This window comes from Nostoc sp. NMS8 (genome assembly GCF_017115045.1).
Taxonomy (GTDB): Bacteria; Cyanobacteriota; Cyanobacteriia; order Cyanobacteriales; family Nostocaceae; genus Nostoc.
Map to the genome: position 1 here is coordinate 140,977 of NZ_JABXKK010000040.1, position 57,671 is coordinate 198,647.

The 57,671-nt window shown below is 40.6% G+C and carries 60 protein-coding genes and 1 pseudogene (1 of these 61 running past the window's edge); 40 read left to right on the top strand and 21 right to left on the bottom strand.

Annotation, left to right across the window (positions count from 1 at the left end; translation table 11 throughout):
• The 5 genes from HWQ39_RS06585 to HWQ39_RS06605 all read left to right on the top strand — a co-directional run.
• The coding region (locus HWQ39_RS06585) for a methyltransferase (protein WP_292842813.1) at positions 1–1,054 on the top strand (1,054 nt) is incomplete at its 5' end.
• Positions 1,055–1,139: 85 nt separating this feature from the next.
• The gene (locus HWQ39_RS06590) at positions 1,140–2,186 is read left to right on the top strand and encodes a methyltransferase (RefSeq protein WP_292842815.1); all 1,047 of its coding nucleotides are present in this window, start codon (positions 1,140–1,142) and stop codon (positions 2,184–2,186) included.
• 112 nt (positions 2,187–2,298) lie between these two features.
• The gene (locus HWQ39_RS06595; RefSeq protein WP_292842817.1) at positions 2,299–3,336 is read left to right on the top strand and encodes a sucrase ferredoxin; all 1,038 of its coding nucleotides are present in this window, start codon (positions 2,299–2,301) and stop codon (positions 3,334–3,336) included.
• 13 nt (positions 3,337–3,349) lie between these two features.
• A complete protein-coding gene (locus HWQ39_RS06600; RefSeq protein ID WP_292842819.1) occupies positions 3,350–3,670 on the top strand; it encodes a hypothetical protein in 321 nt (106 codons plus the stop codon).
• A 311-nt stretch (positions 3,671–3,981) separates the two neighbouring features.
• Positions 3,982–4,206, top strand: a complete 225-nt coding sequence (locus HWQ39_RS06605) for an MbtH family protein (protein ID WP_292842821.1) — start codon at positions 3,982–3,984, stop codon at positions 4,204–4,206.
• A 262-nt stretch (positions 4,207–4,468) separates the two neighbouring features.
• Here the strand turns inward: HWQ39_RS06605 and HWQ39_RS06610 are convergent, their stop codons facing one another.
• The 5 genes from HWQ39_RS06610 to HWQ39_RS06630 are packed head-to-tail and all read right to left on the bottom strand — an operon-like array spanning position 4,469 to position 9,127.
• Positions 4,469–5,854, bottom strand: a complete 1,386-nt coding sequence (locus HWQ39_RS06610) for an EH signature domain-containing protein (RefSeq protein ID WP_292842823.1) — start codon at positions 5,852–5,854, stop codon at positions 4,469–4,471.
• A gap of 13 nt (positions 5,855–5,867) precedes the next feature.
• Complete coding sequence (locus HWQ39_RS06615; RefSeq protein WP_292842825.1) at positions 5,868–6,533, bottom strand: OmpA family protein; 666 nt, start codon at positions 6,531–6,533, stop codon at positions 5,868–5,870.
• Positions 6,511–7,902: a hypothetical protein gene (locus tag HWQ39_RS06620; protein ID WP_292842827.1), complete on the bottom strand. Its 1,392-nt coding sequence runs from the start codon at positions 7,900–7,902 to the stop codon at positions 6,511–6,513. The genes HWQ39_RS06615 and HWQ39_RS06620 overlap by 23 nt, the downstream gene beginning before the upstream one ends.
• Before the next feature lie 57 nt (positions 7,903–7,959).
• Positions 7,960–8,859, bottom strand: a complete 900-nt coding sequence (locus HWQ39_RS06625; RefSeq protein ID WP_292842829.1) for a MotA/TolQ/ExbB proton channel family protein — start codon at positions 8,857–8,859, stop codon at positions 7,960–7,962.
• Positions 8,860–8,884: 25 nt separating this feature from the next.
• Positions 8,885–9,127 (bottom strand): hypothetical protein, encoded by a 243-nt coding sequence (locus tag HWQ39_RS06630; RefSeq protein WP_292842831.1) that lies wholly within the window; start codon positions 9,125–9,127, stop codon positions 8,885–8,887.
• A 100-nt stretch (positions 9,128–9,227) separates the two neighbouring features.
• Between HWQ39_RS06630 and HWQ39_RS06635 the strand changes: the two genes are divergently transcribed.
• Complete coding sequence (locus tag HWQ39_RS06635) at positions 9,228–9,497, top strand: hypothetical protein (protein ID WP_292842833.1); 270 nt, start codon at positions 9,228–9,230, stop codon at positions 9,495–9,497.
• A complete protein-coding gene (locus tag HWQ39_RS06640) occupies positions 9,494–9,745 on the top strand; it encodes a type II toxin-antitoxin system RelE/ParE family toxin (protein WP_292842835.1) in 252 nt (83 codons plus the stop codon). Before HWQ39_RS06635 ends, HWQ39_RS06640 begins: the two co-directional genes overlap by 4 nt.
• 107 nt (positions 9,746–9,852) lie before the next feature.
• On the opposite strand, the gene HWQ39_RS06645 is transcribed toward HWQ39_RS06640, so the two are convergent.
• The 4 genes from HWQ39_RS06645 to HWQ39_RS06660 form a co-directional block, all read right to left on the bottom strand.
• Positions 9,853–10,275 (bottom strand): hypothetical protein, encoded by a 423-nt coding sequence (locus HWQ39_RS06645; RefSeq protein WP_292842837.1) that lies wholly within the window; start codon positions 10,273–10,275, stop codon positions 9,853–9,855.
• A gap of 68 nt (positions 10,276–10,343) precedes the next feature.
• On the bottom strand, positions 10,344–11,030 hold the full coding sequence (locus tag HWQ39_RS06650; RefSeq protein WP_292842839.1) for a hypothetical protein: 687 nt from the start codon (positions 11,028–11,030) through the stop codon (positions 10,344–10,346).
• A 91-nt stretch (positions 11,031–11,121) separates the two neighbouring features.
• Entirely contained in the window at positions 11,122–11,850 is a 729-nt protein-coding gene (locus HWQ39_RS06655) for a Uma2 family endonuclease (protein WP_292842841.1), read from the bottom strand.
• 29 nt (positions 11,851–11,879) lie between these two features.
• Complete coding sequence (locus HWQ39_RS06660; protein ID WP_292842843.1) at positions 11,880–12,524, bottom strand: restriction endonuclease subunit R; 645 nt, start codon at positions 12,522–12,524, stop codon at positions 11,880–11,882.
• Positions 12,525–12,752: 228 nt separating this feature from the next.
• Here HWQ39_RS06660 and acs point away from each other — a divergent pair, with 228 nt between their 5' ends.
• The 4 genes from acs (at position 12,753) to HWQ39_RS06680 (ending at position 16,522) form a co-directional block, all read left to right on the top strand.
• A complete protein-coding gene (gene acs, locus HWQ39_RS06665) occupies positions 12,753–14,726 on the top strand; it encodes an acetate--CoA ligase (RefSeq protein WP_292842845.1) in 1,974 nt (657 codons plus the stop codon).
• Between the two features lie 106 nt (positions 14,727–14,832).
• Complete coding sequence (locus tag HWQ39_RS06670) at positions 14,833–15,297, top strand: XisH family protein (protein WP_292842847.1); 465 nt, start codon at positions 14,833–14,835, stop codon at positions 15,295–15,297.
• Positions 15,267–15,599: a XisI protein gene (locus tag HWQ39_RS06675; RefSeq protein ID WP_292842849.1), complete on the top strand. Its 333-nt coding sequence runs from the start codon at positions 15,267–15,269 to the stop codon at positions 15,597–15,599. The genes HWQ39_RS06670 and HWQ39_RS06675 overlap by 31 nt, the downstream gene beginning before the upstream one ends.
• Positions 15,600–15,841: 242 nt before the next feature.
• Entirely contained in the window at positions 15,842–16,522 is a 681-nt protein-coding gene (locus HWQ39_RS06680; RefSeq protein WP_292842851.1) for a tetratricopeptide repeat protein, read from the top strand.
• Between the two features lie 265 nt (positions 16,523–16,787).
• On the opposite strand, the gene HWQ39_RS06685 is transcribed toward HWQ39_RS06680, so the two are convergent.
• On the bottom strand, positions 16,788–17,774 hold the full coding sequence (locus HWQ39_RS06685; protein ID WP_292842853.1) for a DUF1517 domain-containing protein: 987 nt from the start codon (positions 17,772–17,774) through the stop codon (positions 16,788–16,790).
• A gap of 1,058 nt (positions 17,775–18,832) precedes the next feature.
• Here HWQ39_RS06685 and HWQ39_RS06690 point away from each other — a divergent pair.
• The 12 genes and pseudogenes from HWQ39_RS06690 to HWQ39_RS06745 all read left to right on the top strand — a co-directional run bounded on the left by HWQ39_RS06690 (position 18,833) and on the right by HWQ39_RS06745 (position 30,482).
• Positions 18,833–20,071, top strand: a complete 1,239-nt coding sequence (locus tag HWQ39_RS06690) for a glycosyltransferase family 4 protein (RefSeq protein WP_292842855.1) — start codon at positions 18,833–18,835, stop codon at positions 20,069–20,071.
• A 184-nt stretch (positions 20,072–20,255) separates the two neighbouring features.
• Positions 20,256–20,594 carry a hypothetical protein gene (locus HWQ39_RS06695; protein WP_292842857.1) on the top strand — a complete coding sequence of 113 codons (339 nt, stop codon included), beginning with the start codon at positions 20,256–20,258 and terminating at the stop codon, positions 20,592–20,594.
• Between the two features lie 623 nt (positions 20,595–21,217).
• On the top strand, positions 21,218–23,359 hold the full coding sequence (locus HWQ39_RS06700) for a pentapeptide repeat-containing protein (protein ID WP_292842859.1): 2,142 nt from the start codon (positions 21,218–21,220) through the stop codon (positions 23,357–23,359).
• A 140-nt stretch (positions 23,360–23,499) separates the two neighbouring features.
• On the top strand, positions 23,500–23,991 hold the full coding sequence (locus HWQ39_RS06705) for a hypothetical protein (protein ID WP_292842861.1): 492 nt from the start codon (positions 23,500–23,502) through the stop codon (positions 23,989–23,991).
• Positions 23,992–24,117: 126 nt separating this feature from the next.
• Entirely contained in the window at positions 24,118–24,324 is a 207-nt protein-coding gene (locus HWQ39_RS06710) for a hypothetical protein (RefSeq protein WP_292842863.1), read from the top strand.
• A gap of 209 nt (positions 24,325–24,533) precedes the next feature.
• Complete coding sequence (locus HWQ39_RS06715; RefSeq protein ID WP_292842865.1) at positions 24,534–25,790, top strand: GNAT family N-acetyltransferase; 1,257 nt, start codon at positions 24,534–24,536, stop codon at positions 25,788–25,790.
• A 2-nt stretch (positions 25,791–25,792) separates the two neighbouring features.
• Positions 25,793–26,269 (top strand): Holliday junction resolvase RuvX, encoded by a 477-nt coding sequence (ruvX, locus tag HWQ39_RS06720; protein WP_292842867.1) that lies wholly within the window; start codon positions 25,793–25,795, stop codon positions 26,267–26,269.
• A 143-nt stretch (positions 26,270–26,412) separates the two neighbouring features.
• A complete protein-coding gene (locus HWQ39_RS06725; RefSeq protein ID WP_179064283.1) occupies positions 26,413–26,985 on the top strand; it encodes a DUF3727 domain-containing protein in 573 nt (190 codons plus the stop codon).
• A 238-nt stretch (positions 26,986–27,223) separates the two neighbouring features.
• Positions 27,224–27,855 (top strand): annotated as a pseudogene (locus HWQ39_RS06730) (hypothetical protein).
• 50 nt (positions 27,856–27,905) lie between these two features.
• A complete protein-coding gene (locus tag HWQ39_RS06735) occupies positions 27,906–28,445 on the top strand; it encodes a YqeG family HAD IIIA-type phosphatase (RefSeq protein WP_292842868.1) in 540 nt (179 codons plus the stop codon).
• A gap of 287 nt (positions 28,446–28,732) precedes the next feature.
• Complete coding sequence (gene proB, locus HWQ39_RS06740; RefSeq protein WP_292842869.1) at positions 28,733–29,842, top strand: glutamate 5-kinase; 1,110 nt, start codon at positions 28,733–28,735, stop codon at positions 29,840–29,842.
• A 52-nt stretch (positions 29,843–29,894) separates the two neighbouring features.
• Complete coding sequence (locus HWQ39_RS06745; protein ID WP_292842870.1) at positions 29,895–30,482, top strand: Uma2 family endonuclease; 588 nt, start codon at positions 29,895–29,897, stop codon at positions 30,480–30,482.
• A gap of 172 nt (positions 30,483–30,654) precedes the next feature.
• Here the strand turns inward: HWQ39_RS06745 and HWQ39_RS06750 are convergent, their stop codons facing one another.
• Positions 30,655–31,296 carry an HAD family hydrolase gene (locus tag HWQ39_RS06750; RefSeq protein WP_292842871.1) on the bottom strand — a complete coding sequence of 214 codons (642 nt, stop codon included), beginning with the start codon at positions 31,294–31,296 and terminating at the stop codon, positions 30,655–30,657.
• Between the two features lie 15 nt (positions 31,297–31,311).
• Positions 31,312–32,283, bottom strand: a complete 972-nt coding sequence (locus HWQ39_RS06755; protein WP_292842872.1) for an ROK family protein — start codon at positions 32,281–32,283, stop codon at positions 31,312–31,314.
• A gap of 114 nt (positions 32,284–32,397) precedes the next feature.
• Here HWQ39_RS06755 and HWQ39_RS06760 point away from each other — a divergent pair, with 114 nt between their 5' ends.
• Complete coding sequence (locus HWQ39_RS06760; RefSeq protein ID WP_292842873.1) at positions 32,398–32,619, top strand: hypothetical protein; 222 nt, start codon at positions 32,398–32,400, stop codon at positions 32,617–32,619.
• 4 nt (positions 32,620–32,623) lie between these two features.
• On the opposite strand, the gene HWQ39_RS06765 is transcribed toward HWQ39_RS06760, so the two are convergent.
• Positions 32,624–33,376: a Mut7-C RNAse domain-containing protein gene (locus tag HWQ39_RS06765; protein ID WP_292842970.1), complete on the bottom strand. Its 753-nt coding sequence runs from the start codon at positions 33,374–33,376 to the stop codon at positions 32,624–32,626.
• 1,031 nt (positions 33,377–34,407) lie between these two features.
• Here HWQ39_RS06765 and HWQ39_RS06770 point away from each other — a divergent pair.
• Positions 34,408–35,385: a sucrase ferredoxin gene (locus tag HWQ39_RS06770; RefSeq protein WP_292842874.1), complete on the top strand. Its 978-nt coding sequence runs from the start codon at positions 34,408–34,410 to the stop codon at positions 35,383–35,385.
• Between the two features lie 142 nt (positions 35,386–35,527).
• Here HWQ39_RS06770 and HWQ39_RS06775 read toward each other — a convergent pair whose 3' ends face one another.
• Positions 35,528–37,117, bottom strand: a complete 1,590-nt coding sequence (locus HWQ39_RS06775) for a helix-turn-helix domain-containing protein (protein ID WP_292842875.1) — start codon at positions 37,115–37,117, stop codon at positions 35,528–35,530.
• Between the two features lie 1,072 nt (positions 37,118–38,189).
• On the opposite strand from HWQ39_RS06775, the gene fdxB reads away from it, so the two are divergent.
• From fdxB to HWQ39_RS06820, 9 genes are all read left to right on the top strand, one after another.
• Positions 38,190–38,483, top strand: a complete 294-nt coding sequence (gene fdxB / locus HWQ39_RS06780; RefSeq protein WP_292842876.1) for a ferredoxin III, nif-specific — start codon at positions 38,190–38,192, stop codon at positions 38,481–38,483.
• A 530-nt stretch (positions 38,484–39,013) separates the two neighbouring features.
• The gene (locus tag HWQ39_RS06785) at positions 39,014–40,003 is read left to right on the top strand and encodes a cytochrome c oxidase subunit II (RefSeq protein ID WP_292842877.1); all 990 of its coding nucleotides are present in this window, start codon (positions 39,014–39,016) and stop codon (positions 40,001–40,003) included.
• Positions 40,004–40,129: 126 nt separating this feature from the next.
• On the top strand, positions 40,130–41,818 hold the full coding sequence (ctaD, locus tag HWQ39_RS06790) for a cytochrome c oxidase subunit I (protein WP_292842972.1): 1,689 nt from the start codon (positions 40,130–40,132) through the stop codon (positions 41,816–41,818).
• A gap of 387 nt (positions 41,819–42,205) precedes the next feature.
• A complete protein-coding gene (locus tag HWQ39_RS06795) occupies positions 42,206–42,802 on the top strand; it encodes a heme-copper oxidase subunit III (protein WP_292842878.1) in 597 nt (198 codons plus the stop codon).
• A 107-nt stretch (positions 42,803–42,909) separates the two neighbouring features.
• Positions 42,910–43,395: a hypothetical protein gene (locus tag HWQ39_RS06800; RefSeq protein WP_292842879.1), complete on the top strand. Its 486-nt coding sequence runs from the start codon at positions 42,910–42,912 to the stop codon at positions 43,393–43,395.
• 199 nt (positions 43,396–43,594) lie between these two features.
• Positions 43,595–44,206, top strand: a complete 612-nt coding sequence (locus HWQ39_RS06805; protein ID WP_292842880.1) for a cupin — start codon at positions 43,595–43,597, stop codon at positions 44,204–44,206.
• A 56-nt stretch (positions 44,207–44,262) separates the two neighbouring features.
• Positions 44,263–44,748, top strand: coding sequence for an ArsC/Spx/MgsR family protein (locus HWQ39_RS06810; protein ID WP_292842881.1), 486 nt, complete (start codon positions 44,263–44,265; stop codon positions 44,746–44,748).
• 702 nt (positions 44,749–45,450) lie between these two features.
• On the top strand, positions 45,451–45,798 hold the full coding sequence (locus HWQ39_RS06815) for a hypothetical protein (RefSeq protein ID WP_292842882.1): 348 nt from the start codon (positions 45,451–45,453) through the stop codon (positions 45,796–45,798).
• Positions 45,786–46,076: a type II toxin-antitoxin system RelE/ParE family toxin gene (locus HWQ39_RS06820; RefSeq protein ID WP_292842883.1), complete on the top strand. Its 291-nt coding sequence runs from the start codon at positions 45,786–45,788 to the stop codon at positions 46,074–46,076. The genes HWQ39_RS06815 and HWQ39_RS06820 overlap by 13 nt, the downstream gene beginning before the upstream one ends.
• A 151-nt stretch (positions 46,077–46,227) precedes the next feature.
• On the opposite strand, the gene cysK is transcribed toward HWQ39_RS06820, so the two are convergent.
• Positions 46,228–47,187 carry a cysteine synthase A gene (gene cysK, locus HWQ39_RS06825; protein ID WP_292842884.1) on the bottom strand — a complete coding sequence of 320 codons (960 nt, stop codon included), beginning with the start codon at positions 47,185–47,187 and terminating at the stop codon, positions 46,228–46,230.
• A gap of 1,098 nt (positions 47,188–48,285) precedes the next feature.
• Between cysK and HWQ39_RS06830 the strand changes: the two genes are divergently transcribed.
• The 6 genes from HWQ39_RS06830 (at position 48,286) to HWQ39_RS06855 (ending at position 51,523) form a co-directional block, all read left to right on the top strand.
• Positions 48,286–48,708 (top strand): hypothetical protein, encoded by a 423-nt coding sequence (locus HWQ39_RS06830; protein ID WP_292842885.1) that lies wholly within the window; start codon positions 48,286–48,288, stop codon positions 48,706–48,708.
• Positions 48,709–48,743: 35 nt separating this feature from the next.
• Positions 48,744–49,031 (top strand): hypothetical protein, encoded by a 288-nt coding sequence (locus HWQ39_RS06835; protein WP_292842886.1) that lies wholly within the window; start codon positions 48,744–48,746, stop codon positions 49,029–49,031.
• Between the two features lie 2 nt (positions 49,032–49,033).
• Positions 49,034–49,345, top strand: coding sequence for a hypothetical protein (locus tag HWQ39_RS06840; protein ID WP_292842887.1), 312 nt, complete (start codon positions 49,034–49,036; stop codon positions 49,343–49,345).
• A gap of 346 nt (positions 49,346–49,691) precedes the next feature.
• Positions 49,692–50,027: a hypothetical protein gene (locus HWQ39_RS06845; protein WP_292842888.1), complete on the top strand. Its 336-nt coding sequence runs from the start codon at positions 49,692–49,694 to the stop codon at positions 50,025–50,027.
• A gap of 124 nt (positions 50,028–50,151) precedes the next feature.
• Complete coding sequence (locus HWQ39_RS06850; protein ID WP_292842889.1) at positions 50,152–51,159, top strand: LLM class flavin-dependent oxidoreductase; 1,008 nt, start codon at positions 50,152–50,154, stop codon at positions 51,157–51,159.
• On the top strand, positions 51,149–51,523 hold the full coding sequence (locus HWQ39_RS06855; protein WP_292739813.1) for a hypothetical protein: 375 nt from the start codon (positions 51,149–51,151) through the stop codon (positions 51,521–51,523). The genes HWQ39_RS06850 and HWQ39_RS06855 overlap by 11 nt, the downstream gene beginning before the upstream one ends.
• A gap of 165 nt (positions 51,524–51,688) precedes the next feature.
• On the opposite strand, the gene hypB is transcribed toward HWQ39_RS06855, so the two are convergent.
• The 6 genes from hypB to hypF all read right to left on the bottom strand — a co-directional run.
• The gene (hypB, locus tag HWQ39_RS06860; RefSeq protein WP_292842890.1) at positions 51,689–52,555 is read right to left on the bottom strand and encodes a hydrogenase nickel incorporation protein HypB; all 867 of its coding nucleotides are present in this window, start codon (positions 52,553–52,555) and stop codon (positions 51,689–51,691) included.
• The gene (hypA, locus tag HWQ39_RS06865; RefSeq protein WP_292842891.1) at positions 52,546–52,887 is read right to left on the bottom strand and encodes a hydrogenase maturation nickel metallochaperone HypA; all 342 of its coding nucleotides are present in this window, start codon (positions 52,885–52,887) and stop codon (positions 52,546–52,548) included. Before hypA ends, hypB begins: the two co-directional genes overlap by 10 nt.
• A gap of 20 nt (positions 52,888–52,907) precedes the next feature.
• A complete protein-coding gene (hypE, locus tag HWQ39_RS06870) occupies positions 52,908–54,011 on the bottom strand; it encodes a hydrogenase expression/formation protein HypE (protein WP_292842893.1) in 1,104 nt (367 codons plus the stop codon).
• An 85-nt stretch (positions 54,012–54,096) separates the two neighbouring features.
• Positions 54,097–55,275 carry a hydrogenase formation protein HypD gene (gene hypD / locus HWQ39_RS06875; protein ID WP_292842895.1) on the bottom strand — a complete coding sequence of 393 codons (1,179 nt, stop codon included), beginning with the start codon at positions 55,273–55,275 and terminating at the stop codon, positions 54,097–54,099.
• A gap of 197 nt (positions 55,276–55,472) precedes the next feature.
• The gene (locus tag HWQ39_RS06880; RefSeq protein ID WP_292842897.1) at positions 55,473–55,733 is read right to left on the bottom strand and encodes a HypC/HybG/HupF family hydrogenase formation chaperone; all 261 of its coding nucleotides are present in this window, start codon (positions 55,731–55,733) and stop codon (positions 55,473–55,475) included.
• Between the two features lie 76 nt (positions 55,734–55,809).
• A protein-coding gene (hypF, locus tag HWQ39_RS06885) for a carbamoyltransferase HypF (RefSeq protein WP_292842899.1) crosses the window boundary here: on the bottom strand, positions 55,810–57,671 show its 3' portion. 487 nt of this gene lie beyond the right edge of the window; only the last 1,862 of its 2,349 coding nucleotides appear in the window; the start codon falls outside the window, past its right edge; it ends in the stop codon at positions 55,810–55,812.

Sequence of the window (57,671 nt, forward strand, 5' to 3'; positions counted from 1 at the left end):
AAAGATTATGGTTTTATCAGAGTTTAAACCTAGCACAGTTCAGTCTCCATTAGATGTGGATCAATGGATAGATGCCTACCGAGTTTCGCGGTGTATCTATGTGATTGCAAAACTTGGCATTGCCGATTTGCTCGAAGATGGTTCTCAGCACTGCGATACTTTAGCTGCTGCGACAAATACCCACAGCGATCCGCTTTATCGAGTCTTAAGATTTCTGGCTGCGATCGGAATTTTTGCGGAGACACGACCTCGATGTTTTGAACTGACTCCACTAGCAGATTCTCTGCGGAGCAATGTTCCAGGCTCAATCAGGAGTACAGCAATCATCCGGGGTGAAGAATATTACTATAAAGCCTGGGAAAATTTAATGTATAGCGTGCAGACGGGAGAATCTGCCTTTGAACATTTGTATGGCATGGATTTGTTTGAGTACTTTGAGCAAAATTCTGTTGCTAGAGAATTGTTTCATGCCCATGCTAATGTTTATATGCCAAAAGAAGAATCTGCTTCATACTTAGAGGCTTATGATTTTTCATTAATTAGCAAGCTAGTTGATGTTGGTGGTGGCACAGGTCAGTTGCTTGCTGATGTCCTCGAAGCTAACCCCACGATGAAAGGAGTGTTGTTCGACCTCCCAAAAGTGATTGACCAAGCTCAGGATTTGGATGAATTAGTATCTGTTAGCGATCGCTGTGAACTGATCGGGGGTAGCTGTTTTGAGGCGATTCCAGAAGGAGGAGATGCTTATCTACTCAGGAAAGTTCTTCATCTCTGGGATGATGAGCAAGCAATCTCCATTCTTAAGCGGTGTTATCAAGCCATGAAAGAACAAGGGCGATTGTTAGTGATTGAAAACGTAGTACCCCCTGGAAATGAGTTTTCTATAAACAAGTTAGAAGATGTCCACATGTTAGTAATGTGCCCTGGTGGACGCGAGCGTACTGAAGGCGAGTTTCAAAAACTGTTTGAATCTGCTGGGTTCAAACTCACTAAAATTATCACAACAAAAACTGATTTATGCATCATTGAGGGAGTTAAAACAGCTATTAATTAATACTGCTGCAACTTTTTTAAGTTATGACAGACCGTAGTTCTGATGCAATGATTCTAAAAAGTTTGAAAGGAATTTAGAAAAGATTATGGTTTTATCAGAGTTTAAACCTAGCACAGTTCAGTCTCCATTAGATGTGGATCAATGGATAGATGCCTACCGAGTTTCGCGGTGTATCTATGTGATTGCAAAACTTGGCATTGCCGATTTGCTCGAAGATGGTTCTCAGCACTGCGATACTTTAGCTGCTGCGACAAATACCCACAGCGATCCGCTTTATCGAGTCTTAAGATTTCTGGCTGCGATCGGAATTTTTGCGGAGACACGACCTCGATGTTTTGAACTGACTCCACTAGCAGATTCTCTGCGGAGCAATGTTCCAGGCTCAATCAGGAGTACAGCAATCATCCGGGGTGAAGAATATTACTATAAAGCCTGGGAAAATTTAATGTATAGCGTGCAGACGGGAGAATCTGCCTTTGAACATTTGTATGGCATGGATTTGTTTGAGTACTTTGAGCAAAATTCTGTTGCTAGAGAATTGTTTCATGCCCATGCTAATGTTTATATGCCAAAAGAAGAATCTGCTTCATACTTAGAGGCTTATGATTTTTCATTAATTAGCAAGCTAGTTGATGTTGGTGGTGGCACAGGTCAGTTGCTTGCTGATGTCCTCGAAGCTAACCCCACGATGAAAGGAGTGTTGTTCGACCTCCCAAAAGTGATTGACCAAGCTCAGGATTTGGATGAATTAGTATCTGTTAGCGATCGCTGTGAACTGATCGGGGGTAGCTGTTTTGAGGCGATTCCAGAAGGAGGAGATGCTTATCTACTCAGGAAAGTTCTTCATCTCTGGGATGATGAGCAAGCAATCTCCATTCTTAAGCGGTGTTATCAAGCCATGAAAGAACAAGGGCGATTGTTAGTGATTGAAAGCGTAGTACCTTCTGGAAACGAGTTTTCTTTTAACAAGTTAGCAGATGTCCACATGTTAGTGATGTGTTCTGGGGGACGCGAGCGTACTGAAGGCGAATTCCAAAACTTGTTTGAATCTGCTGGGTTCAAACTCACTAAAATTATCCTAACAAGAAGTGAATTCTGCATCATTGAGGGAGTTAAAACAAATATTAACTAATAGTGAATAAGCTATAGGAATCGTATTTGATTTTTGAAAAAACTCATCCCTGTTCCCTGCCTACGCAACTAAGTTCAGGAATAAAATCGGATTCCTATAGTAAAAATATATTATGCAAACTCAACATACTCATAAACTCCTCACAACAGACTGTCGTTTTTGCTCATTGGTTTCTAAAGGTAATGGAGAAGACCCAATTGGCACAGCCGGTAATTGTGACCATTGGTTGATTATAGAAATTCCCCAACCTTGGTCGCAAGAAATCTATGAGGAAAATCCAACTCTCAGTTCATTGATGGGTTTATTCGAGGAGTTAATTTTTAAGCATGGAGTCAAGTTGAAACCAATGCTAATTGCTCCTGACCGAGAGTACTCTCATCCTGGCTTAACCCGTGTTTTGTACTACTATCGTCCTGCAAAGCTGTTTTCTCAGTTTGAGAAACACGAATTTCTTGTTCCAGAAAGCGAAGCTGCTGCTTTAGTAACTGCAATATTCAAGCAGTTAATGCAAGAACCAAACGATTTATCGCAATTTCAGCAATATCAACAAGAAACGAGCCATATTCGCGAACTAATGGTTTGCACCCATGCTCAAGTAGACCTTACTTGTGGCAGATTTGGTACTCCTATATATCGTCGATTACGTAAGGAATATGCTCCTGTTTCCCACGGAAAGTTAAGAGTATGGCAAACAAGTCACTTTGGCGGTCATCAGTTTGCTCCTACATTAGTTGATTTACCCCAAGGGTGCTTATGGGGACACTTAGAGGCAGATGTATTGGATTTACTGGTCAATCGAAATGGTTCAGTCTCCGGTTTGCGTCAATACTACCGAGGATGGACAGGTTTAAGCAAATTTGAGCAAATTGTTGAGCGCGAAATTTGGATGCAGTCTGGCTGGAATTGGCTTGATTATTTAAAAGCAGGAAAAGTGCTAGCTATAGAAGAAGTTGCTGAAGGACAGGATGCTAATTGGGCAGAAATTTGTATTAATTATGTCGCCCCTGATAGCAGTACATCAGGTGTCTATGAAGCCAGAGTTGAAGCCTGTGGTGAGGTTATGAGTGCATTGAACTCAGCAAAAGAGATGGAGTTAGAAGTAGTAAAACAGTATCGCGTAAGCCGTTTAGTCAAGAATCAATCAATTTAAATGAGGTAACACTATGGCAACAATGGGAAAATACTGCAAAGCATACTCACTTCAAAAATTACGTCATTTTAACCAATGGACTGAGAATTCCGAAAATACGAGGAAAGAAAAGCAAGAAGTAGATGGTAAGGAAGTTGAAGTTAAGAGGGTGCTAACTGATGATGATTTTCTATATTTACAAGACAACTATATAATCACAGATGGGATTTTCAAAGATGAAAATCTAATTTTTGACAATATAACTCCCGAATGGATAGACTTTTGTAAAAATATTCTTCTATTTGAGGTTCCTGTTTACGAGCCTGTGAAGGTAGAAGCATCAAGAAGTCAATAGATATAAGTAGGTAAGCACGAATAAACCTGGCTATATAACAAAATGTAAAAAGTCCGAAACCCTTGCGATTGAAATGCTCCGCTCGCAATGACATAAGTATTAAGTCGGACATTATATAATCCAATACACTTGGGTTAGTGTCAAAAATCTTAAGTTGTGTAGGTTGGATTGAGAAATAAAATCCAACATCTCCAGAGCTTTGTTGGATTGCGCTTTGCTTCACCCAACCGACAATTTTTCAATAAAGCCAAGCGTATTGTGATATAGCCTTACAACTTTTACTAACCATTATTAATTGACTGGAGAAACAAATGTATCAACAAGAAAAAGAAGATACTACACTTTATAAAGTCGTAGTCAATCACGAAGAACAATACTCTATTTGGCCTACCGACAGAGATAACCCTCTTGGTTGGAAAGATGTAGGCAAAAGTGGTTTCAAGCAAGAGTGTCTTGAATATATTAAGGAAGTTTGGACTGATATGAGGCCTCTTAGTCTCAGAAAAAAAATGGAAGAAACTACTAGTCAAACCTAATTACTGTTGCAATACGCTTGGTGTTAGCCATAAAAAGCTTAACCTGCGTAGATAAGGTTGAGCATAAGTGTTACCCAACATTCATTGGAGTGTTGGGTTTCGTTCTTCAATCCAACCTATGATTTTTTTGCTGAACTGTATTATGATACGATCAAAGTCACAGTTAAATCTAAGCACTCAAAGATAATAACAAGCATTCTTATATTGAAATAAGTCGAGACCCATTATTGTGCATCAGTAGTCTCTATTGAAATTCCTAATATCACACGTAAACTTGATATTGCCGTTCCAGATATTGAATTTCTCTTTTCCACCGCCCAAGCCTGTTTTCTCGCTGTTGTAATTGATCTGCTGTCGGGTTTCTGTATGGTTCAATACCTGGATTTGGGTTAATTCCCTTATTTGCAAGCCATTGGCGGCAAAAAAATTGCCAAAGAAATTCATGATCATGCTTATCACCACCCAGACAGCGAATGCGTTTGACTGAAAGTGTAGATTCACCAAAAAGGATTTGCTGATTTCTGGAGTTTTTCATAAACAGGCGGGTCTCACTACCTCTTCCACGAAAGAATTCGACTACAAACCACTCGCCAAAATCAAATATACAAACCTCTGTCGGGTCGCTAGCATCATCTTCTAATAGATCAACATCACCTTGGATTTGATACCCTATGGCAATTTGTGATGTCGTAGGTAACAAGATGCGAAGCCGTTCAAAGCGGTTACTGTAACTAGCCCAAAAATCTCTGCGACTACATAGCCGATTTGACTCGAAGTTTTGCAAATCGAGCTTGTTCAATATGAGATTTACTAACTTTTGGAAATCAGCATAATTGATACCTCCAATCCACTCTCGAAGTCTTTGCCTTGCTGGATCTGAAAGTTTATACCACTTTTCACCATTTCTATAGTTATCTCTCAACCAATCAACCAGTAAAGAATGATTACTAGCTATATCATTGGAAACATTAGTTAGTAAATGATTAACAGCCTTTATTTGCTGACTATCTGACATTACATCCAAACAACTTAACAGCCATCTTACTTGCTGCTGATTTGGAGAGCGAATTGTAGTAAAATAGGGAGATATCTCTTCTATAAAATTGCTGAATATTGGAATCCAAACAGGTAAATATTCTCGGATGTTGTCTAGCAATTCAGTTCCATTAATACGCTGTTCACAAGCAATTTTCGTTAATTCTCTACCTGCTTGTGTACTCCGAAACGCCCGAATAATTTGAACTGGTAGCAGGTGACTAACTAAGTCAGAATTAGCAAAGATATCAAAAGATTCAGCTAAAGACTGTGCTAACACCTGTTCTTGCCAATCACCATAATAAAGAGCTAAACGCCACAATAGCTGATGTTGCAACCATGAGTTAGAAATTGCTACCTTCCAAATGGCTGCTGATGTTTTCCTGCATCGGTCAAGATTTTGCTGATCCCACTGTCCTTTAGCATGGATGCAGTAAATCCAGTCCAACTTACTTACTTGATCAGCTTTACCCTGTTCAATAGCTTCCAATACTTTATCAACACTTGGTATTGATATTGTTACATCTGGTAAGTTACTTGCAAGCCGAATAAGTTGATTAGGCCTACACTGAGGAGTTTCAGGTAGGGAAGGAATGGAAAACTGATTATCCAATGTTTTAGCTCCTTTAAAGAGAGGTTTTTACGATATCTTTCTTTAACTCATCACTACGAAACTGAAAGCGGAAAACTACTTTGCGATCGCTTGGATTATCACGTTTCTTGTCAGATTCAATTTCTCCACGACCAGCAGCTAATATTTTCTGGCTTAAAGGTGCTTTGGTAGGAAAATTCATATCATAAAAAATGTAGTTGTAAACTGATGCTGATCGCAACAAGCTTAGTTGTAGATTGGTTTTATTGTCTCCATCTGAGCTAGTATGACCTTCTATAACTACGCGGCTAATTTCCTTCTCAAATTCTGGTTTAGAGAAAATAACACCACTGTAAACAGGAATAAAGCTGCGTAGGAAGGCTTTACCTTCTGGTTTAAGTTCTGTACTTCCCTTGGCAAAAAGGATTGATTCTTGGATACTGATATCCCCGGTTTCTGGGTTGACTTTAACATTGATATTGTTGCTTTTCATTTGTCCGACAACATTACCAATTACTACCCGTTTTGGTGCATCTTTTTGTGCAAGCTGGAGTAGTGTAGTGATAAATAGCAATGCAAAAAACATAAGTAAACTAGACATCATATCGGCAATAGATAGATAGATACTAGAGTCATCATCCTCTACAATCTCTGCATTAATTTCACCTCTGATAAAATCATCCATGATTACTTCCACCATTACCAAACTGGCGGTTATCATGGGCAGCAACTAAAACTCTTGCTGTCTCTAGTAAACCTCCGCAAACTCTAGCCATAGAAGTATCTGCTTGTTGGAAAAAGCTTTGCTGTGAGTCAACAGTCCTTTGCATAGAAACTTCAAGATGACTCTGCCAAGAGTGAAGGCTATTGTCAAATTTTTCATTCAAATTTCTGTATGAATTGTCAACTATGTTTACTTGCTTGGCAATATCAGTAGTAAGATTTGCTAGTTGTATTAGTCGTTGTGAATCGTTTAATCCAGCCGCAATAACTAATTTGTTAATTTGTTCGACAGATGTCTGAATTTTTGTCATACTTCCGTCTACTTCTTGAGTCAATTTACTACGTCTTTCAAATTCCTCTCTGAAGACTTGATCGAGATTGTTCACAACCCCAGATAATCCTTCCTGTTGTTTGCCTAGTGTCCCCTCAAGTAAGTTGTTTTGTTCTTGGAAAAACATTTGTAAATTTGTTTGATATTCTTGCCTAAATCTGGTCAAATCTTCCTCTACTGTTTGGCGGGTGGCTGTGAGGGTTGCGTCGATATTGCCTAAGGTAGCGAGAAGATTATCCTTCGCATCATTCATCAATCCAGAAGCTTGATCGCCCACTGCTTTTAGAGTATTAGTTTGCTCATGAAAGGTTTTATTTGCTTGGGTGAGAATTTGGATAATTCCAGTGCGAGTAGCTTGAAGCATCTGCTGTTCTACTATTGCGCGTTCTTGTAGCGCTGTTTGCAGTTCCTCTCGAATTCCTCGGAAGGTAGCAGCAGCTTGCACTGCACTTGCTTCAAAAGCACTTCGCTGTGCTGTCATTCCCTCGATACTCTTAACTACACCTCGATTAATTTCGTGGGCTGTTTGTTGTATAACTCCCGTAGTTTCAGTTTGGAATTGACTCAAAGTTTGCCCCATATTGTTAGCAAATCCTTGAAGCATCTGCTGTTCTACTGTTGCGCGTTCTTGTAGCGCTGTTTGCAGTTCCTCTCGTATTCCTCGGAAGGTAACAGCAGCTTCTACTGCACTTGCTTTAAAAGCACTTCTCTGGACTGTCATTCCTTGGATACTTTGGTCTACCGCTCGATTAATTTCGTCTGCTGTTTGTTGTAAAACACCTCTTGTATCTGTTTGGAATTGATTGAGAGTGTCTCCCAGATGGTTAGCGAATACTTTGAGTTCTACCAAAGTTTCTTTTTGAAAGTTCTGAATTGTCAGGATGGAACTTGCCAAACTTTGAGATATACCACCCAATTCTCTATGCAGAGTCAGCACAGCTTCGGAAGCTTGTTGGGTTAACTCTGCACTTTTATCTAGTCGATCTGCAATTGGTTCAAGTACCTGAACTCGCATATCCTTAATGAGTTCTTCTAAAACTCTCTGTCCCTGGTTTTCTTGAAGTTCTCGGAGTTATTTCTGCTCTTTGAAAATTGCTTCTAAGGCTGGAAATATCTGCTGACGCACGGCTAGACCAATCGCTTGGGCTGATAATTGATTTAACCCGGCAAATTGTTCTGCTATGTTCTTACCTACAGATTTACCAACGGCTTCAGCACTGAGTTGATTTAACCCGGCAAATTGTTCTGCTATGTTCTTACCCACAGATTTACCAATGGCTTCAGCACTGAGTTGGTTTAACCCTGACAACTTATCTCCTACACGGATAAATGCCTCAACTAGATCACCGTTGTTATTGTCTGTTGTTTTCAAAGTTGCGATCGCCTTCAATTTCTGACGCAAACTATCACGTCGTTTCTGACGTAACGAATCACATGCAAACAAAACTAGAGTAAACAAGCTACCAGAACCAAGCCCCATCATGGAAGTAGAGAAAGCTGTTTTCATTCCCACCAGTAGCTCTTTACTAGCAGTTATCAGTTCCTTGGTATCTTCTGTAGATAAATTGATTCCTTGGAGTCCCTGTTGTATACCGTAAAAGGTTCCTAAAAGACCAATGGCAGTACACAAGGTTGTCACGAAGCGTAGGGAACTACGAGGTATTGGGTGGGCTAAGACAGATGGATACTTTATAAGTATGAAGTTACGATCTTGTTGTCTGAATTTATTAGAGTCATCAGTTCCTAGATGATCTTTTAACCAGGAGCGAACTTTGTTTGAAAGCTTTACATTTTTACCCTTTTTAAAATTATTCAAAAATTTAATCGCGGCTTCAGTTGTGCCACACTCTGAGAGCCAATACTGCCATAATGTATAAAGCTCGATAATAATGGCGACTATCAACACAAAAGCAACTGCCCAATGAAAAAATTCGTTATGCCAAATAATGTTCCAAAGTTTTGCAATTTCCACGCTGCACCCCTCTTGTTTATCTTGGTTATATCTTTTTGAATTGCTTTAATTCTTTATCCGTAAGAACTTCTTCAGCTATCCGTATTGGCAGATGCTCTGCATACAGGCGTTCTCCTATAGGTTCTCGGAGACGTAAGCTGTAAACTGGTTCACTTTCTGATTGTTTATCCTCAATTAAATAAACCTGTTCTGGTGCATAGCTTCGCAACAAACGCACCTGCAAACAGGTTTTTAAATCCCGTGAAGAAATAGATAGGGTACCTACCAATTTACTTGGTCAGATTAGATGAACGTACAAAACGCATTTATATTTTGGCTGGACAAAGCTTTGAAATAGAAATATTACCAAATGGGAGGGTAAGATATTTATGACTAAGGCAAATTTTCAAGGGATGACCAAACAAGAGTTAAGAGCTTATGTGTTGGAACATCGAGACGAGCAAGAAGCTTTTTATGCATTAACAAATAAACTTATAGAAGAACCAGGAATTGAAATTACCTCAACAGAGCAGATGTATGAGCTAATTGAAGCAAGGTTAGATGAGGCTGATGTAAGAGATGCTTTTACAGCACTAGAGGAAATTGCAGGGCTGGGGACAATAACCTTTGAAGACATTAAAATGGAGCTAGGGATATGAGCTACCAAGTAGCATTAGCACCTTCAACTGTGCAGAAAATTACAGAATTGGACTCAGAGGTGCAGCAACGACTAGCACAAAAGTTAGAGGAACTATCATTAAATCCACGTCCAGAAGATGCTCATCCATTGAAGGATACTGAACGGTTGTATAAGGTTCGTTTGGGTCAATACCGCATTATTTATCAAATTCAGGATCAACCCTTACTACTAACAGTGATAAAGATTGCACATCTCAAAGATTATTAAAGCTTATCTGGAAAAGCGATCGCCTATATCCTACTCAATCGCAACCAAAATAAAACATGAAAACCCTTGAGTTCACAATTTACTCTACCACTACGCAACTAAAAATCTCACAGAATATCTGCCAACTTTACCAGCAAACTATTTGCTAAATCTGTATCAACACTATTTTCTTCACTAATTAACAAGTGCCTCACAGCAGTTAACCTGTCATGGTTTTCAGAAATTCTCCAAGATTCTTCTAAATTTACTGCAAAATCAAACAGCGATCGCTCTCCTAAGTGCTGTCTTACTTTCACTGCTACACTATCATTACTTACCAAAAATTCTTTGATCGTATCTAATTGAAAATTACCCAATATTTCGTCATGTCCCCACGTTTCTAGCCAGTCTCCATCCACATCTTCAACGTAAATATTGACAAAATCAACCCCATAAGTTAACCAGTTCTGCTGCATTTGTCGCGCTGTTGCTAAAGCTTCAGCAAATGTATCTACTTGATTGTTGCAGTGAGTTTCTCTTTTGTTAGCCATAAAAGCTCTAATTAGCACGTAAGTATGTAGGCTAGAACACAAATCTGAAATATCAAATTCCTGAAATTTCACGAAAATTTTAAATATTTGCCACCAGAAAGGTAATCACTGTTATACAGGGCCACGTTGACTAACTGGTTTACAAAATTAGCATCCTTGGGGTTGTAGCTTAAGAACAACCCTCTTTCGATTTCCCACGATCGCAGTGTATTTTGCCAAGCTTCGTACTTTTGGTGATTAAGTTCTTCACTAACACTTGTAACTTGAATGCACAGTGGTTGATTATTACGACTAACAATCAAATCTGTTGCCATCGAAAGGTCGGCAATATAACGCTGCCAAAAACTACCTTCTCGCTGAACTATATCTTCGGCTATTGATCTAATAATATCATTATCGACCTGATTAAATTCGCCTGCCATCAATTTTTGTTTCCAAATATAAAACTTGGAGTCACTTGCATTGATCCATCTGGGAAAGAGATAACCATACCAATATCTCTCGATCGGTGTCATTAACTCGAACTTTGCTTTTTGTTCTTCTAAAGGTAATGATTTGATTATCAGCCATATTGTAGAATCTGTAATAACCTCTAGCAGAAAGGCAATGACAAAGGGTTTTGCAGTCAAGGAACCTGGTTTAATGTTCTTTACCCAACGATTGATTTCATCTAATCTTCTCGCTAAATTATGATCTACCGAGGAGGCTTGCTCGATAAGGGACTTTAGCTTATCCTTAATCTCTTGTGCTTGCAAACGATGCCCTACTTTCAGAAGATAACTCTTTTTTTACACACTTTCAACTAAATCTTAACCCAAAATGTCTTTAGTTAATTTCCTAATGTCATTAAATATTCTCTAGGTCGATGCCCTGTGTACGTAAAACCTCCCGCAGTCGAGCAATTTCTTGCTCTGCTCTTTGGGCACGCTTTTCTGCCTTTTGGGCACGTAAACGTTCTTGTTCAGCCAATTCCTCTGATGATAGTATTAATTGATTTTCAGTAGTGAAGAATCTTAATTTACCTTCATAAACTCCCAAATAAAGTTCTAACTGCTGACTCCACAAACGTCCATCAGTGGTTACTTGGATTTCTTGATACTTACCATCAACTAAATGAAATCCCTGAAGTTCGGTTGTTACAGGGTCAAACCAGAAATAATCTGGTGTACGGAAGGTATCTTGGTAAACTTGTTTTTTTAAACCTTTATCGACTGCTGTCGTTGAACTTGACAAAATTTCCACAATCAGATTTGGATATTTGCCGTCTTCTTGCCAAACTACCCAACTCTTACGGTCTTTTTTTTGGGTTCCTAAAACTACAAAAAAGTCCGGGCCACGGAAATGTTCTGATTTTTTTTGGTTAGGACTATAGTAAATTGTCAAGTTACCAGAAGCATAAAAATCTTGCCGTTCTCGCCACCACAATTTAAGTAGGTGAATCAGCAAATCGATTTGTTCTCGGTGTAGGTCACTTTCCAAGGGTGGTTCGTCACTCAGTATATCCCCAGAAGGAAAAACCACTTCCTCTTCTGAAATATTATCAGAGATGATTTCTAGGGTAGCAGGTTCAGACATCAGCGATCGCTCCGCAATTTCGGTTCATTTTACTGAAAAGTCGGTAACTTACAGATAGCTTTGAAAACTTGTAATAACTCGATTGCACCGGGAGATTCATTCAGACTTAATAATGGCATCAACTGATAAGTTGGCTGCTGTTCATCTCTTAAATAAACAAATTGATAACGCAGTCCGTTAGTTACCAAACCCCAAACTGATGGTTGTTGGTCTAAACTCTTAAAAGCATAAGTGAGTAATTGAGGTAAACCCTCACCTACTTCAACCGCACTATTTTTCGTTTCAATCACTACAACCCAAAAAGGCGGCGCAATCATACTCTGAGGATTGTTGATTGCTAAAATATCCATCCGCCCAGTAATTCTTCTATCTTCATCTTCGACTGCGATCGCAATGCTATCTTCCATTGTCAACCGAATCGGCACATCGTAAAATCCTGCTAACCGCATTAGTGGCGCGATGGTTATAAATTTAACCAAACCTTCAGATATTTTACCTACGCTTAGATAACGTTCAAACTCGCTTCTGATTCGCAATAAATCCTGCTGTTCAAACTCAGAGAGTGGTTCTAAAGTTAAGAAATCTGTAAATGAACCACTTGAAAGCTTTTCTAGTTTGAGCAACCGATGAACATCGTTGAGAGATAGGCTACTAGCTTCAACAGTGAGCGTCATAATTTCAGGCTTTGTTTGTCAAGACTATTTACATCTTCCAACATTCGCGGTAGATAGGTTGCCATCTAACCTCTTTACATTTCTTAAACGCTTGCTTTTGGTAGATGAAAATGAATGTAAACTAAATAACTCGGCAATTTCCACCCAGCTTAACGAAAATCTAAACCCTGTATAGCACAACTGAGCTAAGAATAGTTTTTAGTAACAATAGCGATCGCAAATGTAACCATGTCTCAACCAACCATAGAATCAATCCTACAAGAGAATCGCCTCTTTCATCCTGCCTCGGAATTCTCGCAGAACGCTCATATCAAAAGCCTGGCTGACTATCAGCGTCTCTACGCTAAAGCTAAAGCCGATCCGCAGCAATTTTGGGCAGATTTGGCTGGAACGGAATTAGAATGGTTCCAAAAATGGGATACAGTACTAGACTGGCAACCACCTTTTGCTAAGTGGTTTGTCGGTGGTAAGATTAACATTTCTTACAACTGTCTTGACAGACATCTCACTACTTGGCGCAAAAATAAAGCCGCACTGATTTGGGAAGGAGAACCAGGTGATTCGCGTACTCTTACATACTCCCAACTGCACCGGGAAGTTTGCCAGTTCGCCAATGTATTGAAGCAACTGGGTGTACAAAAAGGCGATCGCGTTGGTATCTATATGCCGATGATTCCCGAAGCGGCGATCGCAATGTTAGCCTGTGCCAGAATTGGCGCACCTCATAGTGTGGTATTTGGTGGTTTTAGTGCCGAAGCTTTGCGCGATCGCTTAATTGATGTTCAAGCTAAACTAGTAGTTACGGCTGATGGTGGTTGGCGCAAAGATGCGATCGTTCCTCTCAAAGAACAGGTCGATAAAGCCTTAACTGATGGTGCTGTTCCCAGTGTCGAAAACGTCCTAGTTGTCAAGCGCACCGGACAAGAAACTTATATGCAGTTGGGTGGACGCGATCATTGGTGGCATGATTTGCAAAAAGGTGCATCAGCAGATTGTCCCGCCGAACCGATGGACAGTGAAGATATGCTGTTTGTCCTCTACACTTCTGGCAGCACCGGCAAACCTAAGGGTGTAGTGCATACAACTGCTGGTTATAATTTGTATAGCCATATTACCACCAAATGGATATTCGACCTGCAAGACACCGATGTATATTGGTGTACTGCTGATGTAGGTTGGATTACGGGGCACAGCTACATTGTCTATGGCCCGCTTTCCAACGGTGCAACCACGGTGATGTATGAAGGTGCGCCCCGTGCTTCACATCCTGGCTGCTTCTGGGATGTAATTGAAAAATACGGCGTTAATATTTTTTATACTGCACCTACGGCAATTCGGGCATTTATTAAGATGGGTGAACAACATCCGAATGCGCGAAACTTGTCTTCATTGCGTCTGTTGGGAACCGTTGGCGAACCAATTAACCCCGAAGCTTGGATGTGGTATCACAAAGTCATTGGTGGCGATCGCTGTCCAATTGTGGATACTTGGTGGCAAACAGAGACAGGCGGTATCATGATTACATCACTACCAGGGGCAATTCCCACCAAACCCGGTTCCGCAACTCTTCCCTTCCCTGGAATTATTGCAGATGTCGTAGATTTAGAAGGAAACACCGTACCCAATAATGAAGGCGGTTATCTGGCGGTGCGACATCCTTGGCCAGGAATGATGCGGACAGTCTACGGCGATCCAGAACGCTTCCGCCGCACCTATTGGGAACACATTCCGCCTAAAGACGGTAACTATATTTACTTTGCTGGTGATGGCGCGAGAGTTGATGAAGACGGCTACTTCTGGATAATGGGTCGTGTGGATGATGTACTGAATGTCTCAGGGCATCGGCTCGGTACAATGGAAGTAGAATCAGCCTTAGTTTCGCATCCAGCGGTTGCAGAAGCGGCGGTAGTGGGTAAACCTGACGAACTTAAGGGCGAAGAAGTAGTTGCTTTTGTGACTCTAGAAGGCACTTATCAAGGAAGTGAAGAACTGATTAAAGAACTCAAACTGCACGTTGTCAAAGAAATAGGTGCGATCGCACGTCCGGGAGAAATTCGCTTTACAGACGCTTTACCCAAAACGCGATCGGGTAAGATTATGCGGCGCTTGCTGCGGAATCTAGCCGCAGGACAAGAGGTATCTGGTGATACTTCCACATTGGAAGATCGTGGTGTGTTGGATAAGTTACGGGAAGGCGCATAGAAATTTTAGATTTTGGATTGGCATTTCCTATATTGGAGATGCCTTTCTATGACGCTCAAAACATGGTGCATTATACATCGCTATCAAAGACATCCTAGTATCAATAATGCCAGCAAGAGATAGTATTCACAATATAGTCAAGCAAGCAATTATTAAAGATGGTTGGAAAATAACTGACGATCCGTATGTTATTTCTTACGGGGAAAGATTCTTATTTATAGATTTGGCTGCTAATTTAGCATCAACATTTAACCAAGCTCAAGGAAGTTTTATCGGTGCAACAAAACAAAATCAGCGAATCGCAATTGAAATTAAAGATTTTCGGGGTCAATCTGTTATTGCTGATTTAGAACAAGCGCTTGGACAGTATACACTCTATCAGCTTTTACTCAGTAGAATAGAACCAGAGCGAGAACTATATTTGGCAATTACAGATACTATCTATAGCAATATTTTCAATGAACCAATTGGCGAACTAGTAATTACAGAAATGCCACTGAAATTAATCATCATCAATTTAAAAACAATAGAGGTAATACAATGGATACCACTACGACCTATCGGAAAATAATCAAGCAGATAATTATACAATATTCTAAACTTCGTCCCTCGCATGGAGATATTCGACTTGACCCAATTTTTGATGAAACGCACGATAGGTATGCTTTGATGCAAGTGGGTTGGGATAGAGGACGGCGAGTCCGAGGAAATCTAATTTATGTCACGCTACAAAATGGTAAGGTTTATATTGAATATGACGGCATAGAACACGGCATAACCCAAGATTTGATAGCGATGGGTGTTTCTCCAGCAGATATTGTTTTAGCTTTTCTGCCTGAATCAGAGCTAGCTGCTAGTGCAGTAAAATTCTAAATTACGATTTCCATTGTCAGTGTACAGGCGATCGCGCTTAGAGCCAAAGCGAATAAAATTCGTAGTTATACAAACTGTCGTCCGCCTGTGCAGACTAAGAATTGAAGCTTTGAAACCCCACAGAGGTTGGTTGTGCTTGTGTAGACGCAATTTCTAACGGCTCATTTCAGTTGTAGTGCGTTACATGCTAGCGCGCCACATTTTATTATGGAGATAAGAACATTATCGAGGCGTTGAGGGCGATGAAGCTGAAGAACAAACTAAAATCAGCATTTGTTCAACCTTTTAGCTGCATGATGCTGAGTATTCTCGCTGTAATGGGGATATCACCATTAGCTTTGGCGGTTCCTGCAAGAGTTTCGTTGCATATGCCAGAACAGGATACATATAAAGAACCACAAAAACTAGCACAATTTTCAGGTGCAGATTCACCACAGCGATCGCAGCTGCTACAACAAGCTAATACTTTATATAATCAGGGAGACTTCAAGGACGCAGAAGAAAATTTACGTAAATTCATTAAAAAATTCCCAGAAGATGCCTTTGGACACTTCCAACTGGGAAATGCGCTTTTTCAGCAAAAAAAATCAGAAGAAGCAATTAGCGTTTATCGAGAAGCCATTCGCCTCCAACCAAAATATGCTCTAGCTTACAATGCGATCGGTATGGCTTACGCTAGCCAAAGTCGCTGGCAAGAAGCCATTACTGAATATAAAAAAGCTCTGGAAATTAATCCTAATTATGGCGAGGCACTGACTAATTTTGCACTGGCAATGTGGCAAACAAATAAAAAAGATGAGGCGCTATCTTCTTTAGAAAAAGCTTTAAATATTTTCAAAGAACAGAATAGAGGTGAAAAAGTTAACCAAGTCGAACGAATTTTGCGAGAAATTAAAACTGCTGATGAACCTAGTGTTTCATGAAAATTATATTATTTCGCGTTCGAGAATCAAAGTATGTTTGATAACTTGGAGTAAATAGCTTAATCTAGTATCTTTTCACGCAAAGATGCAAACAAAATTGCATCTTTGCCATGTTGATGTAAAATGCAAAAAAAAGAGAGGGTAATAAGACAAAAAATAATTGGTATAGTTACAAAAAAACTGCCTGTCATTGACAAGCAGTTTTCTAGTTATTGCCCTCAAAAGGTAACTTTTTATTGGCGCTAAAGTGCAAAATTTTTAGAAATTAAACAAGTCTCAAATCAGGATAATTTGCCAACACCTCATCAGATGTCAGAGTATCATTTTCAGCTTGGGGAGTCCAAAGAACTTCAATTGCCAGAAGCTTGTCGCTAGGGATACTACCAATTTGCCGCAAAGCTTGACGCAAATCGTCAGCACTGTTAATCGCCGTAGGGATTTCAAACTTACCTAGTGTCGCCGCCAGCAAGGTGACGATAATATATTCACCAGGACCTTCAGTAAATAGGCGGGTGGGGTTGTCGAGTTCACCAGTCGCAGGTAAAGCATCTTTGGCAAGGGCTGCTTTTAGCTGGTTGTTGACATTAGAAAGAGTTTCTTCGCTAAACTTGCTGCGTTCTGCCAGTGACAGCCGATTAAACTGACTTTCAGCTGAATTTAAACTGGCTTGTTGAGTACCACCACCTGCATACACAAAGTATTCTGGATGGCGGAGTAAGGCTAGGCTGGCTTCTTGGAGAATTTCCGCTCTACCCTCTGAGGTGTTAGTATCAGCAGTCTCAGCAATGTGGTTGAGTTCATTTTGCAATTCACGGGCTTGAGCTAACAAACCTACTTGCAAACGAGTTACCGAAACAGGAGAGCTACTGCTGTAATCTGCTTCTGGAGTTTCACCGCTAGAGACGCGGCGGAAAGTTTGCAATAAGAAATTAGCGATCGCCAAGAAAATTAAGATGGTAAATATACCACCAAATCCTCCGCCAAAACCCCAGAGCGGAAGTAAGAAGGGAAAGCCAAAGCCACCACCAAAACCACCACCAGGATAGTAGCCGCCCCCACCAGGAGGTGCATAAGTGCGTGGTGTATAGGTGCGGCTGCTAGAAGGCATTCTAAAGGAGCCGCCACCGATGCGACCGCCACTGCGGGCTGCTAATGCTCCGTCAGCGTGACCAAGAGCCAAAGCTAACACCAGGGTTAGGGCTAAGAAGGTTTTTAACAGCGGTTTGATGGTTTGTTGTAGTTTTTTACGCATAAGACAATCGCTTGAAAAACGGAATTATTATTTCTGATTTCTCCCTATATTTGGGAGCAGTGTCGCGGTATGCCGCTAACGCCAGCCCGTAACAAGCAAGAGAGTTTGTCGCATTTACGTAGCATTCTCTTTTAGAAGCTACATATTCAATCTACCGCGTCTTATCTTGGGTAAACAGCGATCGCAGGGGGGATTTCTCGACTGGGGAACCGTACCTGAAGATATGTTCATCATCAGAGAAATTTGCGATGTCTACGACAGGCTACGCCTACGGGCAATTATTTGCTATGTCTTGGACTAGCACTTTGATGAATACAGTTTTAAATTATACAGACGATTGTAATTTTTAGTAATTATTTTTAGTAATTATTTTAATATTCTGTTGACGGTAATGAGGCGTTGAGCCACTGTTGAGTGGAAGATTCATATCAGTATTATTTCTTACTTATTATTCACGACTCCTGAACTGACTTGTTTTGTTACAAGGTGGGATGGTATTTTAAAATAATAAATATTATTTACTACATCCGTGTACTTAATATTTACGTATACAAAGCAGGCTTGCAAATGTCTATGATGCCCATCATTCAACTAAGCTAGACATCAAATAGCGATGAAGTACTTATGCGAATTTTTGGCATTTTGGCACAACAGTTTAGAGAATTTAAGATACTATATTGAACGTAGTAGTCTGTCAATAAATAATTGATGGATAAATTCCTTGTAGAGACGGCGATTTATCGCGTCTCTCTAACCCAGTAGCTAAATTTCGTAATTTCCGCAACAGTTGTTTACTGAGCAATTTGGCTACAAGTGCTAGATTTTATTTACTGTTCATCATGTACAGAAAATCTCAATATTTGAGAATTGGGCAATAAAAATAAAATCAACACCATAAAAAAATAATCTTCCTGAGTAATCTTTTAAAATAGGCTGCAAATTTGTCTACAAATTCGTTTTGAAAGAAATAAAATAATAATTATGGCTTTGAAAATAATCTTAATTGTAAATAAATTAAAATTTATTTGAAATTTTGAAATATAGTCATCAAATTTCTTATGGAACATATTTCTCAACTAACAGCCGAAATCAGAGACAAAGCTGCATACCCAGATATCCTAGTCATAAGCCGGATCTTCCTGCCGAAAGAAGCTGTAATTGGGGAATATATTTACAATCGCTGTCTCCAAGATCCAGAACGAGTTATTGTGCTGGCGGCTAGTTGCTCAGGAGATCGAGTCTTTGATCGAGGTCAACAGTTTCCTGTGTATCGCTGGTATCATCCTACATACTGGCGTAGTAGCTGTGTGGAAAGTGTACTGAAGCCTTTGGTCAATATTGTCTGCTCATTTGTTCTGGCAATTAAACTCTATTTTCGCTATCACTATCGTTATATAGAGTGGGGCCACGGCTATGATTTTCCTTCACTGTTGCTATTGAGCTATTTGTTACCTATTCGCTTTTTTATCTATCTGCACGGCAACGATTTTCTCTGTACTTTACACAATCCTGTGCTGCGATCGCTATTTAAACTAACACTCAAACGCGCCGAAGGCATTGTTTGCAACAGTTCTTATACAAGAGACTACCTCAGAACTGCTTTCCGATTAGATACTCCTACCCACGTTATTAACCCAGTAATCAGACCAGAAAAATTTGGTAATAATGTCGCGAGTCCCAGTAGCCTTGATGATTTACGTGTTCGCGTGCGTCAGATGTACAACATTCCCGAAACAGCAATAGTTATTCTCTCCATTGGCAGGCTCATAAAACCAAAAGGTTTCGACCGAATAATTGAGAACATTCCACTATTGCTAACTTTTGGGTTTGATGTCCATTATATAGTCTGCGGTCAAGGCCAAAGTGAATCGGCATTGAAATCTCTGGCGCATCGTTTGCGAGTAGATAAACGCGTACACTTTGCCGGATATCAGCCAGAGCGAGAATTAGTCGGTTATTATGCAGCCTGTGACATATTTGCCATGCTGACTTTATCGGAGGCTAAGGCTACACCTAATAATATGGAAGGTTTCGGTATGGTTTATTTAGAAGCAAGTTACTTCGGTAAGCCCATAATTGCCTCTCGTTTAGGCGGTGTTCTAGACACAGTTCAGCATGAAGAGAACGGCATACTGGTTAATCCAAATTCTGGCTATGAAGTTTTTCAAGCTTTTAATCAGTTGTGCAAAGACCAGCAACTACGTGAACAACTCGGCCGCAAAGGTAAAGAATTAGCCAACCGTAGAACCCTTCATCGATCGCTTTACAAGTCAGAGGGAAGAAACACGATTTTGTGATATAAATGCAAATCGAGCGATCGCCAAAAGCTAATGCCTGGGCATTGGGGACTGGGGACTGATATTTTTACTCATTACTCATTACTCATCACTCATTACTCTGAACTGAACCATATTGCCACCAAAAATAGAATTTGGTTGGTCTATTGTTAAATAAGTATACTAGCTGAGGTAAAAAAGATTGATGAATCCTCAACCAGAAGAAGACTTACAGCGTCGCCTCAATAAACTAGAGGCAGAGATTAATTCGCCACCTGTGGTAGTTCCACAACCACAAGAACAAACGCCTCAGTCTATTTTTGCCAACTTTAACTTACAACTAGAGCGGTTTCCGATTTGGTTTAACAACTTATCTGGGACTAAAAAGCTTGTAGTTTCAGGCGTGACGGTACTAGTAGGCTTGGCGATGCTACAAGCAGTGTTTAAATTAGTTGCATCTGTAATCACTCTGGCACTTTTGGCAGTGTTAGTGTATGTTGGATACAAATTTTTTGTGTCCGGTAGCTTTCAACGTAAGCAATAAAACAGGAGTCAGAATACAGAATACTCTACCCATAAAGGGATGGAGTTTTAAGGCGAGAATATTTTAATTTTTTTCGCCCACCATTCCACTCGCTTTTAGCCAATATTTCAGACGCGACTCGAAAATACTCGCTAACGCTGCGCTATCACCCACTCGTACAGAATTCAGTATGAATTCTGACCGGAGCTTTCGGAGTCTCCGGCTCCGCTCCTGAGTTCTGAATTCTTCTTATAAAACGTTGATAGGTATTTGCTTTGTACTCTACCCAGAGTGATGAGAGTCAGGAGCCAGAATACAAATTGCTCCTGACATACCAAGGATTTCAAGGAAAGTAAAGTATACGAGCGAAGTATCAAAACTAGGTGTAAAGCCTGTTTTACTTCAGAATTCAGTTAGCGCAGCGGGGCGTAGCCCATTCTGACTCCTGAATCCTATTTCAATATGCTTTTCTTTTTGTTGTAGGACTTACGCAAAAGTACACGAGGTAGGGGCAATTCATGAATTACCCCTATCTGAAAATAAGGGTTTCGGCTATTGTTTGCGTAAGTCCTGTGTTGATTAGCTGAGTCTATTTTAATTGTGCCGATCGCGGCGTAGAAATAATATCAAAGGGAATTATTACGATGACATCACCAATTGTTAGGAGAACTAGTAATCAATCTGGTCAGTCAAAAAAATCGGAAAGAGCTAATTCGTTGTTGCTAGCAAGTAGGCGTTTTGCGGCTTGGGCGGCTGAAATTACGTTAGTGGTTACTAGTGGGTTAATTCCCTTCGGTCTTGGTGTCTATGCCAATTCTAGAAGCGATCTGAACCGAGTACCGCTTAACCCCGTGCTGGTAGTCACAGAAAGAGCGATCGCCAGACCCCTAGCTCTACCCGTCAGTTATGGCATTCGTAACGTGGCATGGCCGACTAATATTTTGTGGACAATCGCCCTGTTAGCGCCTGTAACCCTCTCGTGGTGGCAATTGTATTTACTAGCTAAGACTGGTAGCACAATTGGGAAACGTTGGTTAAAAGTGCGGGTTATCAACGAGCAAGGGAAGCCGCCTGGATTAGGGGCAGTTGTCATCAGAGAAGGAGTTGGGCGTTGGACTGTACCCATTTCCATCGCCTATCTGTTGTGGCGCTACAGCTTTGCTTTTCCGAATTTAGGATTATTCACATTTTTGTCTTTATTAATGATTGTGGGTGAAGGGATAGGCTTACCGTCACGTCGGGGGCGTCGCGCATTCCACGATCAACTTGCGGGTACTTATACAGTAGATGCACTCTTAGCTACCAATAGACAAGATCAGTCTACTGGCGATAATGATGAAGCAGAAGAATGGCAAGAGGGAAATGAAGAATTAGCACTAGTCCAAGCCAACCAGTCACCTAATCTCTGGCGGCGGATACAGCAAAATCCCAATCTAACCTTGTTTGGGGTAGGGCTGACGAGTATGACTGCTGTGTTGGCAACTTTAATCGGCACTCAAGTTTATATTCAAATTCAACAATCCCAGCGAGCAAGCAAGCAAATCAACAGCCAACAGTTCCTCGAACTCGTCAAACAATTGACTCCCAACTCTGTGGCGACTGATGAGCAACGCCAAAGTGCAATTCTGGCTATGGGTGGTGTTAACGATCCACAATCCATTAAATTTCTGGCGGATTTATTAGTTAGCGAAACTAACCCTAGCCTCCTGGATACAATTCAACAAGCTTTGACAACTGTTGGGCCCCAAGCCATCCCAGAACTAAAAAATAAGAATCAGTTTTTAGTGGGTGAACTAGAATCTGTGGGTAGCACTGCAACCAAAGAGCGGGAATTACGGCAAGGGCGGCTCCAAAGAAACCAGCAAACGATTAACAAGATTCTCTCTGTTTACAGCGGGAAAATGGAGGGTGTAGACCTGAGTAGCACCCAATTAGGTCAAAGTGGTACTCCAGGAAGTTCCTTCTTCAACTTGGTATTAGACAACCTTGATTTATCAGGAGTTAAGTTTAAATCTACAAATCTTAACCAAGCCAGCTTTAAGGGTAGCCGCTTCCGGGGTGCGGGTGAAGATGGACGCTGGGATACTTACGATGATGTCATAGCTGATTTAAGCCAAGCTCAATTACAGCAAGCCAATCTTACTGACGCTAACCTCAGTCGCGTCTTAATGAACCGGATCGATTTGAGCCGTGCCACTCTTAACAGAGCCAACTTATCTAACGCACGTCTATATGATGCTAAACTCAACAGCACTCAACTAGTAGGAGCCGATCTGCGAAACGCAGTTTTGGAAAGAGCTAGCTTGACTGGGGCAGATTTAGGTGATGCGAAATTAAACGAAGCCAATCTTTATTCTGCCCGTTTAGGTCGCGCCACTGCGATCGGAACACAATTATCCTTTGCCAACTTAACTAACACTGATTGGCAAGGGGCAGACTTATCAGGAGCCTATTTGGATCGTGCTAATCTCAGCAATGCGAACCTCAGCGCCACTCGTTTAACTGGTGCTGTTTTGCGTTCTGCCCAGATGGAAAACGCTAACTTGCAAAATGCCGACCTGAGTCTTGCCGATTTACGGGGGGCGAATGTCGCTGGAGCAGATTTTAAGGGAGCAATTCTCGCTCCAAGCAAACAAGACCCAGCAGATCAATTTGTCCAAACCCCAGATTTAGGCTCAGTATCAGCTGTAGTTCAAGGCGTTGATTTTTCTCAAGCCAAAAATTTAGATGCCAAGCAATTAGCCTACCTTTGTACTCAAGGAGCCATTCATCCCCGTTGCCCGTAGAATGGAGCAGAGGGAGCCGGGAAGAAGCAAGGGAGCAGGGAGCAGGGAGCAGGGAGAAGAGTTTTCCCCTCCGCACCCCGCCCCTCTGCCTCTTTTCAATGCCCAATGACTAATAACTAATTGGTGTGAGGAGTTGGTTTATGAAATATATTCCATATTTGGTTTCAGTTTTGGGGGCTGGCTTGATTTTGAGTCTGGCGAGTACGAAACCAGCACAAGCTCAAGTAGCTTATGGCAGTTATATCGGTATCGGCCCTACTGTTGGGATTACCGATGGTATCCAATTGGGGGGGGTGATAGCGGGACGCTACAAGCTTTTGGAAGCGCCAATTTCACTCCGCGCTCAAGTGTTAATTGGTCGGAATACCGCAGTTGTGCCAACGGTTTCTTACGATTTTCCCCTCAATTGGCAAGCTGATGCCTATCTGGGTGCTGGATTGGTGCTGGCTGGTGGTGGTGATTCTTCTCCTGTGGGGGACAAAATTAGTTTTGCTTTACAACCAGGCGTTGATTATATGATCCCAAATAGCAATACAGTCCTTTTTGGCAATGCCATCATTGTTTTTGATGCCTACCGTGATAGCGGTGGTACAGCTATCTCCGTACAAGGTGGTGTCGGTTTGAGATTTTAAGGGGCAGAGACTATCCCTAAGAAGCGTTAAACTTCATTGCAAATTAAGAAGTTAATCCAAACAACGTGATAGTTTTTGGTGATGAAGAGAGACAGCATAGGATTAACACAGGAGAACACAGTGGCAATGGAATCAAATTTATTAACGGATGCAGTCGCAGAAGAAGTGAATCAAGATTTCAGTGAATATGTCGCTAACCTACAACTTCACATGACCCTGCAAGCTCGCAATCTTGTTCCAACCCTGAAACAAACACTGGTAGATAGTCGCCAGCAATTACTCCATCAAACCCAAGCCAACTTTGAAAAGCTCGTTTCTCGACAAGGGCTATAAAATATATACAAATTTTAATCAAAATTCCAATAAAATAAGGGCAGATGTTGTTGGGTCAATGCCAATGGTGTTCTCACAAGGTCTGCTTTTTCTGCTTTTTTAAGTATTAAGTTACTAAAATCACCCTTTTGGCACAATAGTATAGGGCAGAAACTAGTTAAAATTATTGCAGCAGTTTCTCCCTTTCCAGAGCAGTTAGTTAGGGCTAAATGGCGGCTCGAATAAAAATGACTTCATTAATTCCCAGAAACCTCAGCGTTGTTATCCGACCAGTCCAATACCGGGATCTGGACGGAATTGAGCGCATAACTCAAGAGTCATTCGCAGCCCTTACTCCCCAGGGAGCAGGTTTTGCCATCAACCAGATGCAAAGGCTGCGTCGCTGGTATGGATTACTCAAGTTTTTGAGTTGGTTTCCTAACCCGCTACAGTATCGCCTCTGTGCCTATATTGCAGAGCAAGGGCGGATGCTTCTCGGATTGATTCAAGTGTCACCCTTTAACCGGACACGCAGTACTTGGCGAATCGATCAAGTACTACTAGAGCGTGGTGTCGATAAACAAGGAATTGGTTCGCAACTTTTGCGTCATTGCTTTGAATCGATTTTGGAAGCTCGCACTTGGCTACTGGAAGTTAACATCAATGACATTGAGGCGCTGGCATTATATCGGCAAAATGGATTCCAGCGTCTAGCAGAAATGACCTACTGGGAAATTGGGCCAGAATTACTGGCTGAGTTGGCCCAAGCAGAGCCAGATTTGCCCAACCTTTTGCCAGTAAGTAACGCTGATGCCCAATTGCTATATCAACTAGATACGGCATCGATGCCACCTCTGGTACGTCAGGTTTTTGACCGCAATACCCGCGACTTTAAAACCAGCTTGTTCGGCGCTTTAACTGAGGCAGTGAAGCAATGGCTGACTAAAACAGAAGTAGTTAGCGGTTACGTATTTGAACCCCAACGCAAAGCTGCGATCGGCTATTTTCAGGTACAACTCGACCGTAAGGGTGAAGTTCCCCATGCAGCAACGTTGACAGTTCATCCGGCTTACACTTGGCTGTATCCAGAATTACTATCCCAACTGGCTCGGATTGCCCAAGATTTTCCGCAGCAAGGGTTACAATTAGCCTCCTCAGACTATCAGGCAGAGCGAGAAGAGTATTTGGAGCAAATTGGGGCAAAACGCATAGAACATACATTAGTTATGTCTCGCTCTGTATGGCATAAGCTACGGGAGTCTAAATTTGTCTCCTTAGAAGGAATTCAGTGGACTGATATGTTGCAAGGTCTACAACCGGCACGTAAACCGATACCAGGTGGGATGTCATGGATACAACCAGGAAAACTGCCATCCTCAGAGAAACCACTGCCAAGTAAGTCAGAACCGATTAACTTTTCGGTAAAAAACCCCAGCATAGAAGCATCGCCGATTTCGGAATCAGCAGATGCCCAGCAGGAGGATTAGTTGTGATATCCCAAGAGCAAGTAAAACCGTTTATTTCAGCGTTGGGACTAGATTTCGGTCGCAAGCGCATTGGTGTGGCTGGGTGCGATCGCACGGGTTTAATTGCCACGGGAATCACCACTATTGAACGTACATCTTTTGAGCAAGATGTCGAGCAAATCCGACAAATAGTTAATGAACGTGAGGTGCAAATTCTAGTTATGGGCTTACCCTATTCAATGGATGGCTCACTAGGATTTCAGGCTCGTCAAGTTCAGAAATTTACGACAAGACTTTCTAAAGCACTAAAACTGCCTGTGGAATATATGGATGAGCGATTAACTTCATTTCAAGCAGAGCAACTACTGATAGCTGAAAACCGCTCTCCATCACGCCATAAAGGTTTGATTGACCGCAAGGCAGCTGCTTTGATTTTACAACAGTGGCTCGATGTGAAGCGTGCCAACTCCCGGAGTTCAGTTGCGGCTCTTGAATATTGATACCTTTTAACATGATATTCTGAAAACGATTAGCCAGCAATTGTATCTACGTATAAATCTATTTGCTTGATATTAACATGTCATTAAGATAGTTAAGCGATTTCCAATATTGCTGGAATTTATTAAATTTCTACATTTCGGCTATGTTTTCCTCTCCATTCTCTGAAGAAAATGATAACGCTCATGCGGGTTCCATCACTTTAACCGATGACAAAGGGCGATCGCTCGACTGTTATATTGAGCATTCCCTGGAGGTAGATGGACAAGAATACGTTTTGCTTCTTCCTGTAGACTCACCTGTAGAAATTTTTTCTTGGGAAGGTGACGGAGAGGAAGAAGAAGCAGTTCTGGTAGAAGATGACGCCATCATTGAGCAAATTTTTGCGAACGCTCAAGCTGTACTATCTGAGCAAAACTTGATATTGAAGAACACAGCTTATGCTCTCACAGTTGAAGGTGACTTACCGCCAGTTGAAGAATCAGAACTCTTCACCTTAGAAATCGAAGACGAAGGAGAAGATTTAGAGCCAGAGCAATTACAGCTACTCGCTAGCTTTTATGATGAAGATCAGGAGTATGCAATTTATACACCCTTAGATCCCCTGTTGTTTTTTGCACGGATAACGAAAACAGGTGAACCCGAATTACTCTCTCCAGAGGAGTTTCGCCAAGTGCAACCTTTGTTAGAAGAACATCTTTTTAATGAAGTTGAATAAGATTAAAAATTCAAAATGTAATATTTTCATTTTGAATTTTTTAATTGGGAATTTTATTCTCAGCACAATTTAGTTAGACTTTTTAGCATGTCCCATTAAATGTGGAAGCAATGAAACATTAACACTAAATTGGGACAATTAGTATTTTTTAAAATCCTGGAAAAAGCATTTTAGTTGATAGAGATTTTTAATCCAAAATCTATAATCCAAAATCTGAAATTGCTATGAGGTGCTGAGAATGGCTTATAGCGACTTTACATTAAGTAAATTTAAGAAGTCATTCAGCATCCGCATTGATGAAGAAACTGATTTATGTGCTGACATATCACCTTTACAGGCAAGTGAGAAACTCAAAAATTCTTTAGAAGAAACTACAGAACTGGCTTTAGCAATTAATACTGAAAAAGCTCAGCTCGTTCAGAAATGATTATCACTCCGATATTGTTGGAGGTAAGACGCAGAGCTAATTATCCAATTAGTTTATTTTCAGGAACAGATTTTAATGTAGATGCAGACAAAGGTCTGAATGGATACTGTGACTTTATCATTAGTCGTTCTAAAGAGCAACTAACGATTAATGTGCCGGTGGTGGTGATTATTGAAGCCAAAAATGAAAATATTAAAGGTGGATTAGGTCAATGTGCAGCTGCAATGTTGGCAGCACAATTGTTTAATCAACAAGAAGGAAATGAAATTAGTAAAATTTATGGTGCGGTAACAACAGGCGACATTTGGAAGTTTTTGAAGTTAGAAGAAAACGATATATTTATTGATTTGAGTAATTATTACATCAAAGAAATAGATAAGATTTTAGGAATTTTATCTCAAAATGTTCAGGGAGACATTCCAGGATGGAGTTCGACTAACTAAACTATATTGGGTTATGCTCATTTGTCTTACCTATCTACATTTGACTGTTTATGGTCTGGAACAATCTTTTACAGCCTGACTTGATTTTAGAGGGTTCAGTGTTGAACCTAACACCAGATATTATCCAAAAATACGGGCTTAAAGGGCTGGTATTGGATGTAGATGAAACTTTAGTACCCTTTACAGTCGGGATAGCTTCCCCAGAACTACGAGAGTGGGTAGAGCAAATCCGTACCTGTACTGCACTGTGCTTGGTAAGTAACAACCTCAGTGAAGCGCGAATTGGTGGAATTGCGCGATCGCTGAACTTACCTTACTATTTGGGTGCGGCCAAGCCTTCCCGCCGCAAAATTAGAGCCGCACTGAGGGGAATGGATTTACCAGTCCATCAAGTGGGGATGGTAGGCGATCGCTTATTTACCGATGTCATCGCAGGTAATCGCCTGGGAATGTTTACCATTTTAGTCGAACCGATTGTTCATGCCGATGCGGCTCTCCGCTCTCATCCCGTCCGCAACTTTGAAGTTTGGATATCTGAAATTCTGGGAGCCTCTATTACCCCCAAGAAAAGAAAGATTCACAAAAGTTGAGAAATCGTCAGGAAAGTAAATCTAAAGAAATAATTAAGGAATCTAAATGTGATTCAAAAATCGGGGATCATAAGTATTAATAACATGGGGTCAGCCAAAAAAGACCTTAACTCATACTAAGTAAATATACTTCCGTAAAGCGTCAACCTTCACTATAGAGGGATTGGCGCTTTACAATTTCATTAGTCATTTGTCCTTTGTCATTTGTCCTTTGTCATTCGTCAGTTACTAATGACCAATGACTAATGACCAATGACCAATGACCAATGACCAATGACTAATGACTAATGACTAAAACAATTGTTATCAAAATCGGCACTTCTAGCCTAACCCAACCAGAAACGGGACAATTAGCACTTTCTACCATCGCTACCTTAGCGGAAACACTCTGCCATTTAAGACGGCAAGGACATCGGGTAATTTTAGTTTCTTCTGGTGCTGTGGGGGTAGGCTGTGCGCGGTTGGGTTTAACTGAACGTCCGAAAGCGATCGCACTCAAACAGGCTGTAGCAGCAGTTGGACAAGGTAGGTTAATTCGGATATACGATGATTTATTTACTACCTTGCAACAAGCGATCGCTCAAGTATTATTGACACGTAGTGACTTGGTGCAGCGCAGCCGCTATCTCAATGCCTACAATACTTTTCAGGAATTACTGGGACTGGGAGTGATCCCCATAGTAAATGAAAATGATACCGTCGCAATAGACGAACTAAAATTTGGTGATAATGACACTCTTTCGGCATTGGTTGCCAGTTTAGTAGAGGCAGATTGGCTATTTTTGCTTACCGATGTCGATAGGTTGTACTCAGCCGATCCCCGTTCCGTACCTGATGCGCGGCCGATCGCTTTAGTTAGTAGCATTAAAGAATTAACAAAATTACAGATACAAACAAGTTCCCAAGGTTCCCAGTGGGGTACTGGTGGGATGACGACAAAAATTTCGGCTGCGAGAATTGCGATCGCTGCGGGAGTGCGGACTGTAATTACCCAAGGGCGATTTCCCCGGAATATCGAAAAAATTATCCAAGGTGAACTGATTGGGACGCATTTTGAACCACAACCTGAACCAACTTCGGCGCGTAAACGTTGGATAGCTTACGGACTTGTGCCTGCGGGGAAATTGTATTTAGATGAAGGTGCGATCGCGGCAATTTCTCTAGCAGGAAAATCCTTATTAGCAGCTGGAATTAAGCTAGTACAAGGAGAATTTGACACACAAGAAGCAGTGCAATTGTGTGACAGTAACGGTAACGAAATTGCCAGAGGACTTGTGAATTACAACAGCAATGAACTGCAAAAGATTCGTGGCTGCCATTCACGAGAAATTTCTACAATTTTAGGTCATGCCGGTGCAGAAACCGTGATTCACCGAGATAATTTGGTTTTAACTTAAAATAGAAATAAGATAAATTTCGTAACTACTAACTAAGAGAGTAAAAAAGATTATGACTCAAACGTTAGAAAATGCTGTTAACTTACCAGAAGAACAACGCTTCTTTCGACATGGATTAAGTTGGGAAAAGTTTAAAGCGATTCAAGCCAGCTTTGAAAATGTGCCAGGTGTGCGGCTGTTTTATTGTGAGGGAATTTTAGAAATTGTGAGTATTGGTAAGCCTCATGAGGTGATTAAGTGTTTAATTGGTTTACTCTTGGGGCAGTATTTCCTGGAACAGGGTATTGAATTTTTCCCCAGTGGGAGTTTTAGCCAGATTGTTCCTAAGATATTAGAATATCAAGTTGACTTATCTTATTGCTTTGTAACCGATAAACTTATACCAGACCTCTGTATTGAAGTAGTGATTACTAGCGGTAGTCCCATAAAATTGCAGAAATACAAATTAATGGGAGTCCCAGAAGTTTGGTTTTGGGAAGATGGCACAATTGAAGTTTACTGCTTGCGAGAACAAGAATATGAGAAAGTTGCTAAAAGTGAACTTATACCAGAATTAGATTTATCTCTGCTCAATCGTTGTGTTTTGTTATCGTCTCCCTTGGAGGCAATTAGGGAGTTTCGTCAAAATATTCAACAGTAATAGTAGTAGTCTGTCAAATTCATTTTGACGGTTAGAGAGACGCGATAAATCGCCGTCTCTACAAGGAATTTATCCGTCAATTAGTTCTTGACAGACCAGTAGGTTTAAATGAAAGAAATACTTTAATATTGCTCAGAGTCTTAATTTTTAGATGAGACTCACAATTATAAGTCTAATGGTGTAACAACAAAGAAGGCAGTTGGTGCATTGAGTAGAAGACATACGCTCCAGATGCCTCAAATAGATGAGCCTCACTTTGCTTGGTATAACCTAAAACTCTCATCCCAGCGGCAACACCTGCACGTACACCCAAAACGCTATCTTCTACAACCGTACAGGATGCAGCTTGAAATCCCATACTTTTAGCCGTATGTAAGAATAAGTCGGGTGCTGGCTTCCAACTTCCAATTTGATATGAGCTAAAGATACATCCTTCAAATCGAGGTAACAGGTTAGTTACACGCAAAGCTAACTTAATTTTTTCGGGTGGGCCACTGGAAGCAACGCAAATAGGTAGATTAATCTTGTCTAAAGCTGCTTCTATTCCTTCTACAGGACGTAATTCACGCTCGAATGCTTCGGCAGTGCGGGTACGAAGCTGAGTTACAAAATCTGGCGGCATCTTCTTCCCAAGTCTTTGCTCAATGACAGCAACACAATCAGCCATTTTGCAACCCTTAAATAATACAATGGCTTCTTCAAGTTTCATTGCCAGCCCAAACTCAGCGACAAATTCCACAAGAACGCGATTGCCTAATCCTTCGCTGTCTACCAATACTCCATCACAATCAAAAATAACTAATTCTGTTTGCACTTATACGCTCCAACCTCACTCATTTATTGTCATAGAAGCGATCGCCACACCGCCCCACAACGGCGCATCATCCCCCAGAACCACCGGCACAATTTCAAAATCAACCTCTGGTAAAGCCGTCTCCCGCGCCACCTGACGCACCACCCGCCAAAAATCCTCCCCCGCCTTAGTAACGCCACCTCCCAACACAAAGCGCTGCGGATTCATCAAATTCGCCACATTGCCAATACCCACACCCAGTGCCCAAGCAGCCTTGTGCAAAACTTCCTTCGCCAAATCATCCCCAGCCGCCGCCGCCTCACTTACCAACTGTCCCGTCAGCAAAGTTAAATCTCCTCCCACCAAACCCCTCAAAACCTCTCCATCTCTGAGTCCTTTGCGCCTCTGCGGTTCCTTCTCCAAAATTTCCCTAACATTTTGCGCCATATAAGGCCCCGACGCCAAACGTTCTACACATCCTCGCTTCCCACACAAACAAACTGGCCCAGCAGGATCGACAACGATATGTCCAATTTCGCCAGCCATTCCACCAGTACCCCGCCAAGGCTTACCGTTGAGTATCCAACCACCACCTACACCAGTGCTGACAGTAATATAAAACAGGCTATCGTATCCCTGTCCCGCACCAAAACGGTGTTCACCCAAGGCAGCGATATTAGCGTCATTATCTACATCAACAGGAACGCCAAACTCCTCCTCCAACAAGGCTTTGAGAGGAATATTTTCCCATCCAGCCACATGATGAGATAGTCGCACCGTTCCCGTGGAAGCGTCAACTGGGCCGCCAAAACTGACACCGATCGCAGCAGGTTTTGCGTCTTCCAGCAAAGAGTAAATTAGCGATCGCATAATTTCCAAGTCAGTGCTAGCATCTGCACCTGCTGGCGATAGACGACGTTCATAACGCAACCACTTTCTCGAACCAACATTTACCAATGCAGCCGCCAGCTTAGTTCCGCCAAAATCGAGAGCTAAAATTAATGTCATAGTTTTTTATACCTCTTTTGAATTATTACAATACGTGGTTTATTTCTCAAGAAAGATGTTTACAAACAAAATAAATTCGACACTAAAGAAAACAGCATACTAATTTGGTAACTTATGACTGCCGATCAACCCAATCCACTCATCGATTTCTCTCACGCCAAAGAACCTCCTCGCTCTTTGGATACCGACAAAGCTCTAGAGGCAGATCCCATTGAACCAGAAGAAGTTACTGGAGAGAGTAAGCTAAATCCCACTCCTAATGATTTGAATCGTGAAGATGAAGATCCTACAATCGGGGGTAGTCAAATAATCAGTGGGAATATTTCAGCTGGGTAAATAGTTACTCACCTTTTTGTGAGTTGAGTACTGCATCAATAAAGTGTTGTAATCGTTCATAATGTGAACCTTTCCAATAAATGCGATTGCAGTCTTGACAACGCTGGAATTGATCGATCTGCGCTCGCAGTTTTTCTGGCACTTGTTCAATAATGGATTGCTTCTCTACAGATTCTAATAATCCATTGCAATGCAAACACCGTTTAAATGGTGAGATTGATTTAAACAAGTCGAAGCGTTGTAGTACTTCTATAATTTGTTCTTGAGGGTTAGTGTTTCTAACATAATACCCATGCGTTACCAAACTACGCATCAATAAACCTTTATCACGAGTCAAGAGAATCCGCGCTTGAGTATAGGATATTTGGGCTAATTTCTTGTCCTCGTAGTCATTGCGGTATAAAGTATCAAAACCTAAAAGTCGTAAAGATGTCGCAAGCTTCCCCAAATGAATATCTAAAACAAAACGGATAATACTGAGCGGTTTTGGCAGAACAGAAACGCTTGGTATAATAACATTCCTAGCTGAAATTGGATAAACATTGATAGTGTCTCCATCGGAAACTATGTAATAAAAATTTACATATTCACCATTAACGTTTATAGAATGCACCTCTGGATGAGGTACACCCAAGGATTCAATCATGTCCTTAATTGAGGCCTTTTTCTCAAACACATGAGAGATTCTTACCTGTTTGTGATGCCGTGGTAAAAAATGATTCAATTCTGCATGAAAGTAGAAATATGCGATCGCCATAGCTACAGATATTTGGACTAGTAGGTGCCCCTTTACTAGCAACAATTCGTCACAATTGCAAAACTTTATCTATTATATTGAAACTATCAATGCTTGTTGTAGTGGGCTATATTTACTATTAAATGCCTGTTGCTCTTCATTTAACAAATATTATAGAGGCAAAAAACTGTAAAGAAGTCATAAACATTCTTAAATACTTGCATTTCTTATTGACTTCAGTTAGAGTCAAAGCAGATGCCTATCATCAAACCCTGACATGAGCTTCAGGAGCTTAGATTAGGTAAAAGGCTAAATACCAAATTTGTTAATGTTGATTTTAGTGACGCTGATAACAATTAATCACTAGTTTTCATTATTAACTTATCGCACATCGAGTACAGGGCTGTAAAGCATTTGCCCCTAGTTTAATTGTTTTTATTTTTCTCAGTTAATTGAGAATTATTTTCAATATGAAGCATGAATAGATCGATAGATAGTGTGGAAGAAATCTTAAAACAGTATGGCTTACCAGGGCGATTGCTGTTTATTAAATGTTTCCGCATCTACCTTTAGGAATATGTTTCTTACAAGAGCGGCACAGAATTATATTTTTATGTGTAAAAACAGGATCTATAAGTAGCTATGTAGATAATTTAAGTAAAACTTTAAACAATTAGATTGTTGCTAGAAATATTTTTGATTGTAGTATCAGCTACATCGATATTGCAAGCAAGTTAATCGTCTGGTAACGTTCAGAAAAGCCGAGTTTCCGCAAGTGAAAATTTATGAATACTAGATAACAATAAAACTAGATACAAAATTAACGCCACTCATACGGAAAAATATCTCTTGACACTGTTTATCTCTATTGTGGAGAATTTATTAACCGGAAAGACCTCGATCAATAATGATGTTATAAAGTGGCTACCTAGTTTTAACTGGGAAATGAATATTGTTCTTTTTATCTCCTTTAGCCAAGGATTTGTAGCTAAGAACACAATTGTATTTTGTAATACTTTTTGTCCATAAAATACGCTAATGAGTACAGCGAGATGAATACTTTTTTTTGTTCTGATGATTCACGTCAAGTAGGAGAAGATGTTATTGGTAGTGCCACCAATTATCAAACTTATATTTTAGTTGAGTGTCCTTTACCTTGGACGTCAGAAGCCTTTAATTCCAAATGGGTACCTGAGAATTTGAGGATTTTGGTAGAAGAAGTTAAGCGTGCTAAACTACCGATTAGATTCCTCTTAATTGCTAATGATATATCACACAAAGTAAATCACACTAGGCTTTTGATTTATCAAAAAGAAGAGGGACTAACTAATGGATACCGTAAACAAGAGTTTGAGCTAGCAAATATTCAGCAAGTAGCAGGAGTTGTCCAAAAATGGATATGGGGTATCAATTCTAATTTGGAAGTAGAAACTAATACAACTAGAGATATTTTAATTTGTACCCACGGTAGCCATGATAAGTGCTGTGCGAAATATGGCGCTCCTTTTTACTTCCATGTAACAGCGAAAAATGCTGATTTGTGCTTAGATAATGTACGAATTTGGAAATCATCGCACTTTGGTGGACATCGGTTTGCACCAACAGTCATAGACTTACCAGAAGGAAGATACTATGGTCGTCTAGATCAAGATTCATTTAGATCGATTTTGACTCGGACAGGTGATATTCAATGCTTAGATCAAGTCTATCGAGGCTGGGGAATTCTGCCTGCTGCACTTCAGGTTTTGGAAAGAGAACTAATTCTCTCTAAAGGATGGGATTGGTTTAACTACAAAGTTGCAGGTAAAGTTTTAGAGCAAAGTTTAGACAATAATACTATCCTAGCTGAACTAAGTTTTGAACAACCTTCTGGTTCTCTCTACACTTACCAGGCTAAACTTGTTAGAGATGAAACCAAGACTCAACAACTAAAGAGTTCATGTAATGCTACAAGAGAGTTGGTAGTTACTAAATATGCTGTCGGCAGTCTTTGGATTAGCTCTAGTAAGGTGATGAGTTATAGTACGTAAAAGAGGAGAGTTTTTAAACGCAGAGGAACGCAGAGTATTACTAAATTTAGTTCGTTACTAATTAATTAAATACTGTATTTAGATATAACATCTTTGCGTTCCTTTGCGATTTCCTCTGTTCCCCTCTGCGTTTAAATCAAGATTAAGTCATATTTAAGACTTTTCGTAAAAGTATTTGATCTTCTAATTTGGCTTTTAAACGACCATTTTCAATATCTCGAATCCAGCTTTGGCTTTTACCTGTGAGTTTTGCCAATTCTCTTTGGGAGAGATTCAAATTTTTTCGCGCCTGCAAAATCTGTTCGCCTAGTAAATCGTTTGTAGCTTTGGGTTTCCTTTTGGCTTTGGCAGCTCTTGTTTTCTTTTTTTCCGATTCTGAAATTTGCTGTTCCCATTCTGGTGGGAGTTCAAAAGCTAAAATCCGCGCATTCATTAGCAGATTCCATTTCCCACGGGGGCCTGTGTCTGTGAGGCGAGTTTCAGCACCACCGTCATTAGTCCAAAATTCTAATGCTTCATCTGGATCTTCGGGAAGATCAACTAATTTTGCCCACAAAGGTTGAATTTCTGGTGGGTAGGTAACTGGATCGAAAAGTGGTTTCATTCCATAGTGATTGAGAATTTCTAAATCGCTTTCAAAGGTTCGCAGCAGACGTTTACGTTCTTCCCGTTGTCTGGATGCAAGGGCGACTTTATCTTCGCCGTAAGCAATACGCAGTAAGGTAGGAATGGTGATGCGTTGTTCCTTGCCCATTTTGGTTTTAAATAGCAACCACAACATTAGTCGGACTGCGCCTTCGTGTTGCTGCCAAATACTCATGACTGTGGTTAGCAGTGTTTTGGGGAGACTGCCGTATTGATAGAATGCGGTTCGCTCTTTACACGCTTGTTTGTTTAAGAAATATTGTGCCCAAATACCTGCTTTTACTTTAAAAGTTAGCCCAATCAGATATTTGCATCCGAGATTGTCTTCTTGAAAGTGGTGCTGAATATCTACTAAGTGCCATAAGCGGCTGTTTGTAACAGAGAATCCGTTAATTCGACCTTGTTGGGGCCAGTCAATAGAGATAATCAGAGAGCAAGCTTGCTGAACAATATTTTTCATTAAAGCTAGCTTGGCAGCTTTGCTCAAATCCTTGCGTTTCTCCATCCCCAAATATTTCTCGAGTTGTCGCTCATCGATCGCAAATTCTTGCTCCCAAGGTTGCTCTAAGGCTGTAGCATAAGCTGCAAAAATCAAATGTATGCAGGCGGCTCTGATGTCAAGCTCCTCAATTGCTGCTATATCTGTGGCCTTGTCGTTAACTTTTAATGGATCTTGGATGTGAAAAGCGATCGCACCTCGTCCTTGATTGACTTGTCGGCTGTAACTGATGTAGCCTTCTTCGTCGGTTTCCCAATGTAGTGATGTGCGCTGCGCTAGTACATTACAAGCTTCCCAAATTGCGATCGCGGAAGCAAATGGGTTATTCTTACCGTTAGAAAACAAGTCTAAGCTGCTAGCATCTCTCGGTTCAACTTTGCATCTCCCCTTTTTCGCCTGCCAAGGAATGGGAGAATTAGTTGGGCAAGCTATTACACATTGCGGTTTTGAATAATAACCCTCACAATTATTACAAAGACCAAGATCAACCCAGTATTCATTGTTCTCTATTTTGATTGCACCCGTAGGACATTGGGGGCGGCAGTTGTCACATCCAACGCAACTGTTGTTAGGAATTGTATAAGGCATTTGGCTCTTTTCCCACTCTAATCGTTGAGATGTCTGTATCAGGTCTCCCCTGGATGAGTCCTGTTTATTCATGACTCGCTACCACATTATCTTTCTGGCGAGAATAATCTTTTCTCACCACATTCACTTCCCACATCCATATTTGGCTTTGTATCCAATTGGAAGCTATTTAAGGCTTTAAAAGCAGACCTAATAAAACTTCTTATTAACTATACATTTCATGAAAAAAATGATTAATTTGTTCGTGTCAAGCTTAGAAAAAAATCTTAACATTTATTTAACTACGTATTTAATGAACAATTTAGATTTGACCATAAAACCTTACCCAAAGTCTTTTTAGGAGAAAAATAAGCCTCTTACAATTGGAATTCATCTAATTTGTTAATAATTTTAATATTTAAGGCATGACAATATTCTGCCATAAAGTTTACAGTTCCTTCATAAATTAATTCTGTTTATTTTAGTCAAGTAATAATATTCTTTTTGTCACCATTTATCTAAATATTTAAATCAAAGTAACTTAAAAATTGTTGCTTTCTAAACTACATATTGCAGATATCAAAATGTAATAAATAAACATATAGCCTAGTATATATGTATACTGTTTATATAAATTTATTTCCCTAAATCTAAAAATATTTGCAAAAGAATATCATTACTCTTAGAGATATAGTTGCATTTGCTGGAAATAATAGTTAAATCGGCAGTTCTAAACCACATATAGATGAACCTTTAGTCACCCGTAGAGGTTTCAAATCCTCAACTTTTATTTATGCTCTGTATGGAAATAGCTGATTGTGGGCTGCTACCTCCAGTCAGATATTGAGTCAGAGACTCGATGAAGGCATTCCTATGCAGAGCATTGGAACGAGGAATAAGAATGATTTATAATAATTATTGGCAATAATTTTCATCTATAAATTTAAATAAAAAACAATTTAGGATTGTGTTCAAAGTCATCGAAATTTGATGAGATAAAAGTAATTTTTGAATACAAAATAATAAAAGATTAGGATAGTATGATGATTAATGCACAAACAGATTGACAGGCAAAATTACTGAGGATTTATTCATGGCACAACTAACAGGTTTGACATTTGGCGGTAAGGCTTGGACACCAAAATTTGCTCAGGAAATTGACAAAGATAAATGTATCGGCTGTGGCAGATGCGTTAAAGTATGCGGCTACAATGTGCTTGGATTGAAAGCGCTCAATGAAGAAGGCGAATTTGTGGAAGATGAAGATGATGAAGAAGTTGAACGGAAAGTAATGGCAGTTACTTCTCCAGAAAACTGTATTGGTTGTGAAGCTTGTTCACGGATTTGCCCCAAGAATTGCTACACGCATAGTACATTAAACAACTAAGGTTTTTGAAGTTAGTCAAAATTGTTGTTCATTCAAGGAGGCACTGTTTCGATAAAGCGCAAATGCGCTAGGCAAGGTAACTTGAGGGGAATATTAAATATTTACTGGAATCAATCAAAAGTTTACAGTAAACAAATCCGTAAATCGTAAATTGTTCGCTATTAACAAATTTAAACTTGCTGCTAATATAGCCTAATCAACATTAGGACTAACAGTGCCCCTTGGAACAACTAGCTTTTCTGAAAGCAGGGGGCTAACTTTGTAGTATGTGTTGAAATATAATTTGTAATTTTGTGGGGGAAGGATATGGAAAAAATCTGGAAGTTTCCCCCTTTTTTAATGGCTGCACGTTAGAAATTTAATAAGTGAAAAGGAAATGGTAAATGGGGAAAGAACAAGGGAATAGGGTACAGGTTACAGGGAATAGATAAATTCCTATTACCTGTAACCTGTAACCTGTAACCTCTCCCCTAAAACCTAAACTCAGAAAACAACACCTCTAAAGACGGTTTACAAAGCAGGTAGCAGGTATGCAACAAGTTCCTGTTTCACTATGGACTCTGGTTGCTGGGATAGTAGTTACAGCAATCAGTATTTGGATCGGACAAAACCACACTCTCATGCCGGTGCAGGCATCGTTACAAGCGCCTTTGGTAGACGGTTTTTTTAACGTCATGTTTACCATTGCGATCGCACTCTTCTTGGTGGTAGAAGGAACAATTGTAGTTTTTTTGATTCAGTTTCGTCGCCGTCGGGGTGACGATACCGATGGTGTGCCAATAGAAGGTAATTTGCCCTTAGAAGTCTTTTGGACAGCAATTCCAACAGTGATTGTCCTCCTCTTGGGCATCTACAGTGTAGATGTTTTTAACCGAATGGGAGGCTTTGATCCTGCGGGTCATCCTCATTCAGCAGCTCATGTTGCTCAGATGCCGGGGAGTGCGATAGCTGCTACATTAAGCGATACCTCTGAAGCAACAACTGCCCCAGCAATAGCCCCAACAATTGGCATTGGCGCGTCTCCTCAAACCCTAAACAAACCAGCCGATTTAGTTGTTGATGTCAAAGGGATACAGTACGCCTGGATATTTAATTACCCCGATAGTGGCATTACCTCTGGGGAATTGCACATACCCGTCGGTGCTGATGTGCAACTCAACCTTTCAGCACAGGATGTAATTCATTCATTCTGGGTGCCAAACTTTCGGCTGAAGCAAGATGCACTTCCCGGTATCCCGACTGAACTACGATTTGTCGCCACCAAACCAGGTACATATCCCGTAGTTTGTGCTGAATTGTGCGGTGGTTATCACGGTTCAATGCGGACACAGGTAATTGTCCACACACCAGAAGAATATAAAAGCTGGCGGACAGAAAACCAGATCGCTCAACAGCAGAACCTCAATCAAGTCGTTGCAATTAATCCAGCCGACTTATCAACATCAGAGTTTCTCGCGCCCCACACCCATGATATGGGAATTAGTGCAGCAACTTTAGAGTCATTGGTCATTAGTCATTAGTCATTGGTCATTAGTCATTAGTCATTGGTCATTAGTTATTCGTAACGGACAAATGACAACGGACAAATGACAAAGGACAAAAGACAAAGGACAAAAGACAAATGACAAATGACAAAGGACAAAAATATGACACAGGTAGAATTTCCACGGAATACTCCACCAGAGGAAAATAAACCGGAAATGGTGGCTAGCCACACCTCCCATCCGAAGGCGTGGAAATGGCAAGATTATTTTACATTTAATGTTGACCACAAGGTTATTGGTATTCAATACCTGGTGACAGCGTTTGTGTTCTATCTTATTGGTGGACTGATGGCTGTTGCTCTTCGTGTCGAATTAGCAACACCAGATGCAGACTTACTCGACCCCAATCTGTATAACGCTTTTATGACCAATCACGGGACGATTATGATCTTCCTGTGGATTGTCCCTAGCGCTATTGGGGGATTTGGTAACTTTTTGGTGCCGTTGATGGTTGGTGCTAGGGATATGGCTTTCCCGAAGCTAAATGCGATCGCCTTTTGGTTAAATCCCCCAGCCGGTGCGCTCATTTTAGGTAGTTTCTTTTTTGGCGGTTCCCAATCTGGTTGGACAGCTTACCCACCATTGAGTTTGGTGACAGCCCCAATCGCTCAAACTATGTGGATATTAGCGATCGTCTTGGTGGGAACTTCTTCAATTTTGGGTTCACTGAACTTTGTGATCACCATTTTGATGATGAAGGTTCCCAGCATGAAATGGGATCAAGTACCCTTATTTTGCTGGGCAATCTTGGCAACCTCCTTGCTAGCACTTTTCTCCACACCTGTATTAGCAGCTGGTTTAGTTCTGCTGTTGTTTGACCTCAACTTTGGCACCTCCTTCTTTAAACCAGATGCAGGCGGTAACGTTGTAATTTATCAACACTTATTCTGGTTTTATTCTCACCCGGCAGTATATTTAATGATTCTGCCCATCTTCGGCATTATGTCCGAGGTAATTCCAGTCCACGCCCGTAAGCCAATCTTTGGTTATAAAGCGATCGCTTATTCTAGTGTAGCCATCTGCGTTGTCGGTTTGTTCGTCTGGGTACACCACATGTTTACCAGCGGCACACCCGGCTGGATGCGGATGTTCTTCACCATCTCCACCCTCATAGTTGCAGTTCCTACTGGCGTGAAGATTTTTGCCTGGGTTGCTACCCTTTGGGGTGGTAAAATCCGCTTCACCACGGCGATGCTTTTCGCCATTGGCTTGTTATCCATGTTTGTCATGGGCGGCTTAAGCGGTGTAACGATGGGAACAGCCCCTTTTGATGTTCACGTCCACGACACATATTATGTAGTAGGACACTTCCACTACGTTCTGTTTGGCGGTTCCGTGTTTGGCATCTACGCCGGCATTTATCACTGGTTCCCCAAAATGACCGGACGAATGCTGAATGAAACTTGGGGACGCGTTCATTTCGCCCTCACCTTCATCGGCACTAATCTTACTTTCTTACCCATGCACGAATTGGGTTTGAAAGGAATGCCCCGACGAGTGGCAATGTATGACCCCCAATTTATCGATCTCAATCAGATTTGTACCTTTGGTTCATTTGTTTTGGCGATATCAGTAATTCCTTTCGCCATCAACATCATCTACAGTTGGCTCAAAGGGCCTTTGGCTGGTGATAATCCTTGGCAAGCTTTGACCTTAGAATGGACAACTAGCTCACCACCTGCAATTGAAAACTGGGAAGTATTGCCCGTTGTGACTCATGGCCCTTATGACTACGGTCAGGAGCATAGAACTGAATTACAGTCATCAGCGACGCCAGAAGCTAGTGCTTAGTACAGCTTTGTTTATGTAAAAACGTAGCGTTTTTAATGCAAGCCAACGCATTCACAATGCAAGTCTATGCATTCACAATGCAAGCCGACGCATTCACAATGCAAGCTAATGCATTCACAATGCAAGTCAATGCATTCACAATGCAAGCTAATGCATTCACAATGCAAGCTAATGCATTCACAATGCAAGTCAATGCATTCACGATGCAAGCCAATGCATTCACATTGTCGAGTATTGCCAAATTTAATTCGCTACGAATTAATGAAATGCTGTACTTAGTTAAAAAATAACTCTTGTGGGCTTGGACATCCGAAAACCCATCCCACAAGAAAATCAAGATTGTGAAGAATTCAATTGCCCGACGCTTCACCTTTAAGGGTAAACAATATGACCATAGCTACGACAAGTGAAGATCACAGTGCAGGACACGAAGAACATCCAGATTTAAGAGTTTGGGGTCTATTAACGTTCCTCGCCTCTGAATCTCTGATGTTTGGGGGATTTTTTGCCACCTATTTGTTTTTCCGAGGTACTACAGCAGTTTGGCCTCCAGAAGGAAGTGAAGTAGAATTACTTGTGCCGACAATTAACACCATTATTCTGGTGTCTAGTAGCTTCGTGATTCACTTCGGTGATACGGCGATTAAAAAGAATAACGTCAAGGGAATGCAACTGTGGTATGCAATTACTGCACTCATGGGAGCAATTTTCTTGGGTGGTCAGGTTTATGAGTACTCAACATTAGGATACGGACTGACTACCAACGTCTTCGCCAACTGCTTTTATATCATGACCGGGTTCCACGGTTTGCACGTTTTTATCGGACTGTTATTGATATTACGTGTATTGTGGCGATCGCGTCTCCCCGGTGAATATTCTGCAACCAATCATACTTTCATCGAAATGGCAGAAATTTACTGGCACTTTGTAGACATTATTTGGATTGTTCTCTTCACCTTGGTGTACGTTCTCACTTTGTTTTAACAAAAGTTAGGAGTGAGGAGTGAAGAGTTAAGAATTTATAACTTCTAACTCGTAATTCACAACTTCTAACTCCTAACCCCTAACTCCTAACTCTCCAGGACTTTATTATGCAAGTTAATACAAACCAATTCTCATGGTTCCAGGTTCCAGAAGATATCAAAAATCTCTTAATTTTAGCTGCACAAAACTGGGAAAATACATCAGAATCGGAAAAATATATTCAGCAAGCTTTAGCACAGACTGGTGATAATACCGATGTCCTAATAGCAGCATATAGATTTTTCTATTATAAAAATAATTATTCTCTTGCACTACAAACAACAAGCAAATTATTAGATAAAATTAAAGAAGTAGAAAAATTCCCTGATGACTGGGAGCAACTTAAGCTTATATTAGTCAATCGCAAAGAAGACCCACAAATTCGATTGTACTTAAATGCTTATGCTGCTTCTGGATTAGTACTAGCAAAGTTGGGAGCAATCGAGGAAGCAAAAGAAATCAGCACCAGAGTCCAACAGATAGACGACAAGAATGATTTTGGTTCTGGAATTCTGCTGGATATTTTGACACGCCCAGCAGAAGAAGACGATTAATTAGTCAGCAATGAAAAGTCAAGGTGAAAATCATGAACAATTGGTTATCTACTAAATCATATTCTCTATTAGGAGCGGCTACTGATAGTAACTCTATCTTTCCTCCTATCAACATACCTACAAAATTCCCTGTAGGTAATATCCCTAACGTCTCACCGATCATTGTGATCCAATCTTATCCATTATCAATTTAAAAGTTATGAAAGGTAGGGATTGGCTGCTAACAGGGGACGGTCAGTATCAAGCCTGTAAATCTGTAAGAGCATGGAATTTATTGAGAGAAAATTACCGCTTTTATCGGTTTTTAACTGAGGTGGAAGATGTTCTCAATAGCAGTGACAATGAAACCAATTGTCTGCCAGAAATTCGGATGCTCGTAAGGCGCTTGATAGTAAATTCCTACTGGGTGGGAAGTCAACATTTAGAGCCTTCGCCTAAAACGGGAACCTCTGTTTTACTCCTATATGATGAATTGGGTTTTCCGTTGACGGTGCAAACAGTAACATTTGCACCAGGAACCCGTTCAAACATTCATAATCACGGGACGTGGGGAATTGTGGCGGTGCTAAAAGGCCAAGAAAAAAATACTTTTTGGCGACGCACCAATAGCCCAGAATTTCAGGACAAAATTGAAGCAACGGGAGAAGTAACTCTGTTCCCAGGAGACATTATTAGCTTTACTCCCGATGCAATTCACAGTGTAGAAGCAGTGGGTGAGGAACCAACTGTGACTTTTAATATTTATGGCGAAACCGATCCGAATGAAAGGTTTGAGTTTGACTTAGTTAGCCATAAAGCTAGGAATTTTTAATTTCATCGGTTCGTAGTTGGCGCTTTAGCGCTAAAAAGTAATTAGGAGATAGTTGCATGGCAAGAGTAAGTTTCTATAGCAAACCAGGCTGTAAAGGTGGTACTAAGCAAAAAGTTTTGCTCACAGCAGCGGGTCATGAGGTGATACCATACAATCTGCTAAAAGAACCTTGGACAGTTGAACGATTGCGCTCATTTTTTGGCGATCGCCCCGTAGCCGAATGGTTTAATCTTTCCGCCCCCAAGATAAAATCTGGTGAGGTGGTTCCTGAAAAAATCGATGCCCAAACCGCTTTGGCGCTGATGCTGAAAGAACCGTTGTTAATTCGCCGTCCTTTATTAGAAGTAGGCGAACAGCGCGAGGTAGGATTTGATGTACAAAAGATTGATGCTTGGATTGGCTTACAAGCTATGGATGAATCCTTGCAAGAAATCAGCGACAAGCTTTTGAAGCAAGATTTGCAAAACTGTTCCCACGGTAAAGATCATCATCACAGTAACGATTCTCACGAACACCAAAAGCAAGGCAACTGTAAGCATTAATACAGATTGAAGAAGAATTCAGGAGTCAGAATCAAGACGCAACGCTCTCTACGTTCGCGCAGCGTGTCGTAGACAGACGCTAAAAGCGTAGCTTGCTTCTTTGTCAGAGTACGAATACTCGCTATCCGCCAGTCGTGCAGAATTCATTCTAAATTCTGAATTCTGACTCCTAATATCATGTCCGGTTAAACACTTGTCATTGCGAACGAAGCCTTAGCGTAGTAAAGCAATCGCAAAGGTTTTGGGATTGCTTCGCTTTACTTCGTTGCGTACCCTGCGGGTTCTCCGAAGGAGTACGCAATGACATATCGTAAGTGATTTAGCGGACATGATATGACTCCTGAATTCTGTTCGATAACTTTGAGATGCAACAATGCTCTCAAGTATCAATAGACAGTTTTGGAGTGAATTAGTATTCGTAACATCTGAGATAAAAATATGCTTATTTTTATCTCAGATGTTACGAAGCTATCCTTGCATGGGCATATTGAAATTGCTGCATTCTTTATCTCATAAGCTTTTTAGCCTATTCTGTCTCCCCATCAGGTGTTTTATTCATTTGGAATGGTGGTTTATTTACGCCGTGTTGTACTAGTAAAAACGTTGCTGGTGGTGTCTAGATGCTGCATTTGGTAAATTACAGTGTTTTAGCTAAAGTTTAGATAGTATTTACAGCAGAACTACTACAAAAATTCAAAGCTTATGACAGCAAGTAATATTAAGCAGCAAATTTTAGAGCATATTGAAACTTTACCCTCAGAACAGGTAAAAATTCTCCTGTTAACATGGCTGACTAGTCCATCAGAGGATTTAGAAGATTTTGAGCAGTTATTAATAAATCAACCTACTCAAACCACAGAAACATCATTTGAGTACGGTGAGATAGATGTAGCATTAAATTTTCAACCTCTTACTGAAGCCCAAATGGTTCAGCAGAGCCAATCTGCTCTCGAAGCTTATCTTCGCACAGGTTCAGGAGTAGCGAATAACCTTGTGCGTGAATGGGCAGACAGTTTAGGAACTGATACCGAACGCCCATGTCCCAGATAGTTTGGACTCTAACTGCAATTGACGACTTAAATCGTCATTACGATTTTATCAAACTTAATAATGCTGATGCAGCGGCACGGGCAGTACAAGCAATTGTCTCTTCAGGTGAGAGTTTACAGCAGAATCCTCGTCGAGGTGCGATTGTAGATGAAATAGCAGGATCACGAAAACTTTTAGTTTCTTTTGGTAAATACGGTTTTATAATTCACTACGCTATTCTTGAGAATGATGTTGTGATTTTACGCGTCTATAACGGGCGAGAGAATCGACCTCGTTAGTATTAATTTTTATATGATGGGCACAAGATTAATAGTCTTTCGGAAGTATCGGCGCTATTGGTAAAGCTAGCAAGAGACAAGCACCGAATGAAATGCTAGAGCCAAATAAGAAGGACAGGGAGATTCATTACTCCGTTGTCCCCCTATTTTCTTAACGGACGCCAGCAGTTTCTAAAGATAAATCTTGAAACATGGGTGTGCTGAGGTAGCGTTCGCCAAAGGAAGGCTGAATCATGACAATTAAACGTCCGGCATTTTCTGGACGCTTACCTACTTGAATTGCAGCACATAAAGCTGCACCAGAGGATATCCCAGATAATAAGCCTTCTTCTTTTGCTAAACGGCGTCCATAAGCGATCGCTTGTTCATCGCTAACTCTAATTACTTCATCAACCAATTCTAGGCGGAGAACATCGGGGATAAATCCGGCGCCAATACCTTGAATTTTATGTGGCCCGGCTTCACCACCAGAGAGAACTGGGCTGTTGCTGGGTTCAACTGCGATCGCTTTAAAAGTCTTCTTACGCTGTTTGAGTACTTCTGCAATCCCAGTAATCGTCCCACCAGTACCTACCCCAGCAATGACGATATCTACTTCTCCGTCTGTATCTGTCCAAATTTCTTCGGCGGTGGTTTCTTGGTGAATTTTGGGATTTGCAGGGTTGCGGAACTGTTGCAGCATAAAAGCATTGGGAGTCTTAGCCACAATTTCTTCGGCTTTGCGAATTGCTCCCCGCATACCTTCCGCGCCTGGTGTCAACTCCAAAGCTGCGCCATAAGCCCTCAGCATAGCTCGTCGTTCTTGGCTCATTGTCTCAGGCATGGTCAAAATCAAACGGTAGCCACGTGCTGCTGCTACCATTGCTAAAGCAATTCCTGTATTGCCAGAAGTAGGCTCAACTAAAATGGTTTTTCCTGGGGAAATTGAACCAACCGCTTCTGCCGAGAGTACCATACTTAACCCAATGCGGTCTTTTACCGAAGCCGCTGGGTTCATGCCTTCTAATTTAGCAACTATCCTTGCTACTACTCCCTCAGCTTGAGGAATTTTGTTCAGTTGAACTAAAGGAGTTCGTCCAATCAATTCGGTTATGTCTTGAGCAATTCGCATTATTTAACTCCTAAAATCCTAAATATTAGTGCAGAGTATTTACTTATAACAATAAGCTTTTATATATTTAATTTGCAGTTTAGTGTCAATGAGTGCATATACTATGTATTCTAACTAAACCACAAAATATGAAAGCTTAGGAAGAGCTTTTATCAGAAGAATTCAGAACTTAGGAGTCAGAATTCAGAACAATACAGTTCAGTTAAGCTTCTCTTCCTTCTCTTCCTTTGCGTCATTCTCTGACGAGACGATCACTTCAGCCGACAGCTAGCGTACCACCCTTATATTTTACCATTTGGAACTGCTGACTATTGTCTCGTAGGCTAAGATTAATTTTTGATAATTCTGTATATATGAATAATTTTTCCTATGTTTTCTATTTTTTATGGAAAGATCATTGACTTTTAAAACATTTAATTTTTATTTCTCATTTCTTAGTCTATCTTTATCAAGAGACATTAATATTTTCTTTTGAGTGCAGATTTTCTCAGCCCAAAATTGCATCTAAAATAGTCCTTAAGCATTGCCTACATTGCATTTAGATTGAGTACAAAAATACCAGAACCCCACCTCGAAAACACTAGAACCCCGCCTTGAAAACACTAGCACCCATACCCCAATGAATTTTTATAAGACTTATCAGGGGCGGATTACAAGCTTTGAGTACTATTCTAATGAATTTAATAATCTTAACAGGGCTGGGGTAAACTGTTTTGTGGAGAGGGGCTGATATAAATCGTATAGGATTTACGCAGAGATTCCCCTCTACCCCCCAACATTCCTGAGCGAAAGCTGAGTGAACTAGGGGGGACTTCTTAATCTCTCTTTTGAGAGTAGGATGAAACCAGGTGCCCGAATCTAAGTGCGTTATTTCTGACTGAATAATCCTATGTTTTGTAAAAAGGGTGGTAACTTTTTATTAGTCAGTAGTCAGTGGTCTTTAGAAAAATAACTGACAACTAATGATTGTGAAAATTACCAATTACACATATTTTAATATCAAAACTGTTTCATAGGTAGAAATATCTAACTACTTTAGATAAACAGCAAAAGATATTTTCTTACTGGGTGCATACTACCTGGCAAGGGAGAGCCAAGATGAAAGCCAAACTTTTAAATGTTCTTACAGTTTGCGTCGTTACCTTAGTAGTGCTTTCACCTGAACTAGTAGTATTTGGTATAATTTGGGAGCGACATCTAGAGTTAGTAAAATCTCAGAATTTAGCTTACCAAGTTGACCACACTATTACAGATGCTCCCGCCTTGGCTCCCCAGATAGAGGGTACACATTCCCCTCAGACTAGTATTCAATCCTCTGATCGTAATGTGGTTCATCAAATGCTGACTGTTGCTGAACAATATAAATTTGCCACTATCCTGCAATGGTTCTTCTTGTTAACTCCGATTTGTGTTGGGTTAGGGATTCTCTTTTACGACAGATATCTAGTTCATCGTGCTGCTGTTTTAAAAGAACAAGTTGAAATGTTGGAAAGACTGTGGCACCAAAGTATCGAACAGTAACTTATTCACAATTTACTAAAATCAAGAAAATTAGCATGACAGACCAAGAACAACGCCAAAGCCTATATTTTAATCTGATTGATGAGTTACTCAGATGTCCTAACGGTCAAGAACCAGCAATTTTAGAATCTAAACCAGAATTGATTGATTCCGGCTTAGTACAAACAATGTTGCAAGTAGCAACTATGTTTGCCCATGAAGGCAATCAAGATGGTGCCCAATTTCTATTTTTTGTGGCGCGTGAGTTAGCGAAAGAATTAGGTTTATATCCAGAAGTTCCCAGTACTGAAGTTGCAAATACTGAAGCTGCAAGTAAGGAGTAAAAATGCTGTTGACTTCAACGGATGCGGGACAAATAGCTTTAGAACTGCTCATGGCAGATTGGAATATTTCAGAAGAGAACCGAGAGTGGTTCACAATCTTTAATTCTCGTCTAATTGGCGAGAGTTGGTACACTGTGGAATTAGGTATAGAAGGATTTCCCGATCGGTGGTTTATTCAAGTATATGACACTGGAGTGTGCGATCCGAACTATACATTTATTTCACCAATCCGTGGTTCGGAAGGATTTACAGATTTTGTAACTGTGCCGGATATTATCGCCGAGGTTTTAGTTTGTGAGCGCAATGCTCGGTAATAATTAAAATCCAAAAGTTAGAATTCAATATCATAGTATTTGGGAGCGTATCACCTTTACAAATATCCCTGTCGATTAGGGAACTCCAAGAAATAAATTATCCAATATTGTGGGGTGGGCAACATGAGCGTCATATAAACTGGGCGCTCATGTTGCCTACCCGACAAGGGTTAATTGTATAAAGACGCTTTACGCAAATCGGAGGTGATACCAAAGAAGGTACACCTCTTTTTTTGTGTAATATTTAATATTTTATTTAAACTAGTAAGGTAGTTTTGCTATATTTAATTGATAAAATTATGTTATATTAAATAGCGTGATAGACGCTACAGAAATATCAGTTCTAATGATTGCTGAAGATATCTTAGCCAAAGAATTCACAAGAGTCGTCAACCATTACTACCCGCAAGTTGGAGAATTGCTGGATGGGTGTTATGTAAAAGTCATCACCTGTTTTTGGGGACGACCTGCCAGACGTTTGCAATATATAGGAATTTATTGCTCTGACGAAATGATTTCCTGTGTGCAAGCTCAAAAAGAAATACTCAGAGAAGTTGCAGGCAATATGGGTTTAATCCAGGTTGTTTGTATGAATGCCAAGCGATTATTGCGCGATCCGATGTCGAAGGTCAAAGAGAACAATCCACGTCTATGGTTGGAATTGCAGTGGGTTGCAACTTAATGATTCATGGCATTAATTGAGAGGGGTAAATGCTTTTGTAGTAAGCACTAAAATGTTTACTACAAACCTATCGACCACTAGAATAACCAGCACCTACGGTGAATACAAAGTATCAACATAAGTAATGAAAACTGGAATTTTCTGCAATTACGATAATTTTCACCAAGATGCTCGTCGTGCCATGTTTGAGCAAGTCGCGCTGGTAAAACAGGCTGAAAGCTTGGGTTTTGAGGAAGCTTGGGTAAGCGAACACCATTTTAGTGAATCCAATCTCAGCCCATCTATGTTGCTGTTAATGGCACACTTGGCGGGATTGACTTCAACTATCCAATTAGGCACTGCGGCGGTGTTACTGCCATTCCATAACCCGATTCGGGTGGCGGAAGATATTGCCACTTTGGATAACTTGTGCAATGGACGATTATTATTTGGAGTTGCCAAAGGCGGCCCCTTTCCCCAACAAAATAAGCATTTTGCGACCCTGCCAAGTGAAGCCCGTCCTAAGACGCTAGAGGCGATCGCACTGATTCAAAAGCTCTTATATGAAACTGATGTATCATTTAATGGGCGATATTATCAATGCGATCGCCTGACCATTTACCCAAAACCATTGCAGAGTCAAATACCAGTGTATGTTGCCACTGGCGGCGATGATGGTATCGAGTTGGCTGCTAAACATTCCTTCAGCTTGATGGGTGGGCCGCCATTTTCCCTAGAGAGATTGAAGGATACTGTTAGCAAATATCGAGCCTTAAATTCTAGTGGTGCGGAAAAATTCGTGTTGGCACGCTTCTTTTATGTTGGCAAAACATTTGACGAGGCAGTGAGTGAAGCGTTACCTTTCGTTCGCAAATTTAGCCAGAAAATGAAAGCTAATTCGGCTGAACTATTGAAAAATAGTGCGAATCCCAACCAAAAACAATTCGATCGCACAAATATTTGTTTCGATGAAGATTATTTGATTGAGAATTCAATTATCGGTGATGTGGAGATTTGTCGAGACAAAATCAAGAAATTTCAGGACGAATTAAATTTAGGTACGCTAGCACTCAAACCCTCGTCTGCGGATTTGCAAAAAAACCTGGACAGTTTGACGCGCTACAACCAAGAGGTGCGAAATTATGTCTTCTAAACTATACTTGCTTCCTCCCGATGATTTACCTCCCACTGAGGTAACGAAACAGGATGGAATGCTGCAAATGGAGCTAGAGCAGTCTACAGGTAGATGCTTTTATCTAGCCTGCGATCGCATTACGCGAGTCCTATTATCTAATTGTCAGTGGTATCTCACAACAAATGCTAGCATCCTCACATTAATTATTGATTGCCCTGACTTAGTATCTTACTGGCATATTGTCAGCAATATTCCCCAGTTAGGTAATAGGTTAGAGCGGTTTGCTAGCAATGGCAAAATTCGCGTTTATCCGCCATTTGGCAAAGGAACGCCATTTGAAATCAGCGTAAATGAAATATCAGCTTATCGAGATTGGCTTTGAGGTAAATAGGCCAGAATTGGGAATCGCACAAAATATAGCTGTTTTACACCCTGTACTTTTAAAGTGCAGGGTGTTGCAATTTTAGAAGAGTTACATAGGTTTTTAAAATTATCTTTCTCTTCCTTCTCTAACGAGACGCTGCGGGAATGCGGTTCGTTAAAAAAATTAGATATTCTTCAAGCGAGAAGAAATTAGTGCTGACAAGTTTGTTACCTTTTCAGTTAGCCACGCATACCAATTTTCTAAACCAGCACCAGTAGTTGCAGAAACCTGAAAAATCTGAATTTTGGGATTTACTTCTTTAGCATATTCTATGCACTTTTGAACATCAAATTGCAGGTAAGGTAGCAAATCGATTTTAGTGAGAATCATGATATCACTTGCACGGAATATATGCGGGTATTTTAGCGGTTTATCTTCTCCTTCGGTGACTGAGAGAATCACGACTTTTGCCTGTTCACCCAAATCAAATAAGGCTGGACAAACCAAATTTCCGACATTTTCAATCATCACAACTGAATTCGGTGGCGGATTCAGTTGTTGTAAACCTCTGTCTATCATTGAGGCATCTAAATGACAGCCTGTTCCAGTATTTATTTGGATGACTTTAGAACCAGTTTCTTTAATTTTTTTGGCATCGTTAGCAGTTTCTTGGTCACCTTCAATGACACTAATAGATAATTGTTGCTTTAAGTCATTGATGGTGCGAGTTAAAAGAGTTGTTTTGCCAGCACCGGGAGAACTCATTAAATTTAAGGCGAGAATATTTCGACCTTTAAACCATCCCCGATTTTGGGCTGCTAGCAGGTTATTTTTTGCCAATATATCCTGTTCTAAGGATATCGTTGTGTTGTGTATTTTGGCATGAATTTGAGGCGCTTCTATATGAGTGTCGTGATTATGGGAATGAGTAATGACAGTTCCATCTGGTAAAGTATGAGTATGGTGATGGTGGTTATGTTCAGCTTCATCTGTTTCTAAATTGGTAATTTTAGCTTCACCATCATCCGAACAACCGCAGATTACACACATAATTCCTCTATTTCTATTTCTTTAATTTTCAGTTCTTCACCAGTAATTAAATCTAATTGCACGCTACCACAGCTACAGATACCAAATGGTTTATCTACAGAAATTTCTGCACCACATTGGCGACATTTTGCTAAACCGGGAATTTCTATAATCTCTAATATCGCTCCTTCTAAAACTGTGCCTTGAGTACAAATATCAAAACAAAATCGGATAGCGTCGGGCATAATGGCTGAAAGTTTACCGATTTGTAATAAAACTCGCTGCACTTTTGCACCTTTGGCATTCTCAGTCACAATTGCCACAATATTTTGAGTAATTCCAAGTTCGTGCATACTATAAAATCTATTAAAAATTAACAAATTCGTGGTAATTGGTCGCCTACTAACATATCAACAATCCTTTCAGCACCAAAAGCTGTTTTTAATAATACGATACCTGGGGGTGAGGTAATAACTTCGCCAATAATACAAGCATCTTTACCTGCTGGGTGGGATTTCATCGCAGATAAAATATTGTTAGCATTCTCTTTTGCAGCTACTACAACTAATTTACCTTCATTAGCTAAATACAATGGGTCTAAACCGAGAATTTCACAAACTCCGTTGACTTCTTCCCGCACTGGAATAGATTCTTCAAAGAGACGAATTCCCACATTTGAACTGAGAGCAAATTCATTTAAGACTGTAGCTAAACCACCGCGGGTAGCGTCTCGCATAGCATGAACTTGAGGACATATATGGAGAATCGTTTCTACTAAACTATGCAATGGCTGACAATCACTTTCAATATTAGTTTCTAAGGCTAATTCTCCACGGGCAATTAAAATTGCTGTTCCATGATTGCCTATTTCACCATTAATTATTACTGCATCTCCAGGTTTAATATTGTGAACAGAAATGTTAATTCCTCGTGGGATGATACCAATACCAGCAGTGTTAATAAAGAGTTTATCGGCTGCACCACGATGTACAACTTTTGTGTCACCAGTGACAATTTGAATACCTGCTTTTTCTGCGGCTGCTTTCATACTGTTTGCGACACGGCGTAAAATTTCAACAGGTAATCCTTCTTCTAAAATTACGCTGCAAGTTAGGTATAAAGGTTTAGCACCACTGACAGCTAAATCATTAACTGTGCCGTTGACGGCTAATTCTCCTATATCACTACCGGGGAAAAATAACGGGTCTACTACATAAGAATCTGTTGTAAATGCGAGTCTGTCTCCTTGTTGGAGGAGAGGGGTTAAGTTGAAGCTGGCTTGGTCTTCTAGTTGTGAAAGAATTGGGTTATCAAAATTGCTGACAAAGATATCATCTATTAAATCGCGCATGGCTTTACCACCGCTGCCATGTGCGAGAGTTATATGAGTGTCTTGCACTTTACTTTTGCGGCGGCGGACTTGTTCTATTTTTTGGAATAGGGGATTTTGTATTGGGTTTGTGGGGGGGAAATTCATATTAAAATTTTTTTAAACGCAAAGGAACGCAGTAGACGCTTTTGCGGCTTGCCGCAGGCTGGGAAGCGCAGAGGTACGCTGAGTATTATTCTGAGGAGAAGCCGCAGGCGGGGAGGGGTTCTTGAGTTATTTTTGGTTTTTGGGTGATTGTTCTTTTGGCAATTGTGGAGAGTCGCCCGTATTTGTAATAGGCTGCACAAGCACCTTCGGAAGATACCATGCAAGTACCGATTGGTGTTTCTGGTGTGCAAGCTGTACCGAATACTTTACACTCCCAAGGTTTTAAGACTCCTTTGAGAATTTCTCCACATTTACAAGCTTTATGGTCGGCTACTTTGAGGTTAGGAATGGTAAATTTAAGTTCGGCATCAAATTGGGCATATTCAGGTTGAATTTTTAATCCTGAATAGGGGATGTCACCTAAGCCGCGCCAATCAAAACTATCTCGCACTGCGAAAACTTTATTTATGGCTTGCAGGGCTACTGTGTTTCCGCTTTTTTGGACAATTCGGTTATATTGATTTTCGACTTCGCAACGATTTTCTATTAACTGTTGCAATAGCATCCAAATTGATTGGAGAATATCTAAGGGTTCAAATCCTGATACGACAATTGGCTTATTATATTGTTGGGAAATAAATTGATATGGGTCAGTGCCAATTACCATGCTGACATGGCCAGGGCCAACAAATCCATCAAGTTGTAAGTCGGGATTATCTAGTAGTGCTTTGAGGGCGGGAATCACGAGAACGTGATTGGAAAACATACTAAAGTTATGAATTTTTTCGGCTGCTGCTTGCAGAATGGTGAAGGCGGTGCTGGGGGCTGTGGTTTCAAAGCCTAATGCGAAGAAGACTACTTCTTTGTCGGGGTTATCTCTGGCAATTTGCAGGCTATCTAGGGGAGAGTATACCATACGGATGTCTGCACCTTGTGCCCTAGCTTGCAGTAAAGTGGTGTTGGAACCGGGAACTCGCATTGCGTCGCCAAAGGTGGCAAAAATGACGTTATGATTTTGGGAGATTGCGATCGCATCATCTAATCTCCCTTTTGGCATCACGCATACTGGACAACCAGGCCCATGAATTAGTTCAATGGTTTGGGGTAAAATTTCTTCCATACCGTATTTAAATATGGAATGGGTATGTCCGCCACATACTTCCATGATTTTGATGGGTTTCTCTAGCTGGTGGCATAATTTGGCGATTTCGCGGCATAAGGCTTCAGCTTTTTCAGGTTCGCGGAATTCGTCAACATATTTCATAGGAAGTGAGGAGTAGTGAGTTTTATTTATCTGTTAATTTCGCTTTTGTGGTAGAGAGTTTTTTTTAACGAACCGCATTCGCGCAGCGTCTCGTTAGAGAAGGACGCATAGATACGAAGTGGCTTCCTGAAGGGTAGGGCGCGAAGGAAGAGTGAGAGATGTTTGAAACTCTTTTTCTATGTGAGGGAAAATATTATTTAAGTATTAATTCCTGCTTGTACTGCTGCTAATTCTTGAAGAAGTTGTAATGTTTCTGCTGCTTCTTGTTCGTTAATTCGATTCATAGCAAAGCCAACATGTACTAGCACCCAATTGCCAATACAAGCTTCGGGAGGATGTTGTTCATCTACGATACAAGCAATATTTACTTCGCGCTTCACACCACCAATGTTAACTAGGGCTAGTTTATGGTTAACGTTGGTAATTTCTATAATTTGTCCGGGGATTCCTAAGCACATTTTTTTATTTTTAAGATAAACTAACCGCAGAGGCGCAAAGAACACAGAGAGAATTCTTTGTGAGTTTTTTCAAAAATCAAGACTCATATATGAATTGTGCGGCTGTAATAACTGCTTGTCCTAAAGATAAACCGCCGTCATTAGCTGGAACTAAGCTGTGAGTGAGTACTTTTATTCCCAATTTTTCTAATCGTTTGGTAACTTGCTCTAACAATATACAATTTTGGAATACTCCTCCTGTTAGGGCTACCTGAGAAATTAGATTTTCTTGAGAAAGATGTTTAACCATTTCCACTATTGCATTAGCTAAACCTTGGTGAAATTTGGTAGCCATAACTGGTTGTGGAATCTGCTGCTGTAAGTCATCGAGCAAGGCTTGCCACATTGGGCGCGGGTCTATATAATAAATCCTATCTGAAAAGCTAAAGTTAAAAGGATAGATTAGGGTTTCTTTATCATTATTTAAGCTGCTAACATCTACTATAGCTTCAAGTGCGATCGCAGCTTGTCCTTCATAGCTACATTCATCTCTATAAATACCGATAGCCGCTGCCACTGCATCGAACAATCGCCCTACTGATGAAGCTGGAGGAGAGTTAATTCCTTTCTCTATAAGTTGATTGAGTAGTTTAAGTGGCTTGTTTTTCAAAAACTTAAATATTTCTAAATCAGTATATTTTTGTTCGCAATCATCCCAAAGGTTAGCAGCTAATAATTGGGCATAAGTATTACGCCAAGGCTGATAAATTGCTTGTTCGCCACCAGGCATTGCTACTGGTTTAAATGTTGCTAGTCGTTTAAATTTTCGGTAATCTGCTAGAAGAAATTCTCCACCCCAGAGTGTACCATCATCGCCGTAACCTAGACCATCTAAAGCAATACCTAATATTGGAGGCGAATCTAAAGGAATTCCATTTTCTGCCATGCAAGCGGCGATATGGGCATGATGATGTTGAACTGGATAAAGTTTGATTTGATTTGTGTTCGCAAGTTCTTTACCAAGTTTGCTTGAGAGATATTCAGGGTGTTTATCAATGGCAATTACTTCTGGTTGATGCTCAAATAAATTTAAGTATAAATTTAAAGTTTCTTGATAAGCATTGAAAGCCGCAGTATTTTCTAAATCTCCTAGATGTTGAGAAAGAATTGCTTCTCCTTCACGCAATAGGCAAAAGGTATTTTTTAACTCACTACCCATTGCTAAAATTTGCGGTATATTCTGAAATCCTGGTGGTAAACTAATTGATGCTGGTGCATATCCTCTGGCACGGCGAATTGTTTGATCTTTATCACCAAGAACACGCACAACCGAATCATCTACCCGATTAATAATCTCTCGATTGTGAAAGAGAAAATAATCAGCAATTGTTCCTAATTTTTCTCTTACTTCATCATTATCAATACATTGTGGTTCATCAGCAATATTGCCACTTGTTAAAACAATTGGGCGATTCATCCGCCGCAGAATTAAATGATGCAGGGGCGTATAAGGAAGCATGAAACCGAGGCTACTTTGCCCTAATGCAACTGATGATGCTAATTCTTTTTTACCTGAAGCTTGTAATAAAACAATTGGTGCAGCAGAACTGGTTAATAATTCTTTTTCTTTGGCGTTGACAATACAATATTGTTCAATTATCTCAATATCCCGCGCCATTAAAGCAAAGGGTTTATGATAGCGCTTTTTACGCTGACGCAGTTTTTGTACAACGGTTTCTTGTGTTGCATCGCAAGCTAGATGAATACCACCTAACCCTTTAATTGCTACAATCTCACCTTTTTGCAACAAGCTACAAACGGCATCAACATCATCCAACATCGAAAACATGGAAGCAGTAACCAATTTCCCATCGGCGCGTTCTAACCAAGCAGTGGGGCCGCAAACATGACAAGCGACAGGTTGGGCGTGAAAACGGCGATTTTCGACATCGTGGTATT

Coding starts and splice junctions, on each gene's coding strand:
- HWQ39_RS06590 (WP_292842815.1), top strand. CDS start 1,140: ATGGTTTTATCAGAGTTTAAACCTAGCACAGTTCAGTCTCCATTAGAT.
- HWQ39_RS06595 (WP_292842817.1), top strand. CDS start 2,299: ATGCAAACTCAACATACTCATAAACTCCTCACAACAGACTGTCGTTTT.
- HWQ39_RS06600 (WP_292842819.1), top strand. CDS start 3,350: ATGGCAACAATGGGAAAATACTGCAAAGCATACTCACTTCAAAAATTA.
- HWQ39_RS06605 (WP_292842821.1), top strand. CDS start 3,982: ATGTATCAACAAGAAAAAGAAGATACTACACTTTATAAAGTCGTAGTC.
- HWQ39_RS06615 (WP_292842825.1), bottom strand. CDS start 6,533: ATGGTGGAAGTAATCATGGATGATTTTATCAGAGGTGAAATTAATGCA.
- HWQ39_RS06620 (WP_292842827.1), bottom strand. CDS start 7,902: ATGCGAGTTCAGGTACTTGAACCAATTGCAGATCGACTAGATAAAAGT.
- HWQ39_RS06635 (WP_292842833.1), top strand. CDS start 9,228: ATGACTAAGGCAAATTTTCAAGGGATGACCAAACAAGAGTTAAGAGCT.
- HWQ39_RS06640 (WP_292842835.1), top strand. CDS start 9,494: ATGAGCTACCAAGTAGCATTAGCACCTTCAACTGTGCAGAAAATTACA.
- HWQ39_RS06645 (WP_292842837.1), bottom strand. CDS start 10,275: ATGGCTAACAAAAGAGAAACTCACTGCAACAATCAAGTAGATACATTT.
- HWQ39_RS06655 (WP_292842841.1), bottom strand. CDS start 11,850: ATGTCTGAACCTGCTACCCTAGAAATCATCTCTGATAATATTTCAGAA.
- HWQ39_RS06660 (WP_292842843.1), bottom strand. CDS start 12,524: ATGACGCTCACTGTTGAAGCTAGTAGCCTATCTCTCAACGATGTTCAT.
- acs (WP_292842845.1), top strand. CDS start 12,753: ATGTCTCAACCAACCATAGAATCAATCCTACAAGAGAATCGCCTCTTT.
- HWQ39_RS06670 (WP_292842847.1), top strand. CDS start 14,833: ATGCCAGCAAGAGATAGTATTCACAATATAGTCAAGCAAGCAATTATT.
- HWQ39_RS06675 (WP_292842849.1), top strand. CDS start 15,267: ATGGATACCACTACGACCTATCGGAAAATAATCAAGCAGATAATTATA.
- HWQ39_RS06680 (WP_292842851.1), top strand. CDS start 15,842: ATGAAGCTGAAGAACAAACTAAAATCAGCATTTGTTCAACCTTTTAGC.
- HWQ39_RS06685 (WP_292842853.1), bottom strand. CDS start 17,774: ATGCGTAAAAAACTACAACAAACCATCAAACCGCTGTTAAAAACCTTC.
- HWQ39_RS06690 (WP_292842855.1), top strand. CDS start 18,833: ATGGAACATATTTCTCAACTAACAGCCGAAATCAGAGACAAAGCTGCA.
- HWQ39_RS06695 (WP_292842857.1), top strand. CDS start 20,256: ATGAATCCTCAACCAGAAGAAGACTTACAGCGTCGCCTCAATAAACTA.
- HWQ39_RS06700 (WP_292842859.1), top strand. CDS start 21,218: ATGACATCACCAATTGTTAGGAGAACTAGTAATCAATCTGGTCAGTCA.
- HWQ39_RS06705 (WP_292842861.1), top strand. CDS start 23,500: ATGAAATATATTCCATATTTGGTTTCAGTTTTGGGGGCTGGCTTGATT.
- HWQ39_RS06710 (WP_292842863.1), top strand. CDS start 24,118: ATGGAATCAAATTTATTAACGGATGCAGTCGCAGAAGAAGTGAATCAA.
- HWQ39_RS06715 (WP_292842865.1), top strand. CDS start 24,534: ATGGCGGCTCGAATAAAAATGACTTCATTAATTCCCAGAAACCTCAGC.
- HWQ39_RS06725 (WP_179064283.1), top strand. CDS start 26,413: ATGTTTTCCTCTCCATTCTCTGAAGAAAATGATAACGCTCATGCGGGT.
- HWQ39_RS06735 (WP_292842868.1), top strand. CDS start 27,906: ATGGTCTGGAACAATCTTTTACAGCCTGACTTGATTTTAGAGGGTTCA.
- proB (WP_292842869.1), top strand. CDS start 28,733: ATGACTAAAACAATTGTTATCAAAATCGGCACTTCTAGCCTAACCCAA.
- HWQ39_RS06745 (WP_292842870.1), top strand. CDS start 29,895: ATGACTCAAACGTTAGAAAATGCTGTTAACTTACCAGAAGAACAACGC.
- HWQ39_RS06755 (WP_292842872.1), bottom strand. CDS start 32,283: ATGACATTAATTTTAGCTCTCGATTTTGGCGGAACTAAGCTGGCGGCT.
- HWQ39_RS06760 (WP_292842873.1), top strand. CDS start 32,398: ATGACTGCCGATCAACCCAATCCACTCATCGATTTCTCTCACGCCAAA.
- HWQ39_RS06765 (WP_292842970.1), bottom strand. CDS start 33,376: ATGGCGATCGCATATTTCTACTTTCATGCAGAATTGAATCATTTTTTA.
- HWQ39_RS06770 (WP_292842874.1), top strand. CDS start 34,408: ATGAATACTTTTTTTTGTTCTGATGATTCACGTCAAGTAGGAGAAGAT.
- HWQ39_RS06775 (WP_292842875.1), bottom strand. CDS start 37,117: ATGCCTTATACAATTCCTAACAACAGTTGCGTTGGATGTGACAACTGC.
- fdxB (WP_292842876.1), top strand. CDS start 38,190: ATGGCACAACTAACAGGTTTGACATTTGGCGGTAAGGCTTGGACACCA.
- HWQ39_RS06785 (WP_292842877.1), top strand. CDS start 39,014: ATGCAACAAGTTCCTGTTTCACTATGGACTCTGGTTGCTGGGATAGTA.
- ctaD (WP_292842972.1), top strand. CDS start 40,130: ATGACACAGGTAGAATTTCCACGGAATACTCCACCAGAGGAAAATAAA.
- HWQ39_RS06795 (WP_292842878.1), top strand. CDS start 42,206: ATGACCATAGCTACGACAAGTGAAGATCACAGTGCAGGACACGAAGAA.
- HWQ39_RS06800 (WP_292842879.1), top strand. CDS start 42,910: ATGCAAGTTAATACAAACCAATTCTCATGGTTCCAGGTTCCAGAAGAT.
- HWQ39_RS06805 (WP_292842880.1), top strand. CDS start 43,595: ATGAAAGGTAGGGATTGGCTGCTAACAGGGGACGGTCAGTATCAAGCC.
- HWQ39_RS06810 (WP_292842881.1), top strand. CDS start 44,263: ATGGCAAGAGTAAGTTTCTATAGCAAACCAGGCTGTAAAGGTGGTACT.
- HWQ39_RS06815 (WP_292842882.1), top strand. CDS start 45,451: ATGACAGCAAGTAATATTAAGCAGCAAATTTTAGAGCATATTGAAACT.
- HWQ39_RS06820 (WP_292842883.1), top strand. CDS start 45,786: ATGTCCCAGATAGTTTGGACTCTAACTGCAATTGACGACTTAAATCGT.
- cysK (WP_292842884.1), bottom strand. CDS start 47,187: ATGCGAATTGCTCAAGACATAACCGAATTGATTGGACGAACTCCTTTA.
- HWQ39_RS06830 (WP_292842885.1), top strand. CDS start 48,286: ATGAAAGCCAAACTTTTAAATGTTCTTACAGTTTGCGTCGTTACCTTA.
- HWQ39_RS06835 (WP_292842886.1), top strand. CDS start 48,744: ATGACAGACCAAGAACAACGCCAAAGCCTATATTTTAATCTGATTGAT.
- HWQ39_RS06840 (WP_292842887.1), top strand. CDS start 49,034: ATGCTGTTGACTTCAACGGATGCGGGACAAATAGCTTTAGAACTGCTC.
- HWQ39_RS06845 (WP_292842888.1), top strand. CDS start 49,692: ATGATTGCTGAAGATATCTTAGCCAAAGAATTCACAAGAGTCGTCAAC.
- HWQ39_RS06850 (WP_292842889.1), top strand. CDS start 50,152: ATGAAAACTGGAATTTTCTGCAATTACGATAATTTTCACCAAGATGCT.
- HWQ39_RS06855 (WP_292739813.1), top strand. CDS start 51,149: ATGTCTTCTAAACTATACTTGCTTCCTCCCGATGATTTACCTCCCACT.
- hypB (WP_292842890.1), bottom strand. CDS start 52,555: ATGTGTGTAATCTGCGGTTGTTCGGATGATGGTGAAGCTAAAATTACC.
- hypA (WP_292842891.1), bottom strand. CDS start 52,887: ATGCACGAACTTGGAATTACTCAAAATATTGTGGCAATTGTGACTGAG.
- hypE (WP_292842893.1), bottom strand. CDS start 54,011: ATGAATTTCCCCCCCACAAACCCAATACAAAATCCCCTATTCCAAAAA.
- hypD (WP_292842895.1), bottom strand. CDS start 55,275: ATGAAATATGTTGACGAATTCCGCGAACCTGAAAAAGCTGAAGCCTTA.
- HWQ39_RS06880 (WP_292842897.1), bottom strand. CDS start 55,733: ATGTGCTTAGGAATCCCCGGACAAATTATAGAAATTACCAACGTTAAC.